Genomic DNA, 47,698 nt, shown 5'->3' on the forward strand with positions numbered 1-47,698 from the left:
AGGGCCGCGTCAGGGCCATAATCTGAGAAAGTCGGGTGCCTATACACGCCCTGCGCCGTTTTGGCCAGCACCGTGGCGATTTTTTTTGAACTGGCAGCGGTTCTACCTAATCAAGACAACCGACATACGCGCCCGAACGGCCGGCGCGGCGTTCGATCAGCGACGCCAGCCGCCGCAGACCCGGACCGGGCTTGGCCGGATTGCGGGCGATCGGATTGGGCAGCGAGACGGCCAGCAATGCCGCCTGCCGCCGCGACAGCTGCTTGGCCGAAACGCCGAAATGATGCTGGGCCGCCGCCTCGATGCCGTAAACGCCCGGCCCCCATTCGGCGATGTTGAGGTAGATCTCCATGATCCGTCGTTTTGACATCACCGCGTCGAAATAGACGGCCAGCGGCAGTTCGACTACCTTGCGCACCGAGCCCAGCGGCCGTGACCACAGGAAAAGGTTCTTCACCGTCTGCATGGTGATGGTGGAGGCGCCGCGCGTCGCTTCGCCGGCCAGCGCGTCGTCGACGACGCCGCGCAATTCGCCGAGATCGATGCCGCGATGGAAGCAGAACTGCCCGTCCTCCGACATGATCACCGAATTGGCCAGCACCGGCGACACATCGTCGATCGACACCCAGCGCCGGTCGTAACCGGAGAAGGTCGCGAGGTCTTTGACCATCAAGGTCGATATCGGATGCACGAAGGACGGCAGATAGAGGAAGGTCAGCCCAATGGGTATCGCCGCCAGCACGACGGCGACGACCAGGCCGCGCCGTGCCAGGCGCTTCAGACCGGCGCGGTTCACGCGCCTTGGTCGCGCCATCTCAAACCCTTCGGTTTCATGATCGACGATCGGTTCCGTCAAGCCGCCCCCACCCGCGCCACTCTCCCGCCTCCGGCATAATGGCGCGAGGCTTCTTGCGCAACGTCTGAGTGTCGGCTACCGCTCCCGGCCATGACGAAAGACGAGCAATTGGCCTTTGAGGCCGGACTTCTGGGGCGGGCGGCGGCGATCGAGGCCGGGCTCAGGCTGCTGCTCGACGGCCGCACGCTTGCCGGCGAGATCGCCCGGCCGGAGCGTCTGATGGCGGCCATGCGCCATGGCGTGCTGAACGGCGGCAAGCGGCTGCGCCCCTTCCTGGTCATGGAAAGTGCCGCCCTTTTTGGCGCCGATGGCGAGGCGGCGATGCGCGTGGCGGCGGCGCTCGAATGCGTGCATTGCTATTCGCTGATCCATGACGATCTGCCTGCCATGGACGACGACGATCTGCGCCGCGGCCAGCCGACAGTGCACAAGGCCTTCGATGAAGCCACCGCCATACTTGCCGGCGATGCGCTTCTGACGCTTGCCTTCGATGTCCTCGCCGATGAGGCGACGGCGCTGCCGGCGGAGCGCAGGGCGGCGCTGGTGCTGGCGCTGGCGCGCGCCGCCGGCACGGGGGGCATGGTCGGCGGGCAGACGCTCGACCTCGAAGCCGAGCGCAACAGGCCGGACGAGGCCGGCATCGTCCGGCTGCAGGCGATGAAAACCGGCGCGCTGATCCGCTACGCCTGCGAAGCCGGCGCGATCATTGCCGGCGCTGCACCGCAGGACCGCGACCGGCTGGCCGAATTCGGCTCGGCGGTCGGGCTTGCCTTCCAGCTTGCCGACGACCTGCTCGACCTGACCGCCGATGCCAGCCAGATGGGCAAGGCGACCGGCAAGGACGCAGCCGCCGGCAAGGCGACGCTGGTGGCGCTGCATGGCGCGAACTGGGCGCGCAGCCAGCTCCATGGGCTGGTCAAGCAGGCGCATGAATTGCTCGAGCCTTACGGTGAACAGGCAGCCTTGCTGAAGGCAGCGGCAAGCTTCGTGGCAATCCGCAACAACTGAGGTTTGGGCGATCGGATGCCGAACCGTTTTCGGAATTTGTCGGCCTTGCGCTGCCTTGCTTTGGTGTCTCTCAAATGCCCCCAAAGCAACTGGGCGCGCTATCTGACCTTGACGACGACCTTGCCCTTGGCGCGTCCTGTTTCGACGTAAGCCAGCGCCTCATTGGTCGCTTCAAAAGGAAAGACCCTGTCGACGACCGGGCGAATCGCCCCATCTTCGATGAGGGACGTGATTTTGCTCAGTTGCTCACCTTGCGCCGACATGAACAGGAACGAAAATCCCACGCCCCGGCGCTTGGCTTTGGTCCTGATACCACGGCTCAGCAGCCGCAGCAGCAGCCTTAGCACCACGTTCAGTCTCTGTTTCCTGGCAAATTCGGGATCCGGAGGACCGGAAATCGAGATGAGCTTCCCACCCGGTTTCAGCACAGTCAGGGATTTCTCAAGCGTCTTGGCGTCCTGGCTGTTCAGGACGACGTCGTAGCCCGACAGGATTTTCTCGAAGTCGTCCTTCCTGTAGTCGACGACGACATCGGCGCCGAGATCCCTGACCAGATCGTTGCTTGCCGCGCCCGCTGTTGTCGCAACGATCGCGCCGAGGTGCTTTGCCAACTGGATGGCGAATGTCCCCACGCCGCCGGAGCCAGCCTGGATGAAGATCTTCTGGCCTGTCTTCAGACCCGCCCTCTCGATGAGAGCCTGCCAGGCGGTCAGACCGACCAGCGGGATCGAGGCCGCCTCTTCCATGCTGAGGTTCGCCGGCTTCAGCGCCACGTCGGCTTCATCGATTGCGATGAATTCGGCGAATGTCCCGATCCGGCCGTCGCGCGGCCGCGCATAGACGGCGTCGCCGGGTTTGAATTTGCGGACTTTCGAGCCCACCCTGACAACCCTCCCGGCAACGTCGTGACCGAGGATGAAGGGCCGGCGATAGGGAAGGACGAGTTTGAATTCGCCGGTTCTGATTTTGGAATCCAGCAGGTTGACCCCGGCGGCATGGACCTCGACCAGGACGTCATTGTCCAGCAGCTCCGGCTCCGGCATCTCGGCCAGCCGCAAAATGCCTTTCTTGCTATATTTATCGACAACGAATGCCTTCATGGCAGTGACTTTCTGAAAGTGTCTGTTGGCCTGCTGTCTGTGCGTGAAATTCTCCGTCCCGCCGTTGTTCAGACCGGCAAGCGGAACTGCTTGCGCAAGGTCTTGTCGAACATCTCCGCGGGGGCGAAGCGGCGCAGCAGGCTGACCTGGCGCGCTGCCTTCCCTGCGGTATAGCGCCGTCGCGGACGGGCGTCGGTCGCTGCCTTGACGACCACATCCGCCACCACTTCCGGCCGATCGGCTTTGGGCATCACATCGGCAAGCAGCGCCTTGAGACCGGCGCGCGCCTGATCGTAGTCCTTCAACAGGGAATCCGGCTCGATGCCGTTCTGGTCGAAGACGGTGCGCACGAATGCCGGCTCGATGACCGAGACGCGAATGTTGAAGGCGCGAACCTCATGATCGAGCGATTCCGAATAGCCCTCCAGCGCGTGCTTGACCGCCGAGTAGTGCGCTGAGTATGGCGCGGGCACCAATCCCAGAATCGAGCCGATGTTGACGATGCGCCCTTGGCCGCGGCGCCGCATCGACGGCAACACCGCATTGGTCATGCGCATGACGCCGAACAGATTGACGTCGAACAGAGCCTGCACCTGTGCGACCGAAGATTCCTCGGCACCGCCAAGCAGGCCGACACCGGCATTGTTCACCAGCAGATCGATACGACCGGTCTGGGCCAGCACGGTTGCAACGAGGGCGCTGACCGACTCCCCGTCGGTCACGTCGCAGGTCAGCATGGACACCTGCGCCGGGCCGTTGCCGGCCTTGCTGCGGCTTGTCCCGAAGACGGTATACCCCGCCCGCGCCAAGGCCTCGGCACTGGCGCGGCCGATGCCCGAAGAGGCTCCGGTCACGACTGCGGTTCTTCCCGAAAGGGTACTCATTTGATACTCCACAGACATGAGGGCTAGCTTTTTGCCGTTGATTGAATTATGATCGTAATATCACATTACACCTATAATGCAATAGCAGAAAGGAAGAGCGCCATGCGCTACGAAAAGGGCCGAAAGGACGCCTCTCGCGATCGCATCGTCGAGGTCGCAGCCCAGCGTTTTCGCGGTGAAGGCATCGCCGCGTCCGGACTGGCAGCCATCATGGGCGACGCCGGGCTGACGAACGGAGCCTTCTATCCGCATTTCCAATCCAAGGCGGAGCTTGTGCGTGAAAGCCTGGTAGCGGCGCTAGAGAGCCAGGTGCAGCAACTGCAAGAGGTATTGGCCGCCGGTGGTCCGGAGATGGGGATAGCGGCGTATCTGTCAGCCGGGCACCGGGACAATCCGGGAACGGGCTGCGCCAACGCCGCGCTGCTCCCGGAACTCGCGCGTCAGCCGCTCGAAACGCGCCAAGTCTACACCGAACGCTTGCTGGTTTTGGTGCGCCAGTTATCTGCAGCGCTTCCGCAGGCCAGGGATCCGGAAGGCGTTGCCATGGGCGTCTTTGCAACCCTCATCGGCGCGCTTCAACTGGCCCGCGCGGTGGCAGGGACCGAATTGTCGGATCGCTTCCTTGCGGCAGGAGCAGATGCCGCGCGCAGGCTGATCCAGCCACGTGACGGGGAGAAGGCATCCATTTAGAGATAGAGCGGCAGCAGCAAAGAGCCTGACATCCTCATCATGGCGGGCCGCATTACAAGAAGGGTCGCTTTGCCTAAAGTCATCGGCCATTGCCAGCACGAGGCCATCTCAACCTGCATCAGGGAATGACTGCATAAGGGCCGGAAGCGACTGGCAGCTTCAAGGCTCGGAATCGGACGGCCACCGCGACGCAGTCCGTAAGGGGGGTAACTTGCGACGGAGGAATCGATTGGACGCCCGAAAATTGTGCTGATGAGGGAGGGATAACTCACTTCGCCAAGTTAGAGCGGCGTGTTTTCGCCCTTCCGTCACGCCTTGAGACGGAGTGCCTCCACAAGAAGAGCGAACGCTGCAGTGTGCTGGCGTCGGCTGGGATAATAGAGGTGATAGCCCGGGAAGGGTTGGCACCAGTCTTCCAGCACCCGGATCAGGCGTCCGTCTGCGACGAACGGAGCGACCTGGCTTTCAAATGTGTATGCTAGTCCGAGCCCGTCGAGGGCCGCAGCCTCCAGCATTTCCCCGTCATTGATAATGAGTGGGCCATTCATCCTGACTTCAAGTTCCTCACCGCGTTTTTCGAACTCCCAGGCAAAGAGCCCGCCGCCGGTCTTCTGACGGTAGCTGATGCCTTTGTGTTCCCCAAGTTCGCGCGGTGTCTTTGGAACCGTTCGGGTTGCAAAATACGACGGTGATCCAACTACCGCCATACGCAGGTCCGGGCCGATCCTTACTGCCACCATGTCCTTCTGGACCTGCTCGCCGATCCGGATACCGGCGTCGAATTTGCTTGCAACGATGTCAACCAGACCTTCGTCCAGGCTCAATTCCACTTCGATATCCGGATACTGCAGAAGGAGTTTGGCGATGACGGGCCACAGTACTGATTTGGCAGCATACCGGAATGTCGTCAGGCGAATGAGGCCAGTGGGCTTGTCGCGCAGGGCGGCGACGGCGGCGATCTCGCTTTCGATGTGATCGAAGGCCGGTCGCAGGCTTCGCAGCAAGCGCTCTCCAGCTACCGTCACGGACAGGCTGCGGGTGGTGCGTGAGATCAGCCGGACTCCCATGCGCTGTTCCAGCGTTCTGACAGCGTAGCTGAGCGCCGACTGCGATAGACCAAGCTTTGCTGCGGCGCGCGTGAAGCTGCCCGCCTCTGCGACGGCGATGAAGACTGCCAGCTCGCTGAAATCTCCGCGCCTCATTTATCAATCCCATTTCTAACTTCATGCAGATTATAGAGGCTAATCGTATCGAGTCCTATTCCCTATGTCACCTGGCAGACAACGAAACGCTGAGACGGACGTGCCAAGCCAACGCGGCATAAACTGAAAGATACCGACCAGGAAGGATACGACTATGAGTAGAGTATGGATGATCACCGGCGCAGGGCGAGGCATGGGCCTCGACTTTGCCAAAGCGGCCCTGGCCATCGGCGATAAGGTCGTTGCGACCGGTCGTAACCCAGATCGGGTCGCCAAGGCGATCGGGCAGTCGGACAATCTTTTGGTCGTCACGTTGGACGTGACCAAGCCGGCCGACGCCGACGCCGCGGTGAAGGCAACCCTGGACCGCTTTGGTCGCCTCGACGTGCTCGTCAACAATGCCGCGGGCTTCTATGCCGGCTATTTCGAGGACCTGACTCCGGCCCATATCGAACTTCAGCTCGCGTCCACCCTGACCGGCGCCATGAACGTCACCCGCGCAGTCCTGCCGGTCATGCGCGCGCAGGGTTCTGGCAAGGTCATTGCCATCTCATCGACGGCAGGCCTGGTCGGCTTTGAGTTCTGTTCTGCATACGCCGCGGCAAAGTTCGGCGTTGATGGCTGGATCGAGTCACTGCAAGCCGAGGTGGCGCCGTTCGGCATTGAAACGATGATCGTGAACCCCGGGTTTTTCCGCACGGAGCTGCTGACGGACGAATCCACTCAATATGCTCCGTCATTCGTCAGCGATTACAGCGAACGTCGCGCCCGGCAGATAACGGGTTGGAAAGCCGCGAACGGCCAGCAAGTCGGCGACCCCGCCAAACTCGCGCAGGCGTTGATCACTCTGGTCGACAAGCCGGAGCTGCCCCGTCGGTTCATCGCCGGTGCCGATGCTCTTGCAATGGTCAGGCAGAAGCTCGCTCTGCTGCAGCAGCAGGTCGATGCCCATGAGGAGCTATCCGGGTCGCTGGCCTTCGACAGCTGAACGTCGCATCCAGCACTGCCGTCGTCGCAGGTCTATTTATGAGCGCCGTCGATAGGCTCATGCGAATTTTGAGGGCTAATTCGGATGTCGCGTCCGTGCTCTCCTGAGGGTTGACCCTTAGGCAACCGGCCAATGACAGGCCTTCGAATAGACGTCCCTTTCCGACCGATGCCGTAGGCTTCGTCGGTCCGATCGATTTCGCGAGAAGTCCCAATCCCGCCCGCCACCGAGGAGACGACATGCCAGAGCCCCGACAGCTAGCCTTGGACATCAACAGCCGGCGCCACCAGTTCAATCTTGATGTACGCGTGACTCTGCTGGACGCACTACGCGAGCATGCCAACCTGCCCGGCACGAAAAAAGGCTGTGATCATGGGCAGTGCGGCGCCTGTACCGTCCACGTCGACGGCGAGCGGGTATTGAGCTGCCTGACGCTGGCGGCCCAGGTCGAAGGCCGTCAGGTCACGACGATCGAGGGCCTCCAGGCTGCCGACGGCGTGATGCACGCAGTCCAGACCGCGTTCATCGAGCACGATGCATTCCAGTGCGGCTATTGCACCCCCGGTCAGATCATGTCGGCCGTTGCATGCATTCGTGAGGGCCACGCCGATACGGACGAGGACATCCGCGAATACATGAGCGGCAACATCTGCCGGTGCGGCGCTTACCCCCATATCGTCGCCGCGGTGCGCGATGCCGCCAGCCGCCTGAAGAAGGAGGCAGCACTATGAGACCTTTCGAGTATCTCCGCGCCAAAGATGCCGCGAGGGCGCTTGCCGAGGCTACCAAGCCAGAGACAAGATTTCTCGCCGGTGGGACCACGCTTCTTGACCTCATGAAGCTGAATGTCGAGCGTCCTGCGCGGGTGGTCGACATCACGCGCCTTCCCGGCCTGGACACGATCGAGGTATCGGCGGATGCCATTCGCATCGGTGCGCTCGCCAAGATGAGCAAGGTCGCCGACCACGCCGATATCAAGCAGGCTGCGCCGGTGCTTTCCGAAAGCCTGTGGCGCGCTGCCTCGGCACAGCTGCGCAACATGGCGTCCATCGGTGGAAACTTGATGCAGCGAACCCGTTGCACCTACTTCCGGGACCCGGGCGCTTATTCGAACTGCAACAAGCGCAATCCAGGTTCCGGATGCGCTGCCCTTGGCGGCGTCAACCGCAACCACGCGGTGCTCGGCACGAGCGACGCGTGCATAGCAATCTACCCCGGAGATTTTGCGGTTTCCCTGGTGGCATTCGACGCCACGGTCATCATCCGGGGAGCTTCCGAACGCAAAATTCCCGCCGACGAATTCTTCCTTCTCCCTGGCGATACCCCGCACCTTGAGCATGAGCTGTCGGCCGGCGAGATGGTCGTCGGGATCGAGATCCCGCGTTCGGCAGCCCTGGAACGCTCGCATTATCTCAAGGTCCGGGATCGCGCGTCGTACGAGTTCGCCGCGGCCAGCGCTGCTGTCGGAATCGAATTGGAAGCCGATGGCAAGACAATTCGCGAAGTACGCATCGCGGTCGGCGGCCTCGCCACCAAACCCTGGCGCCTGCGCGCCGTCGAAAATTTGCTCAAGGGAAAGACGCTCGACCAGGCGACGATTCGTAGCGCCTCGTCAGCCGCCGGCGACGGCGCGAAGTCGAGCGGACATAACGCATTCAAGGTTGAACTGGCACCGAAGGTCGTGGCCCGCGCCCTGATGACGGTAGGAGGTATCGCATGACACATGGTAACGCGTTCGAACTCAACCGCCGCACCGTCTTGAAGCTCGGCGCCGGCGTAGCCGCTGTCGCTGGCGCCGCTGTCGATCTCTCGTCAAAAGCCGTTGCGGCTGAGACCGTTCCCGCCAAGGCGCCAGCTCTCGGTGGCAGGCTTTCCCGCGCCGAAGGCCCGTTGAAAGTAACCGGGCAGGCTCGCTATGCGATCGAGCAGAAGCTGGAGAACCTGGCCTATGGCGTTACCGTCCAATCGACGCGGCCGGCGGGGCGTATCGTCAATATCGATACGTCGGCTGCCAAGGCTCTACCGGGTGTCCTGGATGTCTACACAGCGCAGAATTCCCTGAAGCTCAACAAGCCGACCGTCTACAGCAAGGGCGGCGGAGCCACCGAGGAATTTACCCCAATTCAGGACGATGTGGTCCGTTTCAACGGCATGCATATCGCGCTCGTGGTCGCTGAAACCTTTGAACAGGCAACGGAAGCGGCAAGCCTTCTCAAGGTCGAATACGAGGACGGCGACCCTATTCTCGACATCAACGATCCCAAGGCAAAAGCGCAGCCCATCGATGAGATGGGTGCCGCGTGGGGCGATGCGGCGACAGCGTTGGCCAATGCCGAGGTCAAGGTAGACGTCACTTACACGACGTCACGCGAATACAATGTGCCGATGGAGCCGCATGCGTGCATCGCTTCCTGGGACAACGGGAAAATCACCGTCTGGGAGCCCAGCCAGTGGGTTGGCGGGGCACGGAGCGTCGTGTCGGAATGGCTCGGCATCGACATCGAGAATGTGCGGGTGATCTCGCCCTATGTCGGCGGTGGGTTCGGGTCCAAGATCGGGGCACATCCGCATGTGGGGCTGGCTTGCGCGGCCTCGCGGAAACTGGGCAGGCCGATCAAGGTTTCTCTCACGCGGCCGCAGACCTTTACCGGCCTTGGCGGCCGACCGGCGACACGGCAGACACTCTCAATCGGAGCCTCGAAGGACGGAAAGATAAGCTCGATCGTCCATGAGAGCTGGAACGAGACGGCGATTGACGAAGTCCATATCGAGGCTTGCAACAATGTGACGAAGATCATGTATGCGACGCCGAACTTTTCTTCACGTCTCAACGTCGTCCCGGTCAATACGGTCCAGCCCGGCTGGAAACGGGGCCCCGGCGAAAACCCCAGTGCCTATGCTGTGGAAAGCGCGATCGACGAGCTGGCGTACGCGCTCAGCATGGATCCGGTCACGCTGCGCCTTGCCAACTGGGCGGAGACGGATCCCAGCAATGGGATGAAGTGGAGCACTCGACAGTTACGCGAAGCCTATGCCGTGGGCGCGGAAGCCTTCGGCTGGTGGAACCGGAACCCGGCCCCTCGCTCGATGCGCGAAGGCCGCGAGTTGATCGGTTGTGGAATGGCCGCCGGGTCATACCCCATGATCCGTACCGCGAGCGAAGCCAAGATCGTACTCCATGCCAGTGGACAGATCGAAGTCCTCAGCGCGGGCACCGACATGGGAACGGGGACTTATACCATTCTCGCCCAGACAGCGGCTGACGCATTGGGCGTTCCTGTTGAGACAGTCGCGGTGCGGCTGGGCGATACCCTCCTCCCCAGATCGGCGCTCGCAGGCGGTTCCCAGCAGGCCAACAACCTGACGGGAGCGGTGGACAAGGCGGCCAGGAATGCACGGGACGCCTTGCTGGCGCTTGCCGCATCCGATCCGAAGTCGCCGCTGGCAGCCTCGAAGGCGACTGACCTCACGTTCGAAAACGGCTCGGTGCGACCGACCCGGCGGCCGAACGGCGGTATCAGCATCGCGGAACTGTTGAAGGCAGTGGGCAAAGACAAACTGGAAATCGAGGGTAACACCTTTGCTCCCGGCGCCACCGAGGAGATGAAGAACGGAGCTGACCGCAGTTTTGCACAGTTGAAGGGCGCTGTGGAAGGAGGCGTCTCGGCCCATAGCTGGTGTGCGCATTTCGTGGAAGTTAGGATCGATGAGGATTTTCGCACGATCCGCGTCAAGCGCATGGTCTCGGCATTCGATAGCGGCAGGATCTTCAATCCGAAGCTTGCCGAAAGCCAGTGGATCGGCGGTATGGTCATGGGTCTCGGGCAGGCTCTCCTGGAAGAAGGTTACGTCGACCAGCGAGACGGGCGCATCATCAACGCGAATTTTGCCGACTATGCCGTCCCGGTTAACGCCGATGTGCCCGACATCCATGTGATTTCGGTTGGAATTCCGGACATGCAGGCAACCGCTCTTGGCGGCAAAGGCGTCGGCGAGATCGGTGTCGTAGGGGTCGCCCCTGCGATCGGCAATGCCGTCTTCCACGCCACCGGCAAACGCATTCGAAGCCTTCCAATCACGCTGGAAAAGCTCGTTTGAGTTCGGTCGATGCGCCCTTGGTGATCCACAGGCTCGCAACAGGCGAGCATGCAAACAGAACGATCTAAACCCAATGCAAACTGGAACGCTAATCCCTGGTCGCCGCCTGTTGTGACGCGTCACCAAGCAACGCCAGACAGTGTGCAACGGTTTTCCCGGCGCGTTCAATCGTCTTTGATCAGCACGATCTTCGCCGGATCGAAATCGATCCCGACCATCGTCCCTTCCGCGACAGCGGGTGTGACATCAGGCGATGTCGCGAACAGTTCGACCGCCGGATCGCTGATCGCGATCCGGTATTCCATGTGGTCGCCGAGATACGAGCTCTTGACCACCTGGCCCGTCATGGTGCCCGCTGGCTGGCCGGGCAAGATTCGCACGGCATTCGGGCGCACAGCGAGCATCGCCGGTCCCGGAGCGTTACCGCGACCCGGCATGTCGAGCAGCAAGGGTCCGACCTTGACCCTTGCACTGGTCGCATTGCTGGAAAGCACCTCGACGTCGAGCAGATTGGCGTCGCCCATGAAGTCGGCGATGAAACGGTTGGTCGGCTCGTTGTAGAGGTCGCGCGGCGTACCGTCCTGGGCGACGCGAGCGGCGTTCATGACGATGATGCGGTCGGAGACGGCGAGCGCCTCTTCCTGGTCATGCGTGACATAGACCATGGTCAGCGCCAGATCTTGCTGCAGGCCGCGGATTTCGTCGCGCACCCGCCGGCGCAGCTTGGCGTCGAGATTGGACAGCGGCTCGTCGAACAGCAGCACCTTCGGCTCCAGTACGATGGCGCGCGCCACCGCGACGCGCTGCTGCTGGCCGCCGGACAATTCGCTCGGCTGGCGCTTCTCGTAGCCGGACAGGCCGACAAGCGACAGCTTTTCTGCGGCGCGCTCGGCTGCCTGCGCTTTGCCAAGCCCCATCGCCCGCAGGCCATAGCTGACATTCTCCATCACGTTCATATGCGGAAACAGCGCATAGGACTGGAAAACCATGGAGACATCGCGCTCGGCGGCGGACAGCAAGGTGACGTCCTTGTCGTCGATCAGGATGCGCCCGGTGCTGGTCTGTTCCAGCCCGGCGATCAGCCGCAGCGTCGTCGTCTTGCCGCAACCCGAGGGCCCGAGCAGCGTCACCAGACTGGCCGGCGCGATGTCGAAGCTGAGATTGTCGACGGCGGTCACCGCGCCATATTTTTTGGTGACGCCCTCGAACCGCACCGCCGGCCTGTCCGTCGCAACCGGGGCAGCATTCTTCGCCGTCTGATCCACGCCGCTTCTCCCCATCAGATTGCCGCCACGACGGCTTCCGGACCCGCACGGCGCCGGCCGAGCCGGCGTTCGCCGACCAGCAGCTGGATGCCGATGAGGATGACCATCATGACGACGATCATCACCGCCGAATAGACAATCGCGATGCCGTATTCGCCGACATCTGCGCGCCCGACAATGTAGACCGTGGCGAGATTGAACCGGCCGCTCGCCAGGAAGATGACGGCGCTGACCGCCGTCACCGCGCGCACGAAACTGTAGATCATCGCGGTCACGATCGCCGGCTTCAGGATCGGCAGGATCACCCGCCGCAAGGTAGCAAAAGACCGCGCCCCAAGCGTCAGCGATGCCTCGTCCAGGCTCTTGTCGATCTGTCCGAGATTGGCAAGCCCGGCACGGATCGCCACCGGCATGTTGCGGAAGATGAAGGAGATGACGATGATCAGCCCGGTGCCGGTCAACTGCACCGGCGGCACGTTGAAGGCAAGGATATAGCTGACGCCGATCACCGTGCCGGGAATGGCGAAACTCATCATGGCCAGGAACTCGAACATGGTACGCCCGGCGAAACGCTGCCGGTCGAGCAGATAGGCCGTCAGGATGCCGAGCGCCGCGGTGAACGGCATCGCCACCAGCGCCAGGCCGATGGTCATCAGCAGCGACGGCCAGGCCGAGCCGCTGAAAAACCAGCCATTGACGCCTTTCTCGATCGAAAAGGCGGTGAGGAAATACTCGAGCGTCGGCGTGTTGTCGCGCCCGATCGATTGCACGAAACCGCCGCCCAGGATGATGCCGTAGACCACGATGGTCAGGACCAGCCACGGAACGACGGTGGCGTAGCAGCCGATCCGCAAGGCCTTGGGCAGCGTCGCCGGTACGCCGCCATCGCCCTTGCCTGCAACGGTGACGTAGCTGCGGCTGCCGATCCAGCGGCGCTGGATGACGAAGGCTGCCAGCGTGAACATCAACAGCACGATCGCCAGCACCGCCGCGCGGCCCTGGTCGTGCGCCGCGCCAACCACCGCGAAGAATATATCGGTCGACAGCACGTTGAAATTGCCTCCCAGCACCAGCGGATTGGCGAAATCGGCCATGCTCTCGATGAACGAGATCAGGAAGGCGCTGGCCAGGCCCGGCCGGATCAACGGCCAGGTGACGGTGCGAAACGTCCGCCAGCGACTGGCGCGCAAGGTCTGCGACGCCTCCTCCATGCTCGGGCTGACCCCTTGCAGCACGCCGACCAGAACCAGGAAGGCGATCGGCGTGAAGGCCAGCACCTGCGCGATGGTGATGCCGGCAATGCCATAGATCCAGCGGCTGCGCGGAATGCCGAGATGCACCGACATGAGGTTGGTGACGATGCCGGCGCGGCCAAACAGCAGGATCAGCGCCAGGCCGATGACGAAGGGCGGCGTGATGATCGGCAGGATGGACAGGCCGCGCAGCAGCCATTTGGCCGGCAGCTTGGTGCGAAGCGCAATCAGCGCCAGAGCCAGCCCAAGCGCCGTGCAGAAAAAGCCGACGAGGACTGCGATCGCCACCGTGTTCCACGCCACGCCGCAGGAGCCCTCGCCATAGAGGCAGCGCAGGCTCCATATGTTGGCGCTGAAGATCTTTTCGACGAACAGCGCCGGCACGACATTGCCGTCATTATCCTTGATGGCCGAGGTGAGGATCGACAGCAGCGGATAGGCGACGAACAGGATCAGCGAAGCAATCACGATTGAGAGCGAGCCGACGACGAAACGGTCGCCCTTGCACCAGCCGCGCGCGGCGAGCGCCTCGGCGATGAACATCAGCATCGCCACGGCATAGAGCGCCGCGCCCCAGCCGAGCCCCGGCTGTATCGGTCCCGGCGTGCCGGCGACCTGGGTAAGCAAGCCAAATCCCCAGCCCGAATGGATGATGGAAAAGCCTTCGATGGCCAGCCACAGCAGGCCCGCCGCGCCTGCAATCGCAAGGCTCTTGGGTTTGTTGCGCGCCACCAGCCAGCTCGCCAGCAGAAGCGGCAGGACAAGCGGCAACAGCCAGGGCCGGCCACCGAGCGCCAGTATGATGGCCGGCGTCGCATCCGCCGGCTGTGCCAGCCAGTCGAACGACAGGAAGCCGCCTTCGACCTTGTACCAAGGCAAGAGCACGAAGCTCGCCCACGCGGCCATTACCCAGGCGAGCGCGTTGCGTCCAGGAGCGGAACTGACCATGGAACCGGCCGCGGCCATTCAATGTCTTTCTGTGCCAAAGGATGGTGCGCCAGCTGCCGCGAAGGGCAGCCGGCGATCAGATGCTAGAGTGAGCACGAAAGAACGCGCTCAGCCGCCATTGCGGACCTCGTCGGTGAACTTCTTCAACAGCCGCTTGCGTTCGGCCGACGAGCCGTATTTGGCGAAGTCGTAGTCGATCAGCTTGATCTTCGAGAGGTCCGGCGCCTCGGGCGGCACCGGCGTGGCGGTGTTCGACGGAATCTGGAAGCTGCCGTTCGGCGCCGCGAGCTTCTGCGCATCCGGGCTCAGCGCCCAGTCGTAGAATTTCTGCGCCTCTTCGGCATGCTTGGCGCCCGTCACGATGCTCATCGAGCCGATCTCGAAGCCGGTGCCTTCGCAAGGCGACACCACCTTCACGGCAGGGTTCTGTTTCGCGGCATTGATCACGTCGTGCTGGAAGGAGATGCCGATCAGCGTCTCGCCCTTGCCGACGGCGAGCGCCGGCGCGGCCCCTGCCTTGGTGTATTCGGCGATGTTCTTGTTGAGCTGCTTGAGATAGTCGAATGCCTTGTCCTCGCCCATCAGCTGGACGATGGTGGCAAGCATGGTCCAGGCCGTGCCCGATGAATTCGGGTCGGCCATCTCGATCTCGCCCTGGAATTCCGGCTTGACCAGATCGGCCCAGCACGCCGGCGCGGTCAGCCCGCGCTGCTTCAGATCTTCCTCATTGTAGCCATAGCCGAGCGCACCGAGATAAATGCCGACCGTGCGGTTCTTCGACCTGTCGGCCTGCTTCAGCGCCCAGTCGCGCAAGTTTGCCAGTTGCGGCGACTTGTATTCCTGGGTGAGGCCCTCTTCCGCCGCCTGCAGATGCGGGTCGCCGGTGCCGCCCCACCAGATATCGGCTTGCGGATTGTCCTTCTCGGCCCGGAGGCGGGCGTAGATTTCGCCGGCGCTCATGCGGGTCATGTCGACGCTGACGCCCGTCTCCTTCTGGTAGGTGGTCGCCATCGCCCGGCACCAGGCCTCGTCGACGGCGCAATACATTGTGAGGCTGCGGTCGGCCGCCTGGGCGGCACCCGCCAATCCGAACATGGCCAGCGCCGCGCCAAGGCCAAGCCAGGCGGCGCGCAAGCCTTGCTTACTGTCAAATGTCTTCATCGATATTCCTCCCTGTCTTCTCACTGGAAACGATCTACCCGTCGTCGAGCGGCACTCCGATCACCTGGGACAATGTCGCCGCGACACCGGGTGCTGCCGCAAGCACGGGATTGCCCTTCGCCATGCCGTCGCCGTCGAGGAACCGGTTCACCCGGCCGCCGGCCTCCTCCACCAGCAGCAATCCGGCCAGGCAGTCCCACGAATTGATGTGCAGCTCGGCATAGGCATCCGAGCGGCCGTCGGCCACATAGGCCAGCCCAAGCGCTCCGGAGCCGGAGCGGCGTACATTGGCGCCGAGCGCCCACACCAGGCTCACCTTCTCGAGATACTCACGGTTCGGAATCCTCGGCGACCAGCCGAACTCCACAAAGGCACGGTCGAACGCTTGCGTCGGCGAAACATGGATCGGCGCGCCATTGCGTGTCGCGCCTTGCCCGCGACGGGCAAAATACGTTTCGCCGATGGCCGGATTGGCAATGCCGCCGATCTCGCTGCGGCCGTCCTCGACGAAAGCTATCGAAATGCAGAAATGCGGAATACCGCGCATGAAATTGGCGGTGCCGTCGATGGGGTCGACGACCCACATGCGGGCAGAGCCGATGCCACCGCCTTCCTCGCCCAAAAACCCGTCCTGCGGAAAAGCGTCTGCCAGCGTCGCGCGGATGTGCTCCTCGACCTTGCCGTCGGTTTCAGTGAGAAAATCCTGCGGGCCTTTCATCGCCACCGGCTGGACGGCGCCCTGCCGGGCATAGCCTTCCATCGCCAGTTGCCCGGCCGTGACAAGCAGTTTCCGGCAGACCTCGGCACGCCTGTCCATCTCGGCCTCGGACAGCCGGTCCGCCTTCGAATGCGCCGCCGCCCTGCTCATGCAGCCGGTCCGGACAGTCGCGCCCTCAATGCCGTCTTCGGCGAAATGGACAGGGTATTCCTCCGATGCCACTCTTGAGCCCGCTTGTATTGCACGGCTGTGCAAAGCTGTTGCATTCCGCCATGCCTGTCAAGTGCGGTGGGTGGCAATGGCAGAAGAGTTGCATTACATTGCACGGGCGTGCAAAGAATCACGAAAACAGCAGCGAGAGCGTTCGCTTGACGGTTCCGAGAATCCGCACCGGATTTTCCAGCGCCCAGCAGGTTGCCGACCTCGCCGGGGTTTCACGCTCGGCCGTGTCACGTACCTTCACGCCCGGCGCTTCCGTTTCCGGGGAAACCCGCGAGCGGGTGATGCTGGCGGCCGAGCAACTCGGCTATCACGTCAACCATCTGGCTCGCGGCCTGATGCGGGCCTCGACCGGCATTGTCTGCCTCATCGTTGCCGATGGCGACACGCCCTATCATGCCCGCCTGCAGAAGGCGCTGACCCAACATCTGCGGGACGCCGGCAAAATGGCCATGGTGTTCAACACCTCCGGCCCCAGCCACCATGTCGACCAGGCGCTGCGCAACACGCTGAACTATCGCGCCGATGCGAGCATCGTTCTGTCCGGCTCGCCGCCGCAGTTGCTGATCCGCACCTGTCTTGAGAACGGCCAGCGGCTGGTGCTGATCAATCGCGATGACCGCTTCGACGGCCCGCACAATATCGGTGTCGACAACGCTGCAGCCGCAGAGGCAGCGCTGCATGCCTTCATCCGGGCCGGCTGTACCCGCCCCGCTTTGGTGACCTCGGCTGCCGGCACGCCCAGCCTGCTCTCCCGCGAAACCGCCTTCCTTACCGCGGCGCAGGAGGAAGGGCTGGAGGTGACCGTGTGGCGCGAGGGCCGCACCGGCTATGCCACCGGAGCCGATGGCGCCAGGCGGCTCTTTTCCGGCCGGCAGCGGCCGGATGCGGCGTTCTGCGTGACCGACCTGATTGCGTGCGGCTTTCTCGATGCGGCCCGCCACGAGTTCGGCATCAACGTACCCCGCGATCTCTGCGTCATCGGCTTTGACGACATTGAACAGGCCGACTGGGCCTCTTACCGGCTGACGACGTTCTCGCCGCCGATCGAGGAGATCGCCAGGCGCGCCGTGCGGCTCGCGACCGGCGCGCGGGAGGAGGCTGGCAGCCGCCTGATCTGCCATGCGCCCATGGTCTGGCGCAGCACGGTGAGGCCGGGCCAGGGCTGATGCGAAACATGTGTCGGTCAAGACGGGAAACGTACTGATGTCCAAGAAAAAGGCCAGGAAGACCCGCCAGGCGGCAAGACCGGTGGAGATAGCTGTAGGCCCCGAAATCCGGAGCATGATGCGCAAGTTCGGCCTGACCGAGGAAGAAGCACTGCGCATGATGCGCGAATGCGATGCCACCCTCTATGGCGCCAACTCCGGGCACGTGCAGCCAGGATCTTGACGGCCCGCCAGGCGCGAACGGAATTTTAATGTAAATCAAGCGTAATCCCGACCGTTAAAATGATGCGTATGTGTTGGGGTTGCGCATGCCGGAATATTCTTTCTTCATCCGCTCGATCCGGATCCGCTACATCTCGGGATTGCTCATCTTTGCGCTGGCTTCCACCGCGGTGATGTTTGCGCTCAATCGCGTCAATTCCTTCCGCCACGACATCGACGCGCTGAGCAGCAATCTCGTCGTCTTCACCCGCGACCTGCGCAACGCCTCCAGCTTTGCCGAAACCGCCAGCACGACCTGGCGCACCGAAACCCGTGACGGCCTTGCCGCCGCCGCGCGCGGCCATTCGCAACGCCTGACCAGCGAGATCGAAACACTGTCCGCGGAGTTGGCCGCGATCAAGCCGAGCCTATCGGCCAAAACGCTGGACGAACTCTCGTCGGCCGCCGTCAACGGCGACCTGTTCTGGTCGTCGCGCGACATCGTGCGCAACTTCAACCTGATGTCGGCGGCGCAACAGACCGACGAATGGAGTTCGCGCGAAATCCTCAACCAGAACGACCTGTTCGTCCAGCCGATGCTGGTGCGTGTGCGTACCGCCATGGATGGCGAACGCCATCTGGCCGACGCCTCCAGCGACAGGCTGCTGTTGTGGGCAAGCGGCCTTCTGTTCGCGGTTCTTGCCATCGTTGCCCTCTGGATCTTCCGGCCGATGGAAAAGGCGATCCGCCGCGCCTTCACCGAATCCGCCGCATCCTTGTTCAAGGCCGAAGCGGCCGACCGCGCCAAATCGGAATTCCTGGCCAATATGAGCCATGAGATCCGCACGCCGATGAATGGCGTGCTGGGCATGGCCGAACTGCTCGCCAAGACCGAGCTTAACGCGCGCCAGAAGACCTTCACCGAAGTCATCGTCAAGTCCGGCAATGCGCTGCTCACCATCATCAACGACATCCTCGATTTCTCCAAGATCAATGCCGGTCAGCTGACGCTCGATCCTGCACCCTTCCGGCTTGCCGAAGCGGTCGAGGACGTGGCCACACTGGTGTCGGCGCGCGTCGCCGAAAAGAACCTCGAGCTGATCGTGCGTGTCGACCCGCGCCTGCCTGCCCATGTCGTCGGCGATGCCGGACGGTTTCGTCAGATCGTCACCAATCTGCTCGGCAATGCGGTGAAGTTCACCGAGAAGGGCCATGTGCTGATCGATGTCGGCGGCGAGGTGGTCGACGGCATCGTCCAGCTCAAGGTCCGCGTCGAGGACACAGGCATCGGCATTCCTGCCGAGAAGCTCGAGAACGTGTTCGAGAAATTCGCGCAGGTCGACGGCTCGTCGACGCGCCGCCATGAAGGCACCGGCCTCGGCCTTGCCATCGCCGCCCGCCTCATCGACCTGATGGGCGGCAAGATCGGCGTCGAAAGCGAGATCGGCCGCGGCTCGGTGTTCTGGTTCGCCGTGCCGCTGCCGGCGCATCAGCAGGACACGCGCAACGAGATCGTGCCGGTCGATGTCACCGGCGCCCGCGTGCTGGTCATCGACGACAACCCGGTCAACCGCGAGATCTTGCTGGAGCAGCTCAGAAGCTGGAGCTTCGACTGCGCGGCCGCCGAAAGCGGCGCCGTCGGCCTCGCCTTTCTAGACCGGGCCAGCCAACTCGGTGCTGCGGTCGACTGCATCATCCTCGACTACCAGATGCCCGGCATGAACGGCGCCGATGTCGCCAAGGCGATTTCCGCCGACAGCCGTCTCTCCGCCATCCCGGTGGTGCTGCTGACCTCCGTCGACCAGGTCGATTTCGGCAAGATGGTCATCGATTTCGGCATCGCCGCGCATCTCACCAAGCCGGCGCGCTCGGCCATCCTGCTCGGCACCGTCATCTCGGCCATCCAGAAAGCGCGGGCCCAGATCGGCAAGGCCCAGTTCGTTCGCGAGCCTGTCGTTCCGCAGGCGGCACCCGTGACGCCACCCGCCTTCACCGTCATTCGCGGCCCGGCAATTCCGGCGGCCACAGTGCCTGAATCGATCGCCACGCCAAACGGCCCGATCGATATTCTGATCGCCGAGGACAATGACGTGAACCAGCTGGTGTTCGGCCAAATCCTCAATGGGCTTGGCCTCAGCTACCGCATCGCCAGCAATGGCCGCACGGCCGTCGAGATGTACCGGGCGCTGCGGCCGAAGCTGATCCTCATGGACGTCTCCATGCCGGAGATGAACGGCTACGAGGCGACCCGCGCCATCCGGGCGGCGGAGGCAGCGAGTGGCAATCACACACCAGTCATCGGCGTCACCGCGCACGCACTGAAGGGCGACCGCGACAAATGTATCGAGTCCGGAATGGACGACTATCTGCCCAAGCCGGTGTCGCCCGACCGCCTCGGCAGCAAGATCGGCACATGGCTCAGCGAAACGGTCGCGGTAAAGAGGGCTTGATCAAATCGCCGCGTCCAGACGATAGCGGCGCATCCAGTCCAGACTAATCTCGTCCGAGAGCTTGGCGACGCCCGGCTTTACGTCGGCGGCATTCGGCGCCGGAACGCCCAGGGCCTTGCAGATGGATGCCAATGCCGCTGCCGGATCGCCTGACAGGCGCTCATAGCCGATGCGCAGCGGGACGATCCCCTGCTCCGCGAACCAGACGTTCCAGCCCGCGTCATAGGCTTCGAGTTCGGCAAGCTCGCGCTGGATCCGCTTGAAATCGTAGCGGGGTTCCTGCGGCGGTGCGACTCGTTCGATCTCGGTTCCGTCGGGCGCGATGTGCCAAAGCCCGGTCTGCTCGGCCTTGATCAGCGACACCGCCTGCGCCAGCTTGTTTTCGCGCGAAAGATGGATGTAGAGGACCCGCCCGAAGGCCTTTTCAAAGCGTGCTTTGTCCGATGGCAGGTCTGGGTAGATCCGGTCGAGGATTGCCGAGAGTTCATCCAGGTTTTCCCGCATCAGGCGCAAGCCGAAGACGCCCGTTCCGCCCCTTCCCGCGCTGATTGCCGCACCGAGATAGGCGAGGTCGAAATCATGCGCGCTCATCGTCTCGGGATGCGGCAATTGCCACTCTTCGGCCCATTCCGCCTTGTCCTGCCGCCGGTAGAACGAGTGCGGATCGCCGGCTGTTTTCGTCGAGGCCAGAAGGCCGCACAGCAAGGTGCTTCCGGTTCTCGGCGTGCCGCAGATTATGTAGCCGTCACGCATCTCGGGGCTCTGTCGCTTGTCATGGATTGGGCTAACCTCGCCAGGCGCGGTGACACGCGCGCTTCGCGAAGGACTCCAGTCTAGCCGCGCCGGAAGGGATAGAGGAATTGCTGCCAGTATCCGTTCGGAACGGGATGTCCGTGAATGCCGTAGCCGTTCGGCCAGCGCCCTTCGGGCATATGGTGGGTACCGAACAGCCGGTCGAGCAGCGGGAAATGGATGGCGAAGTTTACGTCGATCGCTTCTTTCTCGAGGCCGTGATGCCAGTGGTGGTAACGCGGCGACACCAGCACCTTTTCGACTGGACCGAAACTGGTTCCGATGTTGGAATGGATGAAAGACGAATAGACGTAGACGATCAATATATACGTCTGGATAGCCGATTCATCGAACCCCAGCACGAACATCGGGGTGGCCGTCAGGCTGCGCAGCACGATGATTTCCAGGAAATGCATGCGCGCACCGGCAATCCAGTCCATCGACTTGGCGGAATGGTGCACGGCATGGAACTTCCACAGCCAGGGAATGCGATGAAAGGCCCGATGCACCCAATACTGGGCAAGGTCGGTCAGGAACATTACCGCCAGCAGTTGCACCAGCCACGGCAAGTCGTGGACCCAGGCGCGCACCGAACCAAGGGCGCCCTGCGCATTGACGAAGTTGGACGGCGCCAAGGTCAGGTAGGTCAAAATCTGCACTAGCAGCGATGAGACCAGATAGTAGAACAGGTCCTCGCGCCATTCGTCGCGGAACACGGTCTGATCCTTGTTGCGCGCGAAAAGACGTTCGAGCGGAACGAACAGCACACCCATGAACAGGGCGTTCAGGATGAAGAAATCAAGCCCGAAGAACACCCCTTCGATGTGCAGTTGATGGCGCACCGGAAGCATGCCGACCAGCGACGCCAGCAGCACAGTGAACATCGCTGCCGCGCCGAGCGTCTTTTGCCTGCGCAGCGTCATGCTGAGGATCGCCAGGATATAGCCGGAGATGAGGACGAAATAGAGCACCGGCTTGAAGAACAGCATCTGGTGGATGGGGGCCAGATCCGGCATCGATGTAAGCGACGGGTAGCGCAGCACGATGACCATCAGCAGGGCGGTGACCCCGGCAAGCAAGCCAATCGAGCCGGACAGCCAGCCAGAACCGAACGGCCGTTTGGCGCGCGGCGTTTCAAGTTCACTTACAACGCGTCTAAGGAAATTTGCCACCGCCCCCATGCCCCGCCTTTTTGACGATCGCAAAAGCTCTCGTCGAGATATCGACCTCTTTTGCTACAGCAGGGCTCATTAATATTTAATCGCCACGACCCTGCACATGACGGGTGACTATCGCTTTCGGGCGATTGGAAGAGCTATGATTGCAACAAAAGAACACCGGCCACTATAGTCGGAATCTTTCCTGGATGCGACGGGCGCATTCAAGCGGCGTCAGCCGGCTGGTGTCGACTTCGAGGTCGTAGTCCATGCCGTTGTGGACGCGTCCATATTGCCAGCGCGCCAGGCCAGGCAGCCTGTCGGCGCGCGGCCTCGCGCGCTTCCAGCACCTCCAGCGGCGCCATGACGCCGACCAGATGCAGATCGAAACCCGACAGCAGCATGCGGTACTCCGCTATCTCGTCATTGAAGACGTCGTCGACAATGAGATTGTTGCCTTGCCCGGCCATGGCGGCGATGGCATGGCGCATGCCGCGCATGGCTCGCGCGCCGACCGGCCCGCTCCTGATCACCACCGACGGCTTGCCGTCTTCCAGCACGGTCTCAAAGGAAAACCCGTCGGCATGATCCTGCAGCGCCGGCGGCAGCATGTCGATGAAAGCATCCATCTGGACATGCAGGAAGGGCTCGGTGGCGATCGTTTGCAGCGCCCTGGCGATCGAGCTTTTGCCGGCGCTGCCGACGCCATTAAGCAGGACGATTTTGGCCGTTATGTCGCCCCCTCCGCCTATCGGTTGCGCACGACGATACAGGCGCCCCCGACGCTTTGCAGTTTCTGGCAGATGACGTTGGCGGCGGCACGGTCGTCGACGCCGATCCTGACGGCGTAGATGCCGCGTCGGCCGATCGGCGTGCGCACCCGGCTGACCACCGGGTCACGACCGGAAAGCAGCGCCGGAAACCGGCTCCTGACCCGCAGCCACTGATTGATCGCAGCTCCCCTGCGGAAATTGCCGGCCACCTGGACGCCCCATGGCTTCACAGTGATCGAGGCCATCGCCACGGTTCTGGACATGATCACCGGCAGCTTGCGGCAGGCGACGGCAAAGCTGGTTTTCCCGTCGAGCGGCTCGACCGTCCCGGCGTAAGCGCTGTCGGAAAACTTGTCGGCCGGTTCGCCCATGATGTCGAAGACGTAGCTCTCGGTCTCCATCGGCAGGAAACCGCCGGAATCCAGCCAGCGCGAAACGCGGCTCTCGCCGGCATTGTAGGCAGCCGCCGCCAGGCCGAGATTGCCGAAGCCGGTCTTCATTTCGGCGAGATATTTCGCCGAAGCCGGGATCGCCTGGTCGATGTCGAAAGGATCGGCCAGCCCGCGCATCTTGGCGGTGCCCGGCATGAACTGGGCGATGCCTTCGGCACCGACCGGGCTCACCGCATTGGGGTCGAAGCGGCTTTCTTTCCAGATCAGCCGGGCGAAGTAATCCTTCGGCAGACCGTTCCGCTCGGCATGCGTCTCGATCAGGTCACAGACACGGCCGATCAATCGTTTCGCCGCCGAGCGCGATTGCGGTGGATCGGCGAGCGCCTGTCCGGCACCCAGCCCGCAGAGCAGGATCACACCGGCTTTGAGCAGCCCCCGCATGGCTTATTCGGCCGCAGCCTTGCCGTGCTGGCCAAACCGCTGCTCGATATAGTCGGCAACCATTTTTTCGAAATCGGCGGCGATCGACGGACCGCGCAGCGTCGCCGACTTCTTGCCATCGACGAAGACGGGCGCGGTCGGCGTCTCGCCGGTGCCGGGCAGCGAGATGCCGATATCGGCGTGCTTGGATTCGCCGGGGCCGTTGACGATGCAGCCCATCACCGCGACCTTGAGGTTCTCGACGCCGGGATATTTCTCCCGCCAGACCGGCATGTTCTTGCGCAAATCGGCCTGGATGTTCTGGGCGAGTTCCTGGAACACGGTGGATGTCGTGCGGCCGCAGCCGGGGCAAGCGGCGACGATCGGCACGAACTGACGGAAGCCCATGGTCTGCAGCAGTTCCTGCGAGACCTGCACCTCGCGAGTGCGATCGCCATTCGGCTCCGGCGTCAGCGAGATGCGGATGGTGTCGCCAATGCCTTGCTGCAAGAGGATGCCCATGGCCGCCGACGAGGCGACGATGCCCTTGGAGCCCATGCCGGCTTCGGTGAGGCCGAGATGCAGCGCATGGTTGGAACGCGTGGCAAGCTCGGTGTAGACGGCGATCAAATCCTGCACGCCGCTGACCTTGGCCGACAGGATGATCTTTTCGCGGGCGAGGCCTATCTCTTCAGCCATTTCGGCCGACAGGATCGCCGACTGCACGATCGCCTCGCGGGTTACTTCCTGCGCCGTCAGCGGGAAGCCTTGGCGCTGGTTCTCGTCCATCAGCCGGGTGAGCAACTCCTGATCGAGCGACCCCCAATTGACGCCGATGCGCACCGGCTTGTCATGCCTGATCGCCATTTCGACGATCGCCGCGAACTGGCGGTCCCTCTTGTCCTTGAAGCCGACATTGCCGGGATTGATGCGGTATTTGGCCAGCGCCTCGGCGCAGTCCGGATGGTCGGCCAGCAGCTTGTGGCCGATATAGTGGAAGTCGCCGACCAGCGGCACATTGATGCCGAGCCGCTCGAGCCGTTCGCGGATGCGCGGCACGGCGGCAGCGCTCTCGTCACGATCGACGGTGATGCGCACGATCTCGGAGCCGGCGCGATGCAAAGCCGCAACCTGCGCGACGGTCTGGTCGATATCGGCCGTGTCGGTGTTGGTCATCGACTGCACGACGACCGGCGCGCCGCCGCCGACGACCACGCCGCCGACATCGACGCCGACCGATGTCCGGCGCGCAAAGGGGGAGGAAAAATACCCGGTCATGCCGGCAGCCTCTTGATCACCCGAGCGACACACGTCCACGTCGACGCACGCTCAATCAGCTATCAGCGCATAGCGCTGAGGTTCGGGCATGAGGTGGAGGAGCAAAGATGGCTTGTCAATGGCGACAGACAAGCAGAGCCGCCAAATCGCAGCAGCGCGGCGACCCCACAGACGGGTTTCGCCGGCCAACAGTATCGGAATCAGTAGCAAAAACAGGCCTCCGGCGGCATGTCGCCACCGGAGCGATAGTCACGCGCCAAGGCGGCGCGTCTAATCCTGGAAGGGCGTCAGTGTCTCGTCGGTTTCGCCTTCAGTTTTTCAATCTCGTCCTTGAGTGCCAGCTTGCGTCGCTTCAGATTCACGATTTCGAGGTCGTCGACCGATGGATGGTTCATCGCATCGTCGATCTCGCGTTCGATATCACCGTGTTTCCGCTGCAACTCATCAAGATGGGATGCAAGAGACATGATTGGTTCTCCCTTTCATGGTTTCCTCGATTGCAGCCGTCAAAGGCACGTCCACCGCAGGTCGCATCTGTGACGGCACCATGACAGTCTGCCACCATCCGGCTGCGATGTCGAATGCTGCGTGGTAGCATTCCACGACAATGTGATATGTGATATTGGCTGCGCGCCGGCGGCAATTGATGCCGCCCCCGCCCAATCATGCCCATTGCCGGGCGCCGCAGACATGCAGACGGTAGAGAATGTCCGACCAGGAAAAGGCCGATGTCCGCCTCGAATTTTCCCGCCTGAAGCAGGAGCATGCCGATTTCGACGCGGCCATCAATGCGATGATCGCCATGGGCTGCGACCCCTTGCAGATCCAGCGCATGAAGAAGAAGAAGCTTTTCCTCAAGGACCGGCTGATGGCGCTGGAAGACAAGATCATTCCGGACATCATCGCTTAGCCGACGGCCTCGGGGCCTAACTGCTCACCCCGCTATCGACAGCCGCGCCGCGCGATGGCGCAGCAACGTCAGCAATTCGTCGGTCTTCTCCGCTGAAGTGTCGATCGGCACCACCAGGCACATCGTCGCCTCGACCTTGCCGGCGGCCGCGAAGACAGGGGCGGCCAGGCATTTGGTGTAGGCGTCGACCAGCCCCGAAGTGATGCAATAGCCGGTCGTTCTGGCCGTCGCGATATCGGCAATGAAGTCGTCGAACTGCAGCCTGCGGCCGTCGGGCAGCAAAAGGTCGTCTTCCGAGACCATGTCCTGGATGGCGGCCCTTTCCAATCCGGCCAGAAGCAGCCGCCCCGATGCCGTCCATGGCAGCGGGATCTGCAGGCCGGTGGCCGAGCTGATGCGGAACGGCCTAGTGCCGGGGCTGGAATGGACGATGGTATAGCGGCCGCTTTGCAGCATGCACAATTCGGAGGTCTCGCCGGTCTCGCGCGACAGATTGTCGACCTCCTGCCGGCCTCTCCTAAGCAGGTCGTTGCCCCTGACGTAGTCCATTCCATAGAGGTAGAGCTTCTTGCCGAAATAGACCCGGTTGCCGTCGCCCTCCATCTCCAGGAGACCCGCATCGACTAGCGAACGCACCAGCGTATAGGTGGTGGAGCGAGGCGCATTCACCCCCTTGGCGAGATCGCCAATGCCGATGGCGCGCTGCGTAACATGCAGGAAGTCCAGGATCTCCAGCACCCGGTTGAGGCCCTTCTCGCGCGAGCCGGAGGTCTTGTCGGGCGTCGGGCCCTCGGCTGGACCAAGCTCCGCCCGATCCGTGAGTCCATTGCTGTCTTGCATAACTGATTCCTGATGTTAGTATCTGTCTTGTACAGGATACATGTGTCTATTGTAAGAGACAATTCAGGTCGGCGACACGTGTGTCTGTAAGGGGAATTCAAACAACAGGAGGTCGCAGTGAACGACGCATCCAAGCGAGATTTTCTGAAACTGGGCATGGCCGGGCTTGCAACGGCGGGCGTGATGACCGCTGTCAGCGCCGAAAAGGCGGCGGCACAAGCCGCATCCGACAGCGTTCTGCGCACCGCGCTTGACCGCGGCAAGCTGATCGTCGGCACCGGCAGCACCAACGCGCCATGGCATTTCGAAAACGATGCCGGCGAGCTGGTCGGCATGGACATCACCATGGGCCGCATCCTGGCCAAGGGTCTGTTCGACGATCCGAGCAAGGTCGAGTTCGTCATGCAGGATCCGGCGCAGCGCATCCCCAATGTCACCACCAACAAGGTCGACATTACCATCCAGTTCATGACCATGACCGCGCAGCGCTCGCAGCTGATCCACTTCTCCAGGCCATACTATGTCGAGGGCGTCGCCCTGCTGACGCTGCCGACGGCGGAAAACAAGACCTTCGACAAGCTGCTCGCCGGCGGTTCGGCGACGCGCATCTCGATCCTGCAGAATGTCGATGCCGAAAGCTCGGTCCATTACGCCCTGCCGGAGGCGCAGGTGCTGCAGATCGACACCCAGGCCAATGTGCTGCAGGCACTGGAATCGAAACGCGCCGATGCCGCCGCTGTCGATCTTTCAACCGTGCGCTGGCTGGCCTCGCGCAACCCCGACAAATATTTCGATGCCGGCAAGAGCTGGTACTCGATGCTCTACGGCGCGGCGGTCAGGCAGGGCGACCTGGACTGGCTGACCTTCGTCAACCAGACCTTCACCATCGCCATGTTCGGCCATGAGACCGCACTCTACGACGCCGCCTTCAAGGACTATTTCGGCCAAGAGCCGCCGGCCCGCCATCCCGGTTTCCCGGTTGTCTGACAAGTGCTGGCGGAAGGGTTAGCCCTTCCGCCTTCTAGTTCGCATCCCCTTGGTTATTGCGGGAGACGCATGGGCTATACGCTCAACTTCAACCTGATCTGGCGCCATTTCGACAAGCTGTGGGGCGGCCTTCTGCTCAGCCTCGAGCTTGCCGTGATTTCGATTGCCATCGGCGTCGTCATCGGCCTGGTGCTGGCGGTCTGGTATGTCTCGGCCGGACGCGTGGTGCGCGCCATCATTGCGGCTTACGTCGAATTCATCCGCAACGTGCCGCTGATCCTGCTCGTCTATCTTGTCTTCTACGGCCTGCCGACGGTGATCGACGTCGCCTACGACGCGCCGACCTCGTTCGTGCTGACGCTGTCGGTCTATAGCGGCGCCTATCTGGTCGAGGTGTTCCGCTCCGGCCTGGAAGCCGTGCCGCGCGGCCAGCTCGATGCCGGCAAAGCCATCGGCCTGACGCCCTGGCAGCGGCTGGTTCATGTGCGCCTGCCGACCATGCTGCGCATCACGCTGCCGGCGCTGTCCAACACCTTCATCTCGCTGTTCAAGGACACGTCCATCGCATCGGTCATCTCGGTGCCCGAGCTCACCTTCGGCGCCCAGTGGATCAACTTCAACACCTTCCGCATTGTCGAGGTCTATCTGGTGACGACGGCGATGTACCTGGTGACCGGTTACACCCTGCTCTTCGGGCTGCGGCTGGTCGAACGCCGGTTCAGGGCTGCGCGCTGACATGCTGAGCCAGATCCTCTACGCCGTACCGTTCCTCGCCCAGGGCTTCGCCATCACTTTGTGGGTGTCGCTGCTGGTCGTGGTGCTGTCGCTGATTGCCGGCGTCGCGCTCGGCGTCGGCCTGGTCTACGGCCCGGCGCCGCTGCGCTGGGCCGTGCGCATCTTCTCCGACACCATCCGCGGCATCCCGATCCTGGTGCTGATGTTCTTCGTCTATTACGGCCTGCCGGCCATCGGCCTGCATCTGCAATCCTTCTCGGCGGCGGTGCTGGCGCTGACCTTGTTCAAGACGGCGCAGGTCATTGAGTATCTCCGGGGCGCCGTCGGCTCTATTCCCAAGGGCCAGTCAGAAGCGGCGATGGCCATTGGGCTGACTTTTCGCCAGCGGCTCACCTACGTCATCTTTCCGCAGGCCTTCCGGCGCTTCCTGCCGCCCTGGATCAACGGCGTCACCGATGCGGTCAAGGGCAGCGCCCTGGTCTCGCTGCTCGGCATCACCGACCTGATGCAGGCGATCAACCAGGTCATCGGCCGCACCTATGAGGCGATGCCGCTCTACATCCTCGGCGCCTTGATCTATTTCGCCGTCAACTATGCGCTTTCCTACGCCAGCCGGCGGCTGGAACGGCGCTTTGCCTTCATCCGGGACTAGCACGATGGCCACAAGCTCGAACGACAATGCTGCCCTTCTCGACATTGCCGGGGTCTCGAAAGCCTTTGGTTCGGTCGAGGTGCTTCGCTCGGTCAGCCTCAAGGTGGACAGGGGCGAGGTGGTCACCGTCATCGGCCCTTCCGGCAGCGGCAAAACCACCCTGCTGCGCTGCGTCAACTTTCTCGAAAGCTACGACTCAGGTTCGATCCGCATCGACGGCAAGGAGGTCGGTTTTCGTGAGGCCGGCGCGCGCCAGCGGCGCAGCGAGCGCGACCTTGCCAATATGCGCGCCGAAACCGGCATGGTGTTCCAGAGCTTCAACCTGTTTCCGCACCTCACCGCCGCCGGCAACATCATGCTCGGCCTCACCAAGGTGCGCGGCAAGAGCAAGGCCGAGGCGCGCCAGATCGCCGAGCATTGGCTGAGCCGCGTCGGCCTCGCCCACAAGGCCGACAGCCTGCCGGCGGAACTCTCCGGGGGCCAGCAGCAGCGCGTCGGCATAGCGCGGGCAGTCGCCATGGAGCCAAAGATCCTGCTGCTCGACGAGATCACCTCCGCGCTCGATCCCGAATTGGTCGGCGAGGTGCTGGCCGTTGTGCGCAGCCTGGCCGAAGACGGCATGACAATGGTGATGGTCACGCACGAGATGGCCTTTGCCCGCGACGCTTCGAGCCGCATTGTCTTCATGGCCGATGGCGGTGTCAGCGCTGTTGGCCCGCCGAAGGAGATCCTTGCCGAAGAGACCACCAATGAGCGCCTGCGCTCTTTCCTGGCGCGGTTCCGCGCCTCGCATTTCTGACATGGGCGGCCCGAAGCAATTCCAGGAAAAGTGTAAGCGGTTTTCCCGGGAAAAGCGCGAAGCGCTTTCCCTTGGGAATTGCGTAAAACAACAGGCCGGCCCAAGGAGAATTCTTCCATGACGCCTTACATCCGGCTCGCCGAGCTCGGCCTGACGCTGCCCGAGCCGCCGACGCCGATCGCCAATTTCGTCACCCATGCGGAAAGCGGCCGGCTGATCTTTCTTTCGGGTCAAGGGCCGCTGCGCGCCGACGGCACGCTGTGCACCGGCAAGGTCGGCGAGGACGTCACCGTCGAGCAGGCCTATGAGCATGCCCGCCTCACCGGCCTCAACCTGCTCGCCGTCATGCACGCCGCCGCCGGCGATCTCGGCCGCATCGTGCGCGTCGTCAAATTGCTCGGCTTCGTCAATGCGACGCCGACCTTCAGCGACCACCCGAAAGTGGTCAATGGCTGCTCGGACCTGTTCGCCAGCGTCTTCGACAAGATCGGCGGCCATGCACGCTCGGCGATCGGGGTCGGCTCGCTGCCTGGAAACATCACCGTCGAAATCGAAGCGGTCGTCGAGATCGCCGCCTGACCGTCAAGGGATTGCTGAACATGAAAACCTATTCCGACACCGGCTCCAACACCACGATCCGTGAACGGCTGGGACTGAGGCCGATCATCAACGTCTCCGGCACGATGACGACCCTCGGCGCCTCGATCATCGTTCCCGAGGCGATCAGCGCCATGGCCGAGATCGCCTCGCAATGGGTGGAGATGGACGATCTGCAGCGCGCCGCAAGCGTGATCACCGCCCGCCTCACCGGCGGCGAGGCCGGCTTCATCACCGCCTGCTGCGCCTCAGGCATCACAATGGCGATCGCCGGGGCGATGACCGGCACCAATTTGCTGGCGATCGAACGGCTGCCCGACGACACCGAAGGCCTGAAGTCCGAAGTCGTCATCCAGCTTGGCCATATCGTCAATTACGGCGCGCCGATCGACCAGTCGATCCGCGTCGCCGGCGCCAAGGTCATTCCAGCCGGTACCGTCAGCGTCACCCAGGACTATCACCTGCGCGAAGCGATCAATGAGCGCACGGCGGCAGCACTCTATGTCGTCGCGCACCACACCGTGCAGTACGGCATGCTTTCCCTCGAGGAATTCTGCGAAATCTGCCACGCCAGGGGCGTGCCGGTGATCGTCGACGCGGCTTCCGAATATGACCTGCGCAGCTTCCTGGCGCGCGGCGCCGACATCGTCGTCTACAGCGGCCACAAATTCCTTTCGGGGCCAACCAGCGGCATCGTTACGGGACGCAAGGATCTTGTCCGCGCCGCCTATCTGCAGAACCGCGGCGTCGCCCGCGCCATGAAGGTCGGCAAGGAAAGCATCGCCGGCACCATGGCTGCGCTCGAAGCCTGGGAAAAGCGCGACCATGCCGGCATCCGCCGGCGCGAGGAAGCGGCGCTCAATCTGTGGAGGGATTCGCTACAGGGAATACCCGGCATCGTCGCAAACATCATTCCCGACCCGACCGCCAATCCGCTCGACCGGCTGCAAATCTTTGTCTTGCCCAAAAGCCGCTTCACCGCCGCCGGCCTCGCCTCGGCATTGGCGGCCGGATCGCCGCCCATCATCGTGCGCAACCACGAGGCCGAGCGCGGCCATTTCTTCCTCGACCCGTGCAATCTGCACCCCGGCGAGGCCGAGATCGTCGCCGAGCAGCTGCGCGCCGTGCTCACCGCCGCCGACAGGCCGACGGATGCGATGAGACAGCCGCGAAAGGATTCATCCGGCGCCCTGCGCTGGCCGGACTAGGCTGCGGCGGCCGCCATCCTTGCGGCTTCGCCCGAATTCCGCTAAGGCGCGCCTTTACCGCCGGGAGCATGCGCTTGACCGACCACCGCGCCGACGTCGCCATCATCATGGGCAGCCAGTCCGACTGGGCGACGATGCGCCACGCCGCCGAAACGCTGGAGGCGCTGAGCATTCCGCACAAGCGGCTGATCGTCTCCGCCCACCGCACCCCGGACCGCCTCTATGATTTCGCCAAAGGCGCCAAGGCGGCCGGCTACAAGGTGATCATCGCCGGGGCCGGCGGCGCCGCCCACCTGCCCGGCATGACGGCGGCTCTGACGCCGCTGCCGGTGTTCGGCGTGCCGGTCGAATCGAAGGCGCTGTCAGGCCAGGATTCGCTGCTCTCCATCGTCCAGATGCCGGCCGGCATTCCGGTCGGCACGCTTGCCATCGGCAAGGCGGGTGCGGCCAACGCCGCCCTTCTGGCGGCCGCCGTGCTGGCGCTGAACGACGAAGAACTTGCCGCCCGCCTGGATGCCTGGCGCACCGCCCAAACCGCCAGGGTCGCCACCGAACCGACGGACGCGCCGTGAGCCTGCCCGCGGGATCGAGCATCGGCATCATCGGCGGCGGCCAGCTCGGCCGCATGCTGGCTGTTGCCGCAGCGCGCCTCGGCTACCGCACAATTATCCTCGAACCGCAGGCCGATTGCCCGGCGGCTCAGGTCGCCAACCGCCAGATCACCGCCGCCTATGACGATGCGGACGCCCTTGCCGAACTGGCGGCAGTCAGCGCCGTCGTCACCTACGAATTCGAGAATGTGCCGGTAGCGGCTGCCGGCGCGCTCGCCGCCAAGGTCCCGGTCTATCCGCCACCCAGGGCGCTGGAAGTCGCCCAGGACCGGGTGGCGGAGAAGCTATTCCTGAACGGCATCGGCATCAGGACAGCGGATTTCCGCTCCGTCGACAATGACGACGAGCTGACGGCGGCGCTGAGAGAGTTCGGTGGCAGCGGCATCTTGAAAACCCGCCGCATGGGCTATGACGGCAAGGGCCAGCGCGTCTTCCGCAACATGGAGACGGGCGGCTTTGCCGGCACATGCGAGACCATGGGCAATGTGCCGCTGATCCTCGAATCCTTCGTCGCTTTCGAGCGCGAAATCTCGGTCATCGCCGCGCGCGGGTTGGACGGCGCGGTCGCCGCCTACGATCCGGCTGAGAACGTCCACCGCGACGGCATCCTGCATACCTCGACCCTGCCGGCCCAGATCAGGCTGGAGACGGCGGCGACGGCACAGGGGTCGGCAGCGAAAATCCTGTCGGCCCTCGACTATGTCGGCGTCATCGGCGTCGAGTTCTTCGTTCTTGCCGATGGCACGCTGCTGGCCAACGAAATGGCGCCGCGCGTGCACAATTCCGGCCACTGGACGGAAGCCGCCTGCATCGTTTCGCAATTCGAGCAGCATATCCGCGCCATTGCCGGCCTGCCGCTGGGCAACCCTGGCCGGCATTCAAACTGCGTCATGGAAAACCTGATCGGCGACGATGTGCTGCGCGTACCCGCTTTGCTCGCCGAGCCCGATCTGATGCTGCATCTCTACGGCAAGGCGGAAGCGCGCCCAGGCCGCAAGATGGGCCATTTCACGCGCATCAGCCGCCGTAGCTAAGCCATTCCGGCACTTTGCGCGAGGGCGTGGCTCGAGCCCTATTGCAGCTCGTCGTTCAGATCTCCGTCCTCGTCGGGGCTGGCGCAACTCGCATCGCCTTCCCTACAATTGGCGCCCGCGGTGAGCTGTTTGATGCGCTGGTCCGTCAGTTCGGTCAGGCATTGTGAAACCTCCATCGGATGGATGGAGCCGCCCTCGCTGTCTGTCGTCGTATAGGCGCATTCGGCGTCGCGGAAGGCGATCCAGGCGCGTTGCGCGACCTGCAGCAGCTTCCTGCCCTTGTCGTCGTTGCGACCGACGAGATCCTTGTAGGCCTGGTTGAGCTTGGCATCGGCCGCCCGATAGTCCTCGCCGGCGCAGATGTTCATCATCTGCTGGCTGTCGTCGTTGCGGTCGCATTCCTGCGCCTGCGCGATGGAGGCGGCTGCCAGAACGGCAAGGCTCGCGGACACAAACAACAGGCGCATGGAGGTCTCCAAATCGGCTTGCGGGTGCCGCACCATTCCAGCCCGCCTTCGGCCGCGCAATGGCGTGGAGCCGAGATGGCGGATATTTGATGGCCAAAGCCATTCTCGGCCTCTATCCAGCACGCTTGCGGTTGACACGGGCAAGGCTCCTCGTTTATGAGCCACCGCAAGTTCAAAGGCGCGCTTTTCAGGCGCGCCTTAATAATTCGGCCCGGACAGGGCCCAGACCGACGGGCAAGACCATGAAGATCAAGAATTCGCTCAAGGCGCTGAAGGCGCGTCACCGCGACAACCAGCTGGTTCGCCGCAAGGGCCGCGTCTACATCATCAACAAGACCGCTCCACGCTACAAGGCGCGCCAGGGCTGAGTGTTCGGCCGGAGGCTCGTTGCCTCCGTCCATACGATGGTAATTGCCTGGTTCCAGGCACTTTCACGCTAATTTCAGTTTGACGATCCGCCGTCCGGGGTTAGATTCCGGCGATGCGGATTCTTTTTGCATTTTTGGCCACCCTCTTTCTTTTCGGCGTCACTCCGGCGTCGGCGGACGATCCGCCGGCAAAGCCGCCGGTTGCCCTGACCAGGGAAGCCAGGCTCGACCAACTGTTTGCCGAGCTGAAGCGCGAGCGCAACGAAAAGGCGGCCGAGCGCATCGCCGGGCGCATCTGGAGCGAATGGTTCCAGTCCGGCAGCGCCTCGATCGACCTGATGATGCAATGGTCGCAAAAGGCGATTGACGACCAGAAGTTCGACGTCGCCCTCGACTTCCTCGACCAGGTCGTCATCCTGCAGCCAAAATATGCCGAAGGCTGGAACCGGCGCGCCACCGTCCATTACATGATGAAGAATTTCGGGAAATCGATGTCCGACATCGACCAGACGCTGCAGCTGGAACCACGCCATTTCGGCGCGCTTTCCGGCCTGGCCCAGATCATGGCCGCCACCGGCCACAAGCAATCGGCGCTCAAAGCCTGGCAGAAGGTGCTTACCATCTATCCGATGATGCGCAGCGCCCAGGACCAGGTCGCGGCAATTTCGGAAGAGCTTGCCGGCGAAGGAATTTGATTAGTCAGTAGGAATTAGGGATTAGTCAGTAGTCAGTAGAGAAGATTGGTCGAGACGCCACCTCCCTACTCCCTACTCCCTAGAACTTATCCCCCTCCACCCCCGTATCTCCGCGCATGAACCTCATTTACGCCGCCTGTGCTTTGCTCCTCGCGCTCGTCTTTGCCCTGGCCGGTGTCACCCGGGCCGGCGCGTGGCTGATCGAGTGGCGCAACCCGCCGGCCGGCGAATTTGCCGACATCGACGGCACCCGCATCCACTATGTCCACGTGCCGGCTCCGCAAAATGCAGAGCTGCCGGCCATCGTCTTCATCCACGGCGCCAGCGCCAATCTCAGGGATCAGATGCTGCCGATCAGGCCTTTGCTCGAAGGCCGCGCCGAGATGGTTTTCCTCGACCGGCCGGGCTTCGGCTGGTCGGCACGCGGCCCCGGCAACAATGAGAGCCCGTCGGCGCAGGCCGACACCATCGCCAGCCTGATGGACCGTCTCGGCATCCACAATGCGATCATCGTCGGCCATTCGTTTGGCGGCGTGATCACCGCCGCCTTTGGCCGCGAACACCCGGAGAAGACGCTCGGGCTGGTCTTTCTGTCGCCGGTCAGCCACCCCTGGCCGGGCGGCGCGACCGCCTGGTACTACAAGCTGACCGCCACCCCCATCATCGGCTGGCTGTTCTCGGAGACATTGACCTATCCGGCAGGCACGCTGCAGATGGACGGCGCCACGGCCTGCGTGTTTTCTCCCAACAAGGTGCCGGAAGGCTATGTCGGCAATGCCTCGATTCCGCTGGTGCTGCGTCCCGGCGCTTTCCGCGCCAACGCCATCGATGTCGCCGGCCTCTACGACTATACGCTGAAGGCCGCGCCGCATTACCGCGACATCACAGCGCCGACCATCGTCATCTCGGGCGACCGCGACAAGGTGGTCTATGCCTCGATCCATTCGGTCGGCCTGGTCAGGGACATCCCCGGCGCCGAACTGATCTGGGTCCACAATCTCGGCCACAAGCCGGATTGGATCGCCTCCGACCTCGTCGTCGGCGCGATCGAGAAAGTCGCCGGCAAGGTCGTCGACCTGCAGGCAATGGCAAAAACCGTGGAAGCACGCATCGCCGGCGATGCGTACAACGATGCACAGTGCCCCGACATTACGGTGCCCGACGCGCAACTCGCCCCGACGTGACGGCCGCATGTATGTCCTGAAGCACGGAATCAAGAAAAACCCCGAAGCGTTCTGGGCGCTACCGGATAGCATCTTCTTCGGCTACGGCGCCTGCCACATCCTTGCGGGCACCTTCCTCAGCCATCCTCCCCTGGACGGATTCTACGGCGAACGGATCATTCCGGGCGAGGATTTCTACGGCAACCATATCTACATGACGAACGGCGTGATCGCCTTCGACTATCACGGCTATTCCAGCCGAGAGCGGCTTCTGCAGCACCACGGAAGGGGATGGGCTTCGCATAGCGCAGGCTGGCACTGCACGCTGGAAAGGGTCGATTTCGACCTGCTCGACACCGCCGACCTCAACCGGCGAAAGATGCGCGGCCCGGATCAGTATCTCTATTACCCAATCCCTCGCGCACACCGCTTCCTTCAGCGTATCGATCACGCCGAAGGTGCGGCAAGAGCGCTGCGAACTGTGACGAGGTCTCAGCCTATGTTGCGGGTGGCCTGCACGTCCGATCCGACATAGGCGATGCGCAGCATGTTGGTCGAACCCGGCGTCCTCAGCGGCACGCCCGCCGTGATGATGACACGGTCGCCCGGCTGGCCGAACCCCTCTTCGAAAGCGATGCGGCAGGCGCGGTCGACCATGTCGTCGAGGTCGCTGGCGTCGGGCGAGACGACGCAATGCGTGCCCCACAAAAGCGACAGCCGCCGCGCCGTGTTGAGGATCGGCGACAGGGCGATGATCGGCACTTGCGGCCGCTCGCGCGCGGCGCGCAGGCCCGTGGTGCCCGACGCCGTATAGGTGATGATCGCCGACAGTTTCAGCGTCTCCGCAATCTCGCGGGCGGCGAGCGAAATGGCGTCGGCGCCGGTTGCTTCCGGTTCCGAGCGCTGCGCGTTGATGATGCCGGCATAGGTCGGGTCGGTTTCGACCTTGGTGGCGATGCGGTTCATCATCGCCACCGCCTCGACCGGATAGGCGCCGGCAGCGGATTCGGCTGAAAGCATGATGGCGTCGGCGCCCTCGAACACGGCGATCGACACGTCGGACACCTCGGCGCGGGTCGGCACCGGCGCGGTGATCATCGATTCCAGCATCTGCGTGGCGACCACCACCGGCTTGCCGGCGCGGCGCGCGGCGCGCGTGATCTGCTTCTGGATGCCGGGCACCGCTTCCAGCGGCATTTCCACACCGAGATCGCCGCGGGCGACCATCAGCGCGTCGGAGAGTTCGATGATTTCGGCCAGCCGGGCGACGGCCTGCGGCTTTTCAATCTTGGCCATGATCAGTGCCCGGCCGCGCGCGATCTTGCGGGCTTCCGCCAAATCCTCCGGCCGCTGCACGAAGGACAGCGCCACCCAGTCGACGCTTTCCGCCAGCACCGCATCGAGGTCCTTGCGGTCCTTTTCGGTCAGCGCACCGACCGGCAGGTCGGTGTCGGGCAGGCTGACGCCCTTCTTGTCGGAAATGGTGGTGCCGGCGACGACGGTGCAGGTGATAGACTTGCCGTCGCTCTTCACCGCCCTGAGCTCCAGCTTGCCGTCATCGATCAACAGACGGTGGCCGGCCTCGACCGAGCTCAGGATTTCGGGATGCGGCAGGTAGACCCGGGTCGACGTGCCGGGCTCTGGATTGTTGTCGAGGGTGAAGGTCTGGCCCGGCGTCAGAACCTCCTTGCCGTTGGCGAACTTGCCGACGCGCAGCTTCGGTCCCTGCAAATCGGCCAGGATGCCGATCGGACGGCCAACTTTCTCCTCGACCGCGCGGATGCGGCCGACCAGCGTGCGCATCAACTCGTGATCGGTGTGGCTCATATTGATGCGGAAGACATCGGCGCCGGCTTCGAACAGCTTCTGCAGCATCTCCTCGGACGAGGAGGCAGGACCGATGGTGGCGAGGATCTTGACCTTGCGGCTACGTCTCATTGACTGTTTGTTCCCGGGGCGGCTGGAGCGCCTCCCGTTGTGGACTCATCGGTCAGCTGGACCATCCAGCTTGCCTGCTCGCCCGTGTCATATTCCTGGAATCCGGCGCGCTGGAAGCCCCGGGCGACGCAATCGGTAACGCCGGCAATCTTGAATTCTTTTTCGGCCACGCACATGTTGATCGGGCCATCCCAGCGCCCGCCGCGCTCGGCGTCTTCTGCATAAAGATAGTAAAACCTCGATGACAGCGGACCTTCGATCAGCGTCTTGCAGCTCGATCCTTCGATGTGCCACCACCCCTCGGTGATCCAGCCTGCCTTGGCGCGGTAGCCGATGCCGACGCCGACCAGGTTCTGCGTGGCGTTGCAGACGCGGAAATCGGCGCGGGCAGGCGAAGCCGCGACCAGCGCGGTGAGCCCTAGCGTCAGGGTCAGGAGCGGCACGACAAAGGCGGTGCGCGCACGCGGCCTGCCGGCGGAACCCATCCCGAAACCCCTCAATAACGTCATCTGCATCTCTCAGCGCCCCTTTTCGGAAAAGTCCGGGCGCATGTCAACGCGCCGTTCTGTCCAATTCCAATCGATTTAGAAAGGCCCCCGACACGCGATCTGCCGCGCGTCACAGGATTTTCGCAGAAACCGTGGCCAAACAACGGCATTGCGCAACAGTCCTCTTCGTGGGAATGACGATACCACCCTCCCCGGAAGCCAGCGAACAGACCTTTCCAGCCAATGACCCGATCCACAGTTTTCGCGCCTTTCGATATCGTCGAAGGCGACCGCAAGCGAGGCATCGTGCTTGTCGCCGACCATGCCCGCCGCGACCTGCCGGAGGAGTATGGCAGTCTCGGCTTGCCGGCGGCGGAACTCGATCGCCATATCGCCTACGACATCGGTGTCGAGACGGTGACGCGCGAACTGGCCGCAGCGCTCGACGTGCCGGCGGTGATCGCCAATTTTTCGCGGCTGCTGATCGATCCCAATCGCGGCGAGGACGACCCGACGCTGATCCGCCAGCTCTATGACGGCACTGTCGTGCCGGGAAACTACCCTATGGCGCCGCAAGAACGCGAAAGGCGGCTCGACGGCTTCTACCGGCCTTATCAGGACGCGGTCGGCGCCATGATCGCGTCGGTGGCGCACGCCTCAGGCAAAGCGCCGCTCATCTTCTCCGTACACTCCTTCACCCCTGTCATGCAGGGCTTCATCCGCCCTTGGCATGTCGGCATATTGTGGGACCTCGACGACCGCGTGGCGCGGCCGCTGATCGACATGCTGGCGCAGGATAAAAACCTCGTCGTTGGCGACAATGAACCCTATGACGGCGCGTTGCGCGGCGACACCATGTTCAAGCACGCCATCGTCAACGGCTTTGCCCATGCGCTGATCGAGATCCGCCAGGACCTGATATCAGACCGCAAGGGGGCGCTGGCCTGGGCGGAACGGCTGGCGCCGATCGTTGACGCCATCGACCGCCGTCCCGATATACATCAGGTGAAGATGTTCGGCTCGCGCACCGGGCCGCTGTGAGGACCCAAGGCAATGACCGAACTCAGCGATGACCAGAAACGCGATTTCGAGGCCGCGGCCTTCCGCCGGCTGGTCGAGCATCTGCGCGAGCGCAGCGATGTGCAAAACATCGACCTGATGAACCTCGCCGGCTTCTGCCGCAACTGCCTGTCGAACTGGTACCGCGAAGCGGCCGAGGCTGAGGGCGTCGATCTCGGCAAGGACCAGTCGCGCGAAATCGTCTACGGCATGCCCTATGCGCAATGGCAGGCGCTGAACCAGACCGAGGCTTCGGACGCCAAGAAGGCGGAATTCGAGGCGAGGCGGCCGAGGGATCATTGAAGTAGCGCGCGGTTCACAGGATTGACGTCGGCGGGACAGCGCCCCCCTCTGTCCTGCCGGACATCTCCCCCACTTGGGGGGAGATTGGCCGTCACGCAGGCTCTAGCCAATCGCCAGCGGTGCAAGAATAAGCGAGGCGCCGAAGCCGCCAATCTCCCCACTTGTGGGGGAGATGTCCGGCAGGACAGAGGGGGGCGCGAAGGAACGCTGCCTAACGGTTTCCCCTTAGATGTGGCCCACAAGCTTTTCGCAGCCCAGCGCTTGACGAGAAATTGAATCGATCTAATTTGCCGCGCAAAGCCATTCTTTGACCGGATTCAGGCCATGAACGCGCAAGACACCATGCAGAGCGCCATTCGCGGGCGATGGGCCGTAGCAGCGATCTTCCTCGCCAACGGCTTCCTGACCGGCAGCTGGGCGCCGCAGATTCCGGTGTTCCTGACCCGGCTCGACATCTCGAAATTCACCCTCGGCCTGCTGATCCTTCTGTTCGGCGTCGGCGCGGTCGCGGCCATGAGCTGGTGCGGCCATCTGATCTCCAGGCATGGCTCGCGCACCGTGTTGCGCTGGTTCGGCCTGTGCGGCAGCCTCGGCCTGCTGATCGTGGCGCTGGCGCCCAACGTGCCGCTGGCGTCGATCGCCATGATCATCTTCGGCGGCTCGATCGGCGGCATGGATGTCGCCATGAACGCCAATGCCGTGGTGGTCGAGCGCCGGCTGTCCCGCGCCATCATGTCGTCCTCGCACGGCTTCTGGAGCCTCGGCGGTTTCGCCGGTGGCGGTCTGGGCGGTTACGCCATCCAGACCTACGGCCACCTCGCCCATGCGGCTGTGGTCACGGTCATAGCTTTTGCCGTCATTGCCGTGGCGGTCGGCTACCTCATCGCCGAGGACAAGCCGCAGGCCGCCGAGCATCACAGATTAACGCTGCCGGCCAACCCGCTGGTCTATCTTGTCGGGCTGATGGCGCTGCTGACGATGATTTCCGAGGGCGCCGTGCTCGACTGGGCAGCGCTTTATCTCCGGCAGGAGCTCGGCGCCGACCTCGCCATCGCCGGCCTTGCCTACGCCGCCTTCTCCGGCGTCATGGCTGTCATGCGCTTTTTCGGCGACGGCGTGCGCAACCGCTTCGGCGCGGTGGCGACGCTGCGCGGTTCGGCCATCGTGGCCGCCGCCGGCATGCTGGTCGCCGGCCTGTCGCCCTCGCCCTGGATCGCCATCGCCGCTTTTGCCCTCTGCGGCTTCGGCATCGCCAACATGGTGCCGATCATCTTCTCGGCCGGCGGCAATCAGGAAGGCATGTCGTCGGGCACCGGCATGAGCGTCGTCACCACCATGGGCTATTCCGGCATATTGGTGGCGCCGTCGGCGATCGGCTTCGTCGCCGAGCATTCGAGCTTCGGCCCGATCTTCGTCGCCATGTCGGCGCTGCTGATCGTCGTGCTGTTGATGGCCGGGCTCGCTCACCGCGCCGAATTCGCGGCCGCCCCCGCCGAATAGCGCTTCAGCTCCTCATAGAGGAAATCCGCGACGCGGCGGATGCGCACGCTGGTGCGCACGTCGCGATGCATGGCCAGCCACACCGGCAGGCTGGGCAATGGCAGGCCGGGCAGGAGTTTCTCCAGTAAGGGGTCGCTGTCGGCCAGCGGCTCCTGGCCGAGACCGACGCCGTTTCCCGCCCGCAGCGCTTCCCACAGAACGATCTGGTTGTCGGCCCTGAAGCGGAAGCTGCTTCGGGTGACGGGGATGCCGGCCTGGGTAAAGCCCCGGATCATCTCGTCGCTGCGGTCGAAGCCGATCAGCGGGTGGTCGAGAAGATCGGCGGGCTTGAGCGGGCGGCCGTGCTGGTCGAGATACGATTTCGCCGCGCAGCAGCAGAGCTTGATATCGCAGACCTTGCGCGCCGTCAGCTCGTTCTGCGCCGGCTTGACCATGCGGATGGCGATGTCGGCATCCCTTCGCAGCAGGTTCTCGACCTGGTTCGAGGCGACGATCTCGACCTCGATGCCGGGCTCCTCGATGCCGAGCCGCGCCGTCATCTTCGGCAGCACATAGGCCGCCACCACCTCGCTGGCGGCAATGCGCACCGTGCCTTCGATCGCCTCGACCGAGCCCAATGCCAGTAGTGAGAACGCGCTCGCCTGCTCGCTCACCGCCTTGCCGCGTTCGAACAGCGTGGCGCCTGCTTCCGTCAGAGCATAGCCGCGCCGCCCGCGCCGGAACAGCGTGACGCCGAGCGCCTGTTCGAGCTCACCGATGTGACGCCCAAGCGTCGGCTGGCTGGCCAACAGTTTGCGCGCCGCGGCCGACAGACTGCCGGTCTCCGCCACGGTGACGAAACTCTTGATCAGGTTCCAGTCGATATCTTCCATTCATTTATGAATAACAAATCTGCATCCATAGTCAATTTTCATTCGCGTATGAACGCATCATATTCACCGTGCAAACACAGACACGGAGAAGAAAAATGACCAAGATCGCAATTCTAGGCGCCAATGGCCGGCTCGGCCGCGTGGTTGGCAAGGCCTTCATCGACGCCGGTTTCGACGTCCGCGCCGTCACCCGCAGCGGCAAGGTCCCAGCCGAACTCAAGGGCGCCACCGCCGTCGCCGGCGATGCGCTCGACCGCGAGGCGCTGATCCGCGCCACGCAAGGCGTCGACATCATCTTCAACGGCCTCAACCCGATCTACACCGACTGGGGCAAGTGTCTGCCGATGGCGGAGAACGTCATGGGCGCCTGCCATGCCAATGGCGCGCTGCATCTTTTCCCCGGCACTGTCTACAATTACGGCTCGCCGATGCCTGAGGTGGTCACCGAACACACGCCGTTCCGCCCAACGACCGAGAAGGGCCGCATCCGCTGCGTCATGGAAGCGCTGTTTCGCCGCGAGGCCGATGCCGGTCGCGTCCGCACCATCATCCTGCGCGCCGGCGATTTCTTCGGCGGCACCGGCAGCGGATCATGGTTCGACCTCGTCGTCGCCGCCAAGATGAACAAGGGCGTCTACACCGCGCCCGGCCCTGCCAACCTCGTGCATGAATGGGCCTATTTGCGGGACTTCGCCATCGGCTTCGTCGGCCTGGCGCGCAATCAGGGCAAGCTCGGCTTCTTTGAGGCGCTCAACTTCCCCGGCCACGCCATCAGTGACATGGACATAAAGGCCGCGGCCGAGAAAGCGTTGGGACGTCCGCTGAAACTGACCTTCATGCCTTGGTGGGTGCTGCGCGCCGGCAGCCCGTTCGTGGCGATGTGGCGCGAGATCGTCTCGATGTCCTATCTGCGCTTCGAACCGCACCGGCTCGTGTCCGACCGGCTGGAAGGCATCATCGGCGAAGTCCCGCACACCCCGCTGGACGAGGCCGTGGCCGAGGCCTTGAAGGACATCGGCATCAGCCTCGACCGTGCAAAAGACGCCGCTTAAATGCATGTCGCCCAGAAGTGTGCGCGGTTCTGGGACAACGACATGCATCAAAACAAAGACTTTAGACAAAAATCTCTCTCGCGGTGCTGGCCCAATCGCTGGAAATCAGCAACCGGATGGTCATTATGAGGAGACTGTTTATAACGGTCGGCGAGATCACCATCACCAAGGGGAGACGATGCGTTACATACGTCCGCTTTCAATCGAAGACGCCGTTGGCCTGCTGGCCGACGCTTCCGGCACATCAGCCATTCTCGCTGGAGGCAGTGACCTCCTCGTTCGGATGAAGGGCGGGTTTGTCGATCCCGACCTGATCGTCGACATCAAGGCGATCGAGGGCTTGAGCGAGATCAGGGAGACGGCCGACGGCTTCAGCATCGGCGCCACCGTCCCCTGCGCCGTCCTGGGCGAGAGCTCGGTTCTGAAGAAGGCCTGGCCCGGTGTCGTCGAAGCGTCGAAGCTGATCGGCTCGAAACAGGTCCAGGGCCGCTGCACCATCGTTGGCAATCTGTGCAACGCATCGCCGGCCGCCGACAGCGTCCCGGCCTTGGTGGCCGCCGCCGCAAAGGCCGTGGTTGCCGGTCCGTCGGGCAAGCGCACCATTCCGGTCGAGGCTGTGCCGATCGGGCCTGGCAAGACCTCGCTCACCAAGGGTGAGATCGTCGAGGCGATCCTGCTCGACAAGCGCGCGCCGCGTTCGGGCGACGCCTACCTCAGGTTCATCCCGCGCACCGAGATGGACATCGCGGTGGTCAGCGCCGGCGTGAACCTGACGCTCGACGAGCATGGCGTCATAACAGCCGCCCGCGTCGCGCTGGGCGCCGCGGCCCCGACCGTGCTTCTGGTGGAAGAAGCAGCCGAGGCTCTCATCGGCAGGAAGCTGGATGAGGCGGCACTTGAGCGGCTCGCCAAGATCTGCGCTGGGGCCTGCCGCCCCATCGACGACAAGCGCGGCACCATCGAGTTCAGACGAAAAGTTGCGGGCGTGCTGGCCGGACGGGCCGCGACGACCGCCTACGCACGCGCAGGAGGCAAATGATGGCCGGTGTAGCAGTTTCAACGACAATCAACGGCGATCACGTCGAATACCTTTGCCAGCCCGACGAGACGTTGCTCGACGTCCTGCGCGATCGCCTCGGGCTGACCGGCGCCAAGGAAGGCTGCGGCACCGGCGACTGCGGCGCCTGCTCGATCATCCTCGACAACCGGCTGGTCTGCTCGTGCCTGGTGCTCGGCGCTGAAGCCGAAGGCCGGCATATCGAGACCGTCGAGGGCATGGCGCATGGCGATCAGTTACATCCCCTGCAGCAGAAATTCCTTGAGCATGCAGCGCTGCAATGCGGCATCTGCACGCCGGGCTTCCTGATCGCGGCGAAGGACCTTTTGGCCAAGAACCCCGATCCGACCGAGGAAGAAATCCGCTTCGGCCTCGCCGGCAACCTCTGCCGCTGCACCGGCTACGACAAGATCGTGCGCGCGGTCCAGGACGCGGCCAATGTGATGAAGGGAGCGCACGCATGAACTTCGATCCACGCTTTTCGGGCCGCAAATTCTCCTCCGTCGGCACGCGGCCTATCCGTCCCGACGGCGTCGACAAGGTGACGGGCCGCGCCCGCTACGGCGCCGACTTCAACATGGCGGGACAGCTGGTCGGGCGTGTCCTGCGCAGCCCGCATGCGCATGCCAGGATCCTCAAGATCGACACTTCGAAAGCGGAAAAGCTCGCCGGCGTGAAAGCGGTGATCACCGCCGCCGACCTGCCCGATCTCACCGATGGCGACGCCGCCATGTACGACGTCCTCGACAATTGCATGGCGCGCGGCAAGGCGCTCTATGACGGCCACGCCGTGGCCGCGGTCGCCGCCGTCGATGCCCGCACGGCCAGGCAGGCGCTGAAGCTGATCGAGGTCGAGTACGAGCTGTTGCCGCATGTCACCGATGTCGACGAGGCGATGAAGCACACCGCGCCGTTGATCAACGACACGATCTTCACCGAGGGTCTCGAGGAAAAGCCGGCAAAGCCGTCCAACGTCACCAAGCGCAGCCAGTTTGGCCATGGCGATGTCCATCAGGGCTTTGGCCACGCCGATGTCATCGTCGAGCGCTCCTTCAAGACCGAGCAGACGCATCAGGGCTATATCGAGCCGCATGCCTGCGTGGCGAGCGTCTCGTCGGACGGCACCGCCGACCTCTGGGTCTGCACGCAGGGCCATTTCGTCTACCGCCAGCATTGCGCGCAACTGCTCGGGCTGGAAGCCTCGAAGCTGCGCGTCACCTCGTCTGAAATCGGCGGCGGCTTTGGCGGCAAGACCCATGTCTGGGCCGAACCGGTGGCGCTGGCGCTGTCGCGCAAGGCCGGTCGGCCGGTGAAGCTCGTCATGACCCGCGACGAGGTGTTCCGCGCCTCGGGTCCGACAAGCGCGACCTCGATCGACGTCAAGATCGGCGCCCGCAAGGACGGCACCATCACCGCCGCCGAAGCAACGCTGCGCTACACCAGCGGCCCCTATGCCGGCACGTGGGCCGAGATCGGCGCCATGACGGCCTTCGCCTGCTACAAGCTCGATAACGTCAAGACGGTCGGCTTCGAAGTGCTGGTCAACCGGCCGAAGACCGCGGCCTATCGCGCACCCTCCGCACCGATGGCGGCGTTCGCGGTGGAAAGCGCTGTGGATGAGCTGGCCAAGGAACTCGGCATGGATCCGGTCGAGTTCCGGATCAAGAACGCCGCGCAGGAAGGCACCCGCTCCTCCTACGGTCCGGTCTACGGCCCGATCGGCATCGGCCCGACGCTGGAGGCGGCCAAGCACCATCCGCACATGAAGGCGCCGCTGGGCAAGAACCAGGGCCGCGGCATGGCTTGCGGCTTCTGGTTCAACTTCGGCGGCCAGACCTGCGTGGACCTGAACATCGGCATGGACGGCTCGGTATCGCTGGCCGTCGGCACGGTGGACGTAGGCGGTTCGCGCGCGTCGCTGTCGCTGGTGGCGGCGGAGGAGCTCGGCATCGACTATGCCCAGCTCAAGGCGGTGGTCGCCGACACGTCCTCGCTTGGCTACAACGACATGACCGACGGCAGCCGCGGCACCTTCTCGTCCTCGATGGCGACCATCTCGGCCGCCCGCAACGCGATCAAGATCCTGCGTGAGCGCGCCGCCCAGACGTGGGACATCCCCGTCGACGACGTGGTCTGGGAAAACGGCCACGCCATCGCCAAGGGCGAGAAATACGGCAACCTTGCAGCCCTGTCGCTGAAGGAGATCGCCGCCGCTTCCGGCAAGACCGGCGGGCCGATCGCCGGCCACAGCGAGCTCGTCGCCGACGGCGCCGGCGTCTCCTTCGCCACCCATATATGCGACATCGAGGTCGACCCCGATACCGGCTCGACCAGGGTGATCCGCTACACGGTGATCCAGGATGCCGGCAAGGCGGTGCACCCCACCTATGTCGAGGGCCAGTACCAGGGCGGCGCCGCGCAAGGCATCGGCTGGGCGCTCAACGAGGAGTATATCTACGGCAAGGACGGGCGCCTCCAGAATGCCGGCTTCCTCGACTATCGCATCCCGGTCTGCTCGGACCTGCCGATGATCGACACGCAGATCCTCGAGATCCCCAACCCCAACCACCCCTATGGCGTGCGCGGCGTCGGCGAAACCTCGATCGTGCCGCCGCTGGCGGCGATCGCCAATGCCGTCTCGAACGCCGCCGGCGTGCGCATGACCCACATCCCGATGTCGCCGCCGAGGGTTCTCGCCGCGATCGAGGCGGAACGGGGAGGCTAAGGCCGAAATGAGGTTCTTGCCCTAATGGTCGAAGTCACGCTCTGGGGCGCGCTGGGCCAGCTCGCCGGCGGCCAGAGCAAGGTCGAGGTCGAGGCCAAGGACATAAGGGAGCTGTTCAGGAAACTGGCTGAACAGTATCCCGGCATCGAGCCCTGGATCGAGAAGGGCATCGCGGTGGCCATCGACGGGACGATCTATCGCGATACGTGGTCGAAGGAACTGCCGCCGGGGGCGGAGATTTTTCTGCTGCCGCGGCTGGCTGGGGGGTGACGGGGGGTGTCGCCCTACGTCCCAGAGCGGACCGGCATCCTCGGTCTGCGAACTTCAAGTGCAATGTCGGTCCTCGCCTAGATGCCAGTTTTGCTGACCGCGTCTTATCGGCGGCGGGTTGGCCAACAATCCAGAGAACCTGATCCGCTGGATTACTATCGGCAAGGGACATCAGTCCGCACACGGCTCTGAAGTGACTCGAGCGGGTCACCGTTTGACGGACAACACCGGCCCCTTTCTGGAGAGGCCGGCTATCGTTGATCCAGGATCATCAAGCTAGGTTTGGCGCTGAGACGTATCGGAAATTCGTTCGCGCACGGCATGCTCGGTCTTGTCTGCTGTGGAC

At 63.5% G+C, this 47,698-nt stretch carries 49 protein-coding genes and 1 pseudogene; 30 read left to right on the top strand and 20 right to left on the bottom strand.

Features of this window, described 5'->3' with window-relative positions:
• Positions 1–106: 106 nt before the first annotated feature.
• Positions 107–814 carry a transglycosylase domain-containing protein gene (locus tag X756_RS144720; RefSeq protein ID WP_050589294.1) on the bottom strand — a complete coding sequence of 236 codons (708 nt, stop codon included), beginning with the start codon at positions 812–814 and terminating at the stop codon, positions 107–109.
• A 132-nt stretch (positions 815–946) separates the two neighbouring features.
• Here X756_RS144720 and X756_RS144715 point away from each other — a divergent pair, with 132 nt between their 5' ends.
• Entirely contained in the window at positions 947–1,864 is a 918-nt protein-coding gene (locus X756_RS144715; protein ID WP_023690071.1) for a polyprenyl synthetase family protein, read from the top strand.
• Between the two features lie 98 nt (positions 1,865–1,962).
• Here X756_RS144715 and X756_RS144710 read toward each other — a convergent pair whose 3' ends face one another.
• Both X756_RS144710 and X756_RS144705 read right to left on the bottom strand, forming a co-directional pair.
• Positions 1,963–2,964, bottom strand: a complete 1,002-nt coding sequence (locus X756_RS144710; protein ID WP_023730811.1) for an NADP-dependent oxidoreductase — start codon at positions 2,962–2,964, stop codon at positions 1,963–1,965.
• A gap of 68 nt (positions 2,965–3,032) precedes the next feature.
• Positions 3,033–3,848: an oxidoreductase gene (locus X756_RS144705; protein WP_023690069.1), complete on the bottom strand. Its 816-nt coding sequence runs from the start codon at positions 3,846–3,848 to the stop codon at positions 3,033–3,035.
• 102 nt (positions 3,849–3,950) lie between these two features.
• Between X756_RS144705 and X756_RS144700 the strand changes: the two genes are divergently transcribed.
• Positions 3,951–4,538 carry a TetR/AcrR family transcriptional regulator gene (locus X756_RS144700; RefSeq protein ID WP_023730812.1) on the top strand — a complete coding sequence of 196 codons (588 nt, stop codon included), beginning with the start codon at positions 3,951–3,953 and terminating at the stop codon, positions 4,536–4,538.
• A 308-nt stretch (positions 4,539–4,846) separates the two neighbouring features.
• Here the strand turns inward: X756_RS144700 and X756_RS144695 are convergent, their stop codons facing one another.
• Positions 4,847–5,740 carry a LysR family transcriptional regulator gene (locus X756_RS144695; protein WP_023730813.1) on the bottom strand — a complete coding sequence of 298 codons (894 nt, stop codon included), beginning with the start codon at positions 5,738–5,740 and terminating at the stop codon, positions 4,847–4,849.
• Positions 5,741–5,894: 154 nt separating this feature from the next.
• Here X756_RS144695 and X756_RS144690 point away from each other — a divergent pair, with 154 nt between their 5' ends.
• From X756_RS144690 to X756_RS144675, 4 genes are all read left to right on the top strand, one after another.
• On the top strand, positions 5,895–6,728 hold the full coding sequence (locus X756_RS144690) for an SDR family oxidoreductase (protein ID WP_023730814.1): 834 nt from the start codon (positions 5,895–5,897) through the stop codon (positions 6,726–6,728).
• A 239-nt stretch (positions 6,729–6,967) separates the two neighbouring features.
• Positions 6,968–7,459 carry a (2Fe-2S)-binding protein gene (locus X756_RS144685; RefSeq protein ID WP_023730815.1) on the top strand — a complete coding sequence of 164 codons (492 nt, stop codon included), beginning with the start codon at positions 6,968–6,970 and terminating at the stop codon, positions 7,457–7,459.
• A complete protein-coding gene (locus tag X756_RS144680; RefSeq protein WP_023730816.1) occupies positions 7,456–8,448 on the top strand; it encodes a xanthine dehydrogenase family protein subunit M in 993 nt (330 codons plus the stop codon). The genes X756_RS144685 and X756_RS144680 overlap by 4 nt, the downstream gene beginning before the upstream one ends.
• Positions 8,445–10,826, top strand: a complete 2,382-nt coding sequence (locus X756_RS144675; protein ID WP_023730817.1) for a xanthine dehydrogenase family protein molybdopterin-binding subunit — start codon at positions 8,445–8,447, stop codon at positions 10,824–10,826. Before X756_RS144680 ends, X756_RS144675 begins: the two co-directional genes overlap by 4 nt.
• A gap of 164 nt (positions 10,827–10,990) precedes the next feature.
• Here the strand turns inward: X756_RS144675 and X756_RS144670 are convergent, their stop codons facing one another.
• The 4 genes from X756_RS144670 to X756_RS144655 all read right to left on the bottom strand — a co-directional run bounded on the left by X756_RS144670 (position 10,991) and on the right by X756_RS144655 (position 16,321).
• Positions 10,991–12,091, bottom strand: a complete 1,101-nt coding sequence (locus tag X756_RS144670; protein ID WP_023730818.1) for an ABC transporter ATP-binding protein — start codon at positions 12,089–12,091, stop codon at positions 10,991–10,993.
• Positions 12,092–12,105: 14 nt separating this feature from the next.
• Positions 12,106–14,310, bottom strand: coding sequence for an iron ABC transporter permease (locus tag X756_RS144665; protein WP_245264557.1), 2,205 nt, complete (start codon positions 14,308–14,310; stop codon positions 12,106–12,108).
• Between the two features lie 90 nt (positions 14,311–14,400).
• A complete protein-coding gene (locus X756_RS144660) occupies positions 14,401–15,453 on the bottom strand; it encodes an ABC transporter substrate-binding protein (RefSeq protein ID WP_023727596.1) in 1,053 nt (350 codons plus the stop codon).
• A gap of 34 nt (positions 15,454–15,487) precedes the next feature.
• Positions 15,488–16,321 (bottom strand): inositol monophosphatase, encoded by an 834-nt coding sequence (locus tag X756_RS144655; RefSeq protein ID WP_023730820.1) that lies wholly within the window; start codon positions 16,319–16,321, stop codon positions 15,488–15,490.
• A 218-nt stretch (positions 16,322–16,539) separates the two neighbouring features.
• Between X756_RS144655 and X756_RS144650 the strand changes: the two genes are divergently transcribed.
• The 3 genes from X756_RS144650 (at position 16,540) to X756_RS144640 (ending at position 20,210) form a co-directional block, all read left to right on the top strand.
• Positions 16,540–17,559 (top strand): substrate-binding domain-containing protein, encoded by a 1,020-nt coding sequence (locus X756_RS144650; RefSeq protein WP_084569953.1) that lies wholly within the window; start codon positions 16,540–16,542, stop codon positions 17,557–17,559.
• Positions 17,560–17,596: 37 nt separating this feature from the next.
• Entirely contained in the window at positions 17,597–17,782 is a 186-nt protein-coding gene (locus X756_RS144645) for a hypothetical protein (protein WP_023684018.1), read from the top strand.
• A gap of 85 nt (positions 17,783–17,867) precedes the next feature.
• Positions 17,868–20,210, top strand: a complete 2,343-nt coding sequence (locus X756_RS144640) for a response regulator (protein WP_023730821.1) — start codon at positions 17,868–17,870, stop codon at positions 20,208–20,210.
• Here X756_RS144640 and X756_RS144635 read toward each other — a convergent pair whose 3' ends face one another.
• The 7 genes and pseudogenes from X756_RS144635 to X756_RS144620 all read right to left on the bottom strand — a co-directional run bounded on the left by X756_RS144635 (position 20,211) and on the right by X756_RS144620 (position 25,489).
• The gene (locus X756_RS144635) at positions 20,211–20,963 is read right to left on the bottom strand and encodes a Stf0 family sulfotransferase (protein WP_023730822.1); all 753 of its coding nucleotides are present in this window, start codon (positions 20,961–20,963) and stop codon (positions 20,211–20,213) included. It lies immediately after the preceding gene.
• An 80-nt stretch (positions 20,964–21,043) separates the two neighbouring features.
• Positions 21,044–22,174 carry a sterol desaturase family protein gene (locus X756_RS0135055; RefSeq protein ID WP_031199373.1) on the bottom strand — a complete coding sequence of 377 codons (1,131 nt, stop codon included), beginning with the start codon at positions 22,172–22,174 and terminating at the stop codon, positions 21,044–21,046.
• A gap of 172 nt (positions 22,175–22,346) precedes the next feature.
• Positions 22,347–22,544 carry a hypothetical protein gene (locus X756_RS1000000170595; RefSeq protein WP_348529832.1) on the bottom strand — a complete coding sequence of 66 codons (198 nt, stop codon included), beginning with the start codon at positions 22,542–22,544 and terminating at the stop codon, positions 22,347–22,349.
• A pseudogene (locus tag X756_RS1000000170040) lies at positions 22,540–22,962 on the bottom strand (hypothetical protein); the annotation flags it as partial. The pseudogene X756_RS1000000170040 and the gene X756_RS1000000170595, both read right to left, overlap by 5 nt.
• Entirely contained in the window at positions 22,908–23,765 is an 858-nt protein-coding gene (locus tag X756_RS144630) for a lytic transglycosylase domain-containing protein (RefSeq protein WP_023730823.1), read from the bottom strand. The gene X756_RS144630 and the pseudogene X756_RS1000000170040, both read right to left, overlap by 55 nt.
• A 3-nt stretch (positions 23,766–23,768) precedes the next feature.
• A complete protein-coding gene (gene ispG / locus X756_RS144625) occupies positions 23,769–25,022 on the bottom strand; it encodes a flavodoxin-dependent (E)-4-hydroxy-3-methylbut-2-enyl-diphosphate synthase (RefSeq protein WP_023684023.1) in 1,254 nt (417 codons plus the stop codon).
• A 287-nt stretch (positions 25,023–25,309) separates the two neighbouring features.
• Positions 25,310–25,489 carry a YdcH family protein gene (locus X756_RS144620; RefSeq protein WP_023684024.1) on the bottom strand — a complete coding sequence of 60 codons (180 nt, stop codon included), beginning with the start codon at positions 25,487–25,489 and terminating at the stop codon, positions 25,310–25,312.
• A gap of 239 nt (positions 25,490–25,728) precedes the next feature.
• Between X756_RS144620 and X756_RS144615 the strand changes: the two genes are divergently transcribed.
• A complete protein-coding gene (locus X756_RS144615; RefSeq protein ID WP_023673103.1) occupies positions 25,729–25,932 on the top strand; it encodes a YdcH family protein in 204 nt (67 codons plus the stop codon).
• A 24-nt stretch (positions 25,933–25,956) separates the two neighbouring features.
• On the opposite strand, the gene X756_RS144610 is transcribed toward X756_RS144615, so the two are convergent.
• Positions 25,957–26,772: an IclR family transcriptional regulator gene (locus X756_RS144610; RefSeq protein ID WP_023730824.1), complete on the bottom strand. Its 816-nt coding sequence runs from the start codon at positions 26,770–26,772 to the stop codon at positions 25,957–25,959.
• Positions 26,773–26,928: 156 nt separating this feature from the next.
• Between X756_RS144610 and X756_RS144605 the strand changes: the two genes are divergently transcribed.
• The 8 genes from X756_RS144605 (at position 26,929) to X756_RS144570 (ending at position 33,395) form a co-directional block, all read left to right on the top strand.
• Complete coding sequence (locus X756_RS144605) at positions 26,929–27,759, top strand: transporter substrate-binding domain-containing protein (protein WP_023673105.1); 831 nt, start codon at positions 26,929–26,931, stop codon at positions 27,757–27,759.
• Positions 27,760–27,828: 69 nt separating this feature from the next.
• Positions 27,829–28,494 carry an amino acid ABC transporter permease gene (locus X756_RS144600; RefSeq protein ID WP_023693641.1) on the top strand — a complete coding sequence of 222 codons (666 nt, stop codon included), beginning with the start codon at positions 27,829–27,831 and terminating at the stop codon, positions 28,492–28,494.
• Between the two features lies 1 nt (position 28,495).
• Positions 28,496–29,146 carry an amino acid ABC transporter permease gene (locus X756_RS144595; RefSeq protein WP_023684027.1) on the top strand — a complete coding sequence of 217 codons (651 nt, stop codon included), beginning with the start codon at positions 28,496–28,498 and terminating at the stop codon, positions 29,144–29,146.
• A 4-nt stretch (positions 29,147–29,150) separates the two neighbouring features.
• Complete coding sequence (locus X756_RS144590; RefSeq protein ID WP_023673108.1) at positions 29,151–29,945, top strand: amino acid ABC transporter ATP-binding protein; 795 nt, start codon at positions 29,151–29,153, stop codon at positions 29,943–29,945.
• 117 nt (positions 29,946–30,062) lie between these two features.
• Positions 30,063–30,524, top strand: a complete 462-nt coding sequence (locus X756_RS144585; protein ID WP_023673109.1) for a RidA family protein — start codon at positions 30,063–30,065, stop codon at positions 30,522–30,524.
• A 20-nt stretch (positions 30,525–30,544) separates the two neighbouring features.
• Positions 30,545–31,750: an aminotransferase class V-fold PLP-dependent enzyme gene (locus tag X756_RS144580; protein ID WP_031195646.1), complete on the top strand. Its 1,206-nt coding sequence runs from the start codon at positions 30,545–30,547 to the stop codon at positions 31,748–31,750.
• Between the two features lie 74 nt (positions 31,751–31,824).
• Positions 31,825–32,322, top strand: coding sequence for a 5-(carboxyamino)imidazole ribonucleotide mutase (gene purE, locus X756_RS144575; RefSeq protein WP_023730826.1), 498 nt, complete (start codon positions 31,825–31,827; stop codon positions 32,320–32,322).
• Positions 32,319–33,395 (top strand): 5-(carboxyamino)imidazole ribonucleotide synthase, encoded by a 1,077-nt coding sequence (locus X756_RS144570; RefSeq protein ID WP_023698471.1) that lies wholly within the window; start codon positions 32,319–32,321, stop codon positions 33,393–33,395. Before purE ends, X756_RS144570 begins: the two co-directional genes overlap by 4 nt.
• A gap of 38 nt (positions 33,396–33,433) precedes the next feature.
• On the opposite strand, the gene X756_RS144565 is transcribed toward X756_RS144570, so the two are convergent.
• The gene (locus tag X756_RS144565) at positions 33,434–33,862 is read right to left on the bottom strand and encodes a lysozyme inhibitor LprI family protein (protein ID WP_023702777.1); all 429 of its coding nucleotides are present in this window, start codon (positions 33,860–33,862) and stop codon (positions 33,434–33,436) included.
• Positions 33,863–34,104: 242 nt separating this feature from the next.
• Here X756_RS144565 and ykgO point away from each other — a divergent pair, with 242 nt between their 5' ends.
• The 4 genes from ykgO to X756_RS144545 all read left to right on the top strand — a co-directional run bounded on the left by ykgO (position 34,105) and on the right by X756_RS144545 (position 36,623).
• Positions 34,105–34,230 (top strand): type B 50S ribosomal protein L36, encoded by a 126-nt coding sequence (ykgO, locus tag X756_RS144560; protein WP_006327841.1) that lies wholly within the window; start codon positions 34,105–34,107, stop codon positions 34,228–34,230.
• A gap of 113 nt (positions 34,231–34,343) precedes the next feature.
• Positions 34,344–34,925: a hypothetical protein gene (locus X756_RS144555; RefSeq protein WP_023730827.1), complete on the top strand. Its 582-nt coding sequence runs from the start codon at positions 34,344–34,346 to the stop codon at positions 34,923–34,925.
• A gap of 116 nt (positions 34,926–35,041) precedes the next feature.
• Positions 35,042–36,109 carry an alpha/beta hydrolase gene (locus X756_RS144550; RefSeq protein WP_023711627.1) on the top strand — a complete coding sequence of 356 codons (1,068 nt, stop codon included), beginning with the start codon at positions 35,042–35,044 and terminating at the stop codon, positions 36,107–36,109.
• A gap of 7 nt (positions 36,110–36,116) precedes the next feature.
• Positions 36,117–36,623 carry a hypothetical protein gene (locus X756_RS144545; RefSeq protein ID WP_023730828.1) on the top strand — a complete coding sequence of 169 codons (507 nt, stop codon included), beginning with the start codon at positions 36,117–36,119 and terminating at the stop codon, positions 36,621–36,623.
• Here X756_RS144545 and pyk read toward each other — a convergent pair.
• Together pyk and X756_RS144535 are read right to left on the bottom strand one after the other, a co-directional pair.
• Positions 36,581–38,026, bottom strand: coding sequence for a pyruvate kinase (gene pyk / locus X756_RS144540; protein WP_023673117.1), 1,446 nt, complete (start codon positions 38,024–38,026; stop codon positions 36,581–36,583). The two genes, X756_RS144545 and pyk, sit on opposite strands and share 43 nt — an antisense overlap.
• Positions 38,023–38,511, bottom strand: coding sequence for a DUF1036 domain-containing protein (locus X756_RS144535; protein ID WP_023730829.1), 489 nt, complete (start codon positions 38,509–38,511; stop codon positions 38,023–38,025). The genes pyk and X756_RS144535 overlap by 4 nt, the downstream gene beginning before the upstream one ends.
• Before the next feature lie 246 nt (positions 38,512–38,757).
• Between X756_RS144535 and X756_RS144530 the strand changes: the two genes are divergently transcribed.
• The 3 genes from X756_RS144530 (at position 38,758) to X756_RS144520 (ending at position 41,376) form a co-directional block, all read left to right on the top strand.
• Entirely contained in the window at positions 38,758–39,555 is a 798-nt protein-coding gene (locus X756_RS144530) for an N-formylglutamate amidohydrolase (RefSeq protein WP_023730830.1), read from the top strand.
• Between the two features lie 12 nt (positions 39,556–39,567).
• Positions 39,568–39,876: a DUF1244 domain-containing protein gene (locus X756_RS144525; protein ID WP_023690051.1), complete on the top strand. Its 309-nt coding sequence runs from the start codon at positions 39,568–39,570 to the stop codon at positions 39,874–39,876.
• 324 nt (positions 39,877–40,200) lie between these two features.
• Positions 40,201–41,376 carry an MFS transporter gene (locus tag X756_RS144520; protein WP_023730831.1) on the top strand — a complete coding sequence of 392 codons (1,176 nt, stop codon included), beginning with the start codon at positions 40,201–40,203 and terminating at the stop codon, positions 41,374–41,376.
• On the opposite strand, the gene X756_RS144515 is transcribed toward X756_RS144520, so the two are convergent.
• On the bottom strand, positions 41,340–42,248 hold the full coding sequence (locus tag X756_RS144515) for a LysR family transcriptional regulator (protein WP_023730832.1): 909 nt from the start codon (positions 42,246–42,248) through the stop codon (positions 41,340–41,342). The genes X756_RS144520 and X756_RS144515 overlap by 37 nt on opposite strands.
• Positions 42,249–42,343: 95 nt before the next feature.
• Between X756_RS144515 and X756_RS144510 the strand changes: the two genes are divergently transcribed.
• The 5 genes from X756_RS144510 (at position 42,344) to X756_RS144490 (ending at position 47,352) form a co-directional block, all read left to right on the top strand.
• Positions 42,344–43,300 (top strand): SDR family oxidoreductase, encoded by a 957-nt coding sequence (locus X756_RS144510; RefSeq protein ID WP_023730833.1) that lies wholly within the window; start codon positions 42,344–42,346, stop codon positions 43,298–43,300.
• 178 nt (positions 43,301–43,478) lie between these two features.
• Entirely contained in the window at positions 43,479–44,339 is an 861-nt protein-coding gene (locus tag X756_RS144505) for a xanthine dehydrogenase family protein subunit M (RefSeq protein ID WP_023693632.1), read from the top strand.
• Positions 44,339–44,821: a (2Fe-2S)-binding protein gene (locus tag X756_RS144500; RefSeq protein WP_023684040.1), complete on the top strand. Its 483-nt coding sequence runs from the start codon at positions 44,339–44,341 to the stop codon at positions 44,819–44,821. The genes X756_RS144505 and X756_RS144500 overlap by 1 nt, the downstream gene beginning before the upstream one ends.
• Entirely contained in the window at positions 44,818–47,082 is a 2,265-nt protein-coding gene (locus X756_RS144495; RefSeq protein ID WP_023702785.1) for a xanthine dehydrogenase family protein molybdopterin-binding subunit, read from the top strand. Before X756_RS144500 ends, X756_RS144495 begins: the two co-directional genes overlap by 4 nt.
• A 24-nt stretch (positions 47,083–47,106) precedes the next feature.
• Positions 47,107–47,352 (top strand): MoaD/ThiS family protein, encoded by a 246-nt coding sequence (locus X756_RS144490; RefSeq protein WP_023684042.1) that lies wholly within the window; start codon positions 47,107–47,109, stop codon positions 47,350–47,352.
• Positions 47,353–47,698: the final 346 nt, after the last annotated feature.

The sequence above is a fragment of the Mesorhizobium sp. LNJC405B00 genome (genome assembly GCF_000502615.1).
GTDB lineage: Bacteria > Pseudomonadota > Alphaproteobacteria > Rhizobiales > Rhizobiaceae > Mesorhizobium.

Coding starts and splice junctions, on each gene's coding strand:
- X756_RS144530 (WP_023730830.1), top strand. CDS start 38,758: ATGACCCGATCCACAGTTTTCGCGCCTTTCGATATCGTCGAAGGCGAC.
- X756_RS144665 (WP_245264557.1), bottom strand. CDS start 14,310: ATGGCCGCGGCCGGTTCCATGGTCAGTTCCGCTCCTGGACGCAACGCG.
- X756_RS144505 (WP_023693632.1), top strand. CDS start 43,479: ATGCGTTACATACGTCCGCTTTCAATCGAAGACGCCGTTGGCCTGCTG.
- ispG (WP_023684023.1), bottom strand. CDS start 25,022: ATGACCGGGTATTTTTCCTCCCCCTTTGCGCGCCGGACATCGGTCGGC.
- X756_RS144635 (WP_023730822.1), bottom strand. CDS start 20,963: ATGCGTGACGGCTACATAATCTGCGGCACGCCGAGAACCGGAAGCACC.
- X756_RS144695 (WP_023730813.1), bottom strand. CDS start 5,740: ATGAGGCGCGGAGATTTCAGCGAGCTGGCAGTCTTCATCGCCGTCGCA.
- X756_RS144605 (WP_023673105.1), top strand. CDS start 26,929: ATGGCCGGGCTTGCAACGGCGGGCGTGATGACCGCTGTCAGCGCCGAA.
- X756_RS144710 (WP_023730811.1), bottom strand. CDS start 2,964: ATGAAGGCATTCGTTGTCGATAAATATAGCAAGAAAGGCATTTTGCGG.
- X756_RS144685 (WP_023730815.1), top strand. CDS start 6,968: ATGCCAGAGCCCCGACAGCTAGCCTTGGACATCAACAGCCGGCGCCAC.
- X756_RS144565 (WP_023702777.1), bottom strand. CDS start 33,862: ATGCGCCTGTTGTTTGTGTCCGCGAGCCTTGCCGTTCTGGCAGCCGCC.
- X756_RS144590 (WP_023673108.1), top strand. CDS start 29,151: ATGGCCACAAGCTCGAACGACAATGCTGCCCTTCTCGACATTGCCGGG.
- X756_RS144525 (WP_023690051.1), top strand. CDS start 39,568: ATGACCGAACTCAGCGATGACCAGAAACGCGATTTCGAGGCCGCGGCC.
- X756_RS144500 (WP_023684040.1), top strand. CDS start 44,339: ATGGCCGGTGTAGCAGTTTCAACGACAATCAACGGCGATCACGTCGAA.
- X756_RS144630 (WP_023730823.1), bottom strand. CDS start 23,765: ATGCGGGGGCTGCTCAAAGCCGGTGTGATCCTGCTCTGCGGGCTGGGT.
- X756_RS144580 (WP_031195646.1), top strand. CDS start 30,545: ATGAAAACCTATTCCGACACCGGCTCCAACACCACGATCCGTGAACGG.
- X756_RS144490 (WP_023684042.1), top strand. CDS start 47,107: ATGGTCGAAGTCACGCTCTGGGGCGCGCTGGGCCAGCTCGCCGGCGGC.
- X756_RS144535 (WP_023730829.1), bottom strand. CDS start 38,511: ATGGGTTCCGCCGGCAGGCCGCGTGCGCGCACCGCCTTTGTCGTGCCG.
- X756_RS144705 (WP_023690069.1), bottom strand. CDS start 3,848: ATGAGTACCCTTTCGGGAAGAACCGCAGTCGTGACCGGAGCCTCTTCG.
- X756_RS144615 (WP_023673103.1), top strand. CDS start 25,729: ATGTCCGACCAGGAAAAGGCCGATGTCCGCCTCGAATTTTCCCGCCTG.
- X756_RS144585 (WP_023673109.1), top strand. CDS start 30,063: ATGACGCCTTACATCCGGCTCGCCGAGCTCGGCCTGACGCTGCCCGAG.
- X756_RS144520 (WP_023730831.1), top strand. CDS start 40,201: ATGAACGCGCAAGACACCATGCAGAGCGCCATTCGCGGGCGATGGGCC.
- X756_RS144645 (WP_023684018.1), top strand. CDS start 17,597: ATGTCCAAGAAAAAGGCCAGGAAGACCCGCCAGGCGGCAAGACCGGTG.
- X756_RS144715 (WP_023690071.1), top strand. CDS start 947: ATGACGAAAGACGAGCAATTGGCCTTTGAGGCCGGACTTCTGGGGCGG.
- X756_RS144690 (WP_023730814.1), top strand. CDS start 5,895: ATGAGTAGAGTATGGATGATCACCGGCGCAGGGCGAGGCATGGGCCTC.
- pyk (WP_023673117.1), bottom strand. CDS start 38,026: ATGAGACGTAGCCGCAAGGTCAAGATCCTCGCCACCATCGGTCCTGCC.
- X756_RS144620 (WP_023684024.1), bottom strand. CDS start 25,489: ATGTCTCTTGCATCCCATCTTGATGAGTTGCAGCGGAAACACGGTGAT.
- ykgO (WP_006327841.1), top strand. CDS start 34,105: ATGAAGATCAAGAATTCGCTCAAGGCGCTGAAGGCGCGTCACCGCGAC.
- X756_RS144675 (WP_023730817.1), top strand. CDS start 8,445: ATGACACATGGTAACGCGTTCGAACTCAACCGCCGCACCGTCTTGAAG.
- X756_RS144495 (WP_023702785.1), top strand. CDS start 44,818: ATGAACTTCGATCCACGCTTTTCGGGCCGCAAATTCTCCTCCGTCGGC.
- X756_RS144700 (WP_023730812.1), top strand. CDS start 3,951: ATGCGCTACGAAAAGGGCCGAAAGGACGCCTCTCGCGATCGCATCGTC.
- X756_RS144720 (WP_050589294.1), bottom strand. CDS start 814: ATGGCGCGACCAAGGCGCGTGAACCGCGCCGGTCTGAAGCGCCTGGCA.
- X756_RS144510 (WP_023730833.1), top strand. CDS start 42,344: ATGACCAAGATCGCAATTCTAGGCGCCAATGGCCGGCTCGGCCGCGTG.
- X756_RS144545 (WP_023730828.1), top strand. CDS start 36,117: ATGTATGTCCTGAAGCACGGAATCAAGAAAAACCCCGAAGCGTTCTGG.
- X756_RS144660 (WP_023727596.1), bottom strand. CDS start 15,453: ATGAAGACATTTGACAGTAAGCAAGGCTTGCGCGCCGCCTGGCTTGGC.
- X756_RS144555 (WP_023730827.1), top strand. CDS start 34,344: ATGCGGATTCTTTTTGCATTTTTGGCCACCCTCTTTCTTTTCGGCGTC.
- X756_RS144680 (WP_023730816.1), top strand. CDS start 7,456: ATGAGACCTTTCGAGTATCTCCGCGCCAAAGATGCCGCGAGGGCGCTT.
- X756_RS144640 (WP_023730821.1), top strand. CDS start 17,868: ATGCCGGAATATTCTTTCTTCATCCGCTCGATCCGGATCCGCTACATC.
- X756_RS144600 (WP_023693641.1), top strand. CDS start 27,829: ATGGGCTATACGCTCAACTTCAACCTGATCTGGCGCCATTTCGACAAG.
- X756_RS144610 (WP_023730824.1), bottom strand. CDS start 26,772: ATGCAAGACAGCAATGGACTCACGGATCGGGCGGAGCTTGGTCCAGCC.
- X756_RS144550 (WP_023711627.1), top strand. CDS start 35,042: ATGAACCTCATTTACGCCGCCTGTGCTTTGCTCCTCGCGCTCGTCTTT.
- X756_RS144655 (WP_023730820.1), bottom strand. CDS start 16,321: ATGAGCAGGGCGGCGGCGCATTCGAAGGCGGACCGGCTGTCCGAGGCC.
- X756_RS144515 (WP_023730832.1), bottom strand. CDS start 42,248: ATGGAAGATATCGACTGGAACCTGATCAAGAGTTTCGTCACCGTGGCG.
- X756_RS144595 (WP_023684027.1), top strand. CDS start 28,496: ATGCTGAGCCAGATCCTCTACGCCGTACCGTTCCTCGCCCAGGGCTTC.